Annotated in this window: 52 protein-coding genes (1 of these 52 running past the window's edge); 16 read left to right on the top strand and 36 right to left on the bottom strand. The window is 70.7% G+C overall.

Annotated features, from left to right (window positions below; translation table 11 throughout):
* Positions 1-281, top strand: partial view of a DEAD/DEAH box helicase gene (locus tag IG98_RS0102025; protein WP_030904527.1) — the end only. The gene continues 2,449 nt to the left of window position 1, outside the view; 281 of the gene's 2,730 nt are visible here — the last part of the coding sequence; its start codon lies off the left edge, out of view; it ends in the stop codon at positions 279-281.
* A gap of 55 nt (positions 282-336) precedes the next feature.
* Here the strand turns inward: IG98_RS0102025 and IG98_RS0102020 are convergent, their stop codons facing one another.
* The 3 genes from IG98_RS0102020 to IG98_RS0102010 form a co-directional block, all read right to left on the bottom strand.
* Positions 337-1,764, bottom strand: coding sequence for an RNB domain-containing ribonuclease (locus tag IG98_RS0102020; protein ID WP_030904525.1), 1,428 nt, complete (start codon positions 1,762-1,764; stop codon positions 337-339).
* A gap of 80 nt (positions 1,765-1,844) precedes the next feature.
* A complete protein-coding gene (locus IG98_RS0102015; protein ID WP_030904523.1) occupies positions 1,845-2,738 on the bottom strand; it encodes a 5'-3' exonuclease in 894 nt (297 codons plus the stop codon).
* A gap of 17 nt (positions 2,739-2,755) precedes the next feature.
* Positions 2,756-3,973 carry a PP2C family protein-serine/threonine phosphatase gene (locus IG98_RS0102010; RefSeq protein ID WP_245651372.1) on the bottom strand — a complete coding sequence of 406 codons (1,218 nt, stop codon included), beginning with the start codon at positions 3,971-3,973 and terminating at the stop codon, positions 2,756-2,758.
* 225 nt (positions 3,974-4,198) lie between these two features.
* Between IG98_RS0102010 and IG98_RS0102005 the strand changes: the two genes are divergently transcribed.
* Together IG98_RS0102005 and IG98_RS0102000 are read left to right on the top strand one after the other, a co-directional pair.
* The gene (locus IG98_RS0102005; protein ID WP_051751428.1) at positions 4,199-5,314 is read left to right on the top strand and encodes a M24 family metallopeptidase; all 1,116 of its coding nucleotides are present in this window, start codon (positions 4,199-4,201) and stop codon (positions 5,312-5,314) included.
* Positions 5,315-5,529: 215 nt separating this feature from the next.
* Complete coding sequence (locus IG98_RS0102000) at positions 5,530-6,684, top strand: acyl-CoA dehydrogenase family protein (RefSeq protein ID WP_030904517.1); 1,155 nt, start codon at positions 5,530-5,532, stop codon at positions 6,682-6,684.
* Positions 6,685-6,835: 151 nt separating this feature from the next.
* Here IG98_RS0102000 and IG98_RS0101995 read toward each other — a convergent pair whose 3' ends face one another.
* Positions 6,836-8,242 carry a dihydrolipoyl dehydrogenase family protein gene (locus IG98_RS0101995; RefSeq protein ID WP_245651371.1) on the bottom strand — a complete coding sequence of 469 codons (1,407 nt, stop codon included), beginning with the start codon at positions 8,240-8,242 and terminating at the stop codon, positions 6,836-6,838.
* Between the two features lie 361 nt (positions 8,243-8,603).
* Complete coding sequence (locus IG98_RS0101985) at positions 8,604-9,557, bottom strand: pirin family protein (RefSeq protein WP_030904511.1); 954 nt, start codon at positions 9,555-9,557, stop codon at positions 8,604-8,606.
* A 122-nt stretch (positions 9,558-9,679) separates the two neighbouring features.
* Between IG98_RS0101985 and IG98_RS0101980 the strand changes: the two genes are divergently transcribed.
* Together IG98_RS0101980 and IG98_RS0101975 are read left to right on the top strand one after the other, a co-directional pair.
* Entirely contained in the window at positions 9,680-10,156 is a 477-nt protein-coding gene (locus IG98_RS0101980) for an Lrp/AsnC family transcriptional regulator (protein ID WP_030904509.1), read from the top strand.
* Positions 10,157-10,223: 67 nt separating this feature from the next.
* A complete protein-coding gene (locus IG98_RS0101975) occupies positions 10,224-11,180 on the top strand; it encodes a nucleoside hydrolase (protein ID WP_030904507.1) in 957 nt (318 codons plus the stop codon).
* Positions 11,181-11,294: 114 nt separating this feature from the next.
* Here the strand turns inward: IG98_RS0101975 and IG98_RS0101970 are convergent, their stop codons facing one another.
* Entirely contained in the window at positions 11,295-12,134 is an 840-nt protein-coding gene (locus tag IG98_RS0101970) for a dioxygenase family protein (RefSeq protein ID WP_030904506.1), read from the bottom strand.
* A gap of 450 nt (positions 12,135-12,584) precedes the next feature.
* Here IG98_RS0101970 and IG98_RS0101965 point away from each other — a divergent pair, with 450 nt between their 5' ends.
* A complete protein-coding gene (locus IG98_RS0101965; RefSeq protein ID WP_030904504.1) occupies positions 12,585-12,845 on the top strand; it encodes a hypothetical protein in 261 nt (86 codons plus the stop codon).
* A gap of 164 nt (positions 12,846-13,009) precedes the next feature.
* Here IG98_RS0101965 and IG98_RS0101960 read toward each other — a convergent pair whose 3' ends face one another.
* From IG98_RS0101960 to IG98_RS0101935, 6 genes are read right to left on the bottom strand one after another with little or no spacing between them, the layout of a single operon-like run.
* Entirely contained in the window at positions 13,010-13,981 is a 972-nt protein-coding gene (locus tag IG98_RS0101960; protein ID WP_030904502.1) for an N-acetylglucosamine kinase, read from the bottom strand.
* Positions 13,978-15,237 carry a 6-phospho-beta-glucosidase gene (locus IG98_RS0101955; protein ID WP_030904500.1) on the bottom strand — a complete coding sequence of 420 codons (1,260 nt, stop codon included), beginning with the start codon at positions 15,235-15,237 and terminating at the stop codon, positions 13,978-13,980. Before IG98_RS0101955 ends, IG98_RS0101960 begins: the two co-directional genes overlap by 4 nt.
* Positions 15,234-16,142 carry a carbohydrate ABC transporter permease gene (locus tag IG98_RS0101950; RefSeq protein WP_030904497.1) on the bottom strand — a complete coding sequence of 303 codons (909 nt, stop codon included), beginning with the start codon at positions 16,140-16,142 and terminating at the stop codon, positions 15,234-15,236. Before IG98_RS0101950 ends, IG98_RS0101955 begins: the two co-directional genes overlap by 4 nt.
* Positions 16,139-17,080, bottom strand: coding sequence for a carbohydrate ABC transporter permease (locus IG98_RS0101945; RefSeq protein WP_030904495.1), 942 nt, complete (start codon positions 17,078-17,080; stop codon positions 16,139-16,141). Before IG98_RS0101945 ends, IG98_RS0101950 begins: the two co-directional genes overlap by 4 nt.
* Before the next feature lie 6 nt (positions 17,081-17,086).
* Entirely contained in the window at positions 17,087-18,430 is a 1,344-nt protein-coding gene (locus IG98_RS0101940) for an extracellular solute-binding protein (RefSeq protein WP_030904493.1), read from the bottom strand.
* A 38-nt stretch (positions 18,431-18,468) separates the two neighbouring features.
* Positions 18,469-19,665 carry an ROK family transcriptional regulator gene (locus IG98_RS0101935; protein WP_030904491.1) on the bottom strand — a complete coding sequence of 399 codons (1,197 nt, stop codon included), beginning with the start codon at positions 19,663-19,665 and terminating at the stop codon, positions 18,469-18,471.
* Between the two features lie 408 nt (positions 19,666-20,073).
* Between IG98_RS0101935 and IG98_RS0101930 the strand changes: the two genes are divergently transcribed.
* The 4 genes from IG98_RS0101930 to IG98_RS0101915 all read left to right on the top strand — a co-directional run bounded on the left by IG98_RS0101930 (position 20,074) and on the right by IG98_RS0101915 (position 25,892).
* Complete coding sequence (locus tag IG98_RS0101930) at positions 20,074-22,185, top strand: HelD family protein (protein WP_245651370.1); 2,112 nt, start codon at positions 20,074-20,076, stop codon at positions 22,183-22,185.
* A gap of 581 nt (positions 22,186-22,766) precedes the next feature.
* Positions 22,767-24,434: an apolipoprotein N-acyltransferase gene (gene lnt, locus IG98_RS0101925; protein ID WP_030904487.1), complete on the top strand. Its 1,668-nt coding sequence runs from the start codon at positions 22,767-22,769 to the stop codon at positions 24,432-24,434.
* Complete coding sequence (locus tag IG98_RS0101920; protein ID WP_030904485.1) at positions 24,434-25,186, top strand: polyprenol monophosphomannose synthase; 753 nt, start codon at positions 24,434-24,436, stop codon at positions 25,184-25,186. Before lnt ends, IG98_RS0101920 begins: the two co-directional genes overlap by 1 nt.
* Positions 25,187-25,316: 130 nt before the next feature.
* Entirely contained in the window at positions 25,317-25,892 is a 576-nt protein-coding gene (locus IG98_RS0101915) for an FxsA family protein (protein WP_030904483.1), read from the top strand.
* Here the strand turns inward: IG98_RS0101915 and IG98_RS53060 are convergent.
* Entirely contained in the window at positions 25,879-26,322 is a 444-nt protein-coding gene (locus IG98_RS53060; protein ID WP_030904481.1) for an SRPBCC family protein, read from the bottom strand. The two genes, IG98_RS0101915 and IG98_RS53060, sit on opposite strands and share 14 nt — an antisense overlap.
* 199 nt (positions 26,323-26,521) lie before the next feature.
* Here IG98_RS53060 and IG98_RS0101905 point away from each other — a divergent pair, with 199 nt between their 5' ends.
* Positions 26,522-27,019, top strand: a complete 498-nt coding sequence (locus IG98_RS0101905) for a GNAT family N-acetyltransferase (RefSeq protein WP_030904479.1) — start codon at positions 26,522-26,524, stop codon at positions 27,017-27,019.
* Positions 27,020-27,130: 111 nt separating this feature from the next.
* Here the strand turns inward: IG98_RS0101905 and IG98_RS0101900 are convergent, their stop codons facing one another.
* Together IG98_RS0101900 and IG98_RS0101895 are read right to left on the bottom strand one after the other, a co-directional pair.
* Entirely contained in the window at positions 27,131-27,694 is a 564-nt protein-coding gene (locus tag IG98_RS0101900; protein WP_030904477.1) for a snapalysin family zinc-dependent metalloprotease, read from the bottom strand.
* 64 nt (positions 27,695-27,758) lie between these two features.
* Positions 27,759-28,880 carry a S1 family peptidase gene (locus tag IG98_RS0101895; RefSeq protein ID WP_030904475.1) on the bottom strand — a complete coding sequence of 374 codons (1,122 nt, stop codon included), beginning with the start codon at positions 28,878-28,880 and terminating at the stop codon, positions 27,759-27,761.
* Positions 28,881-29,320: 440 nt separating this feature from the next.
* On the opposite strand from IG98_RS0101895, the gene IG98_RS0101890 reads away from it, so the two are divergent.
* Positions 29,321-30,517: a PP2C family protein-serine/threonine phosphatase gene (locus tag IG98_RS0101890; RefSeq protein ID WP_030904473.1), complete on the top strand. Its 1,197-nt coding sequence runs from the start codon at positions 29,321-29,323 to the stop codon at positions 30,515-30,517.
* 18 nt (positions 30,518-30,535) lie between these two features.
* Here IG98_RS0101890 and IG98_RS0101885 read toward each other — a convergent pair whose 3' ends face one another.
* The 4 genes from IG98_RS0101885 to IG98_RS0101870 form a co-directional block, all read right to left on the bottom strand.
* Positions 30,536-31,354, bottom strand: coding sequence for an isocitrate lyase/PEP mutase family protein (locus IG98_RS0101885; protein WP_037969193.1), 819 nt, complete (start codon positions 31,352-31,354; stop codon positions 30,536-30,538).
* Between the two features lie 158 nt (positions 31,355-31,512).
* Positions 31,513-31,857 (bottom strand): RNA polymerase-binding protein RbpA, encoded by a 345-nt coding sequence (locus IG98_RS0101880; RefSeq protein WP_030904469.1) that lies wholly within the window; start codon positions 31,855-31,857, stop codon positions 31,513-31,515.
* Between the two features lie 148 nt (positions 31,858-32,005).
* Positions 32,006-33,361, bottom strand: a complete 1,356-nt coding sequence (locus IG98_RS0101875) for an MFS transporter (RefSeq protein ID WP_030904467.1) — start codon at positions 33,359-33,361, stop codon at positions 32,006-32,008.
* Positions 33,362-33,562: 201 nt separating this feature from the next.
* Entirely contained in the window at positions 33,563-34,360 is a 798-nt protein-coding gene (locus IG98_RS0101870; protein ID WP_030904465.1) for a glycerophosphodiester phosphodiesterase family protein, read from the bottom strand.
* Between the two features lie 241 nt (positions 34,361-34,601).
* On the opposite strand from IG98_RS0101870, the gene qcrB reads away from it, so the two are divergent.
* Positions 34,602-36,281, top strand: a complete 1,680-nt coding sequence (gene qcrB / locus IG98_RS0101865; RefSeq protein WP_051751381.1) for a cytochrome bc1 complex cytochrome b subunit — start codon at positions 34,602-34,604, stop codon at positions 36,279-36,281.
* A gap of 3 nt (positions 36,282-36,284) precedes the next feature.
* Here qcrB and IG98_RS0101860 read toward each other — a convergent pair whose 3' ends face one another.
* From IG98_RS0101860 to IG98_RS0101840, 5 genes are all read right to left on the bottom strand, one after another.
* Entirely contained in the window at positions 36,285-36,842 is a 558-nt protein-coding gene (locus IG98_RS0101860) for a TrmH family RNA methyltransferase (RefSeq protein WP_030904461.1), read from the bottom strand.
* Between the two features lie 76 nt (positions 36,843-36,918).
* On the bottom strand, positions 36,919-37,533 hold the full coding sequence (locus IG98_RS0101855) for a class I SAM-dependent methyltransferase (RefSeq protein ID WP_030904459.1): 615 nt from the start codon (positions 37,531-37,533) through the stop codon (positions 36,919-36,921).
* A gap of 32 nt (positions 37,534-37,565) precedes the next feature.
* Positions 37,566-38,513 (bottom strand): VWA domain-containing protein, encoded by a 948-nt coding sequence (locus tag IG98_RS0101850; RefSeq protein WP_030904456.1) that lies wholly within the window; start codon positions 38,511-38,513, stop codon positions 37,566-37,568.
* Entirely contained in the window at positions 38,510-39,457 is a 948-nt protein-coding gene (locus IG98_RS0101845) for a DUF58 domain-containing protein (protein WP_037969192.1), read from the bottom strand. Before IG98_RS0101845 ends, IG98_RS0101850 begins: the two co-directional genes overlap by 4 nt.
* A 250-nt stretch (positions 39,458-39,707) precedes the next feature.
* Entirely contained in the window at positions 39,708-40,712 is a 1,005-nt protein-coding gene (locus tag IG98_RS0101840) for an AAA family ATPase (protein ID WP_030904452.1), read from the bottom strand.
* A gap of 230 nt (positions 40,713-40,942) precedes the next feature.
* On the opposite strand from IG98_RS0101840, the gene IG98_RS0101835 reads away from it, so the two are divergent.
* The 3 genes from IG98_RS0101835 to IG98_RS0101825 all read left to right on the top strand — a co-directional run bounded on the left by IG98_RS0101835 (position 40,943) and on the right by IG98_RS0101825 (position 44,319).
* Positions 40,943-41,707: a hypothetical protein gene (locus tag IG98_RS0101835; RefSeq protein ID WP_030904450.1), complete on the top strand. Its 765-nt coding sequence runs from the start codon at positions 40,943-40,945 to the stop codon at positions 41,705-41,707.
* Positions 41,708-42,137: 430 nt separating this feature from the next.
* Positions 42,138-43,796 carry a catalase gene (locus tag IG98_RS0101830; RefSeq protein ID WP_030904448.1) on the top strand — a complete coding sequence of 553 codons (1,659 nt, stop codon included), beginning with the start codon at positions 42,138-42,140 and terminating at the stop codon, positions 43,794-43,796.
* A 250-nt stretch (positions 43,797-44,046) separates the two neighbouring features.
* Positions 44,047-44,319: a WhiB family transcriptional regulator gene (locus IG98_RS0101825; RefSeq protein ID WP_030904446.1), complete on the top strand. Its 273-nt coding sequence runs from the start codon at positions 44,047-44,049 to the stop codon at positions 44,317-44,319.
* On the opposite strand, the gene IG98_RS0101820 is transcribed toward IG98_RS0101825, so the two are convergent.
* From IG98_RS0101820 to IG98_RS0101765, 12 genes are all read right to left on the bottom strand, one after another.
* On the bottom strand, positions 44,312-45,235 hold the full coding sequence (locus IG98_RS0101820; RefSeq protein ID WP_051751379.1) for a DUF72 domain-containing protein: 924 nt from the start codon (positions 45,233-45,235) through the stop codon (positions 44,312-44,314). The two genes, IG98_RS0101825 and IG98_RS0101820, sit on opposite strands and share 8 nt — an antisense overlap.
* 48 nt (positions 45,236-45,283) lie before the next feature.
* On the bottom strand, positions 45,284-46,333 hold the full coding sequence (locus IG98_RS0101815) for an NAD-dependent epimerase/dehydratase family protein (protein WP_030904442.1): 1,050 nt from the start codon (positions 46,331-46,333) through the stop codon (positions 45,284-45,286).
* 96 nt (positions 46,334-46,429) lie between these two features.
* Positions 46,430-47,170, bottom strand: a complete 741-nt coding sequence (locus IG98_RS0101810) for a DUF3152 domain-containing protein (RefSeq protein WP_245651369.1) — start codon at positions 47,168-47,170, stop codon at positions 46,430-46,432.
* Between the two features lie 265 nt (positions 47,171-47,435).
* Positions 47,436-48,380, bottom strand: a complete 945-nt coding sequence (gene bdeA, locus IG98_RS0101805) for a bis(hydroxyethyl) terephthalate hydrolase (protein ID WP_030904438.1) — start codon at positions 48,378-48,380, stop codon at positions 47,436-47,438.
* Between the two features lie 208 nt (positions 48,381-48,588).
* Positions 48,589-51,348 (bottom strand): helix-turn-helix transcriptional regulator, encoded by a 2,760-nt coding sequence (locus IG98_RS0101800; RefSeq protein WP_030904436.1) that lies wholly within the window; start codon positions 51,346-51,348, stop codon positions 48,589-48,591.
* Positions 51,349-51,535: 187 nt separating this feature from the next.
* A complete protein-coding gene (ptsP, locus tag IG98_RS0101795) occupies positions 51,536-53,185 on the bottom strand; it encodes a phosphoenolpyruvate--protein phosphotransferase (RefSeq protein WP_030904433.1) in 1,650 nt (549 codons plus the stop codon).
* Positions 53,178-53,462, bottom strand: coding sequence for an HPr family phosphocarrier protein (locus IG98_RS0101790; RefSeq protein WP_030904431.1), 285 nt, complete (start codon positions 53,460-53,462; stop codon positions 53,178-53,180). The genes ptsP and IG98_RS0101790 overlap by 8 nt, the downstream gene beginning before the upstream one ends.
* 180 nt (positions 53,463-53,642) lie before the next feature.
* A complete protein-coding gene (locus IG98_RS0101785; RefSeq protein ID WP_030904429.1) occupies positions 53,643-54,677 on the bottom strand; it encodes a zinc-dependent dehydrogenase in 1,035 nt (344 codons plus the stop codon).
* Positions 54,674-55,132: a PTS mannitol transporter subunit IIA gene (locus IG98_RS0101780; RefSeq protein WP_030904427.1), complete on the bottom strand. Its 459-nt coding sequence runs from the start codon at positions 55,130-55,132 to the stop codon at positions 54,674-54,676. The genes IG98_RS0101785 and IG98_RS0101780 overlap by 4 nt, the downstream gene beginning before the upstream one ends.
* On the bottom strand, positions 55,125-55,433 hold the full coding sequence (locus IG98_RS0101775; RefSeq protein WP_030904425.1) for a PTS lactose transporter subunit IIB: 309 nt from the start codon (positions 55,431-55,433) through the stop codon (positions 55,125-55,127). Before IG98_RS0101775 ends, IG98_RS0101780 begins: the two co-directional genes overlap by 8 nt.
* 42 nt (positions 55,434-55,475) lie before the next feature.
* Positions 55,476-56,585, bottom strand: coding sequence for a mannitol-specific PTS transporter subunit IIC (gene mtlA, locus IG98_RS0101770; RefSeq protein ID WP_030904423.1), 1,110 nt, complete (start codon positions 56,583-56,585; stop codon positions 55,476-55,478).
* Positions 56,586-56,669: 84 nt separating this feature from the next.
* A partial coding sequence (locus IG98_RS0101765) for a 1-phosphofructokinase family hexose kinase (protein WP_030904421.1) occupies positions 56,670-57,281 on the bottom strand: 612 nt, incomplete at its 5' end.

Below are 57,281 nucleotides of genomic sequence, written 5' to 3'. Positions count from 1 at the left end.
AGAGCGACCACGGCCTGTCGTTCATCAGGGAACCCGACTTCGGCTTCGCCTGGGCGGCCTTTCGCTGGGCCAGGGGCCACACCCTGGACTCCGTGCTCCGAGACGGTGCCGGCGGCGCGGAGCTGGCCGCGGGAGACTTCGTACGCTGGATGAAGCAGCTGCTCGACCTGCTCGGCCAGATCTCCACTGCCGCCCCCGCAGGGAGCAAGGTCAAGCAGAACGCGGGCAAGGCGATGGACGCGCTGCGTCGCGGGGTGGTGGCCTACTCGTCCCTGGCCTGAGCCGGGCCGTGCGGGGGGCGTGCCGGGCACGACCGGTCTCCCGGACGAGGCACGGTCAGGCCAGGCTGAAGCGGACCTCACGGGTGGTCGGGTCGGCGCGCGTCAGCCGCACGCGCACGCTCCTGCCCAGCCCGAGCCCTTCGCCGTCGCAGCGGGCCACCACCGCCGGATCGGTGAGCTGCACCTGGCCCCATGGCCGGTCCTCGGCCACGTCGATCACCACCGCGTCGAACGTCTGGCCCACCCGCTCGCGAAGCACGAAGGCCTCCACCAGATCCACGCACGCCCGCTCGACGCCGTTCACGCGCCGCCCGGTGGCATGCATGATCTCCGGCAGCTCGCCCATGGCCTCCTGGACGTCCTGCGGCACCGGCTCGCCCGCCGCGACGGCCAGGCAGATCTCCGTGGCATAGCGGTCGATGAGTCGGCGCAGCGGCGCGGTCACATGCGCGTACGGCGCGCCCACCGCGGCGTGCTCCGCCTGCGAGGGGGGGTCGCCGTTGAAGGCCACGTAGCCGGCGCCGCGCAGCAGCACCGTCGACTCCTGAAGGAACGCGGCCTGCTCGGGAATCTTCGGGTCGAGGGCGTGCACGACGTCGCCGTACCCCGCCCCCTCCGGCCAGGGCACGCCGAGTGCCGCGGCCACCCTGCGAACCTGGGCGACTCTCTCGGCGGGGGCGGGCGGCAGCACCCGCAGCAGGCCGATCTCGGCGTCCAGCATCATCGAGGCGGCGGCCATGCCCGTCAGCAGCGAGATCTGCGCGTTCCACGCCTCGGCCTCCAGCGGGGCACGCAGCTCCAGCCGGTAGCCGTCCCCGTCCGGAACGACCTCCTGGTCGGGGGTGGGCAGCGTGACGCCGCCTCTGGCCCGCTCCAGTGCGAGCCTGAGCCGGCCGATCTCGGCCAGCAGTCGCAGCGTGCCGTCGGCGGTGCCGGTGTCGATCGCGGCCTGCGCGTAGTCGTAGTCGAGCCGCTCGCGGCTGCGTACCAGCGCCCTGGTCACGTCCGCGCCCACGATCCGGCCCTCCGCGTCGAGGTCGACGCACCACAGCGCGGCGGGCCGGGTCACACCCGGCAGCAGGCTGGCGGCGGCCTCCGACAGCAGCGGCGGGTGCAGCGGCACGCGCCCGTCGGGCATGTAGACCGTCTCGCCCCGGGTGCGGGCCTCGGTGTCGATCGCCCCGCCGGGCCTGACGAACGCCCCGACATCGGCGATGGCATACCAGACGCGGTAGCCGCCGGGCTGCTCCTCCAGGTGCACGGCCTGGTCGAGGTCCATCGCCCCCGGCGGATCGATGGTGATCAGTGGCAGGTCGGTCCGGTCCAGCCGGGGCAGGGTGGGCACCTCGGCGACCCACTCGGCCTCGTCGACCGCCGCCCGGGGGAACCCCTCGGGCAGCTTCATCTCACGGCGGATCCGTTCGAAACCGTCGTCGAGCCGGGGGTGGGACTCTCCGGGGACCCGGATGCTCTTGTGAGGCACAGGGAGCAACCTACCGGCTTACGGCGGCCCCGCCCTACTGAATAGGGCGAAATGGTCAGATCGGACATTCGGTGGATGGGTCAGAGCGTGGAGGTCAGGCGTTCCAGCGGCCCGCCCAGGCCGTAGCACTCGCTCAGCGCCGCCAGGGCGGCCGGGTCGCGGGGCTTGGCCGGGAGCGTGAGATCGGCCTCGGGCAGGGGGGCGTCGCGGGCGACCCGGACCACCTCGGGGGCCACCCGCAGGTAGTCGCGGGCGGCCGACAGCCTGGCACGCTGCCCCGAGGTCAGGTCGCCGTCCCCGTCGACGGCACGTAGCAGTGCCTCCAGGGAGCCGAACCGGGTGATCAGAGCCGCCGCGGTCTTGTCGCCTACCCCCGGCACGCCCGGCAGGCCGTCACTGGGGTCGCCGCGCAGAGTGGCGAAGTCGGCGTAGGAGCGGCCGGGGATGCCGTACTTCTCGGCGACGGCGGCCTCGTCGACCAGCTGGAGGTTCTTGACCCCCCTGGCGGTGTAGAGAACGCGAACCGGCCGGGAGTCGTCGACCAGTTGGAACAGGTCGCGATCACCGGTGACGACGTCGACCTGGCCGCTCGCCCGTGCGGTGAGCGTGCCCATCACGTCGTCGGCCTCGTAGCCGGGCACGCCGATGCGGGTGATGCCCACCGCGTCGAGCACCTGCTCGATCACCGGCACCTGCGGGGCGAGCGTGTCCGGAGTCTCCTCGGCACCGCCCTCGGCGACCCGGTGGGTCTTGTATGTGGGGATGGCCGCCACCCGGAAGGCGGGGCGCCAGTCGGCGTCCATGCAGGCCACGAGCTCGTGGGGAGAGTACCGGCGGACCAGCATGGCGATCATGCCGATGACGCCGCGCACCGCGTTGACGGGCATGCCCCCGGGCGAGGTCATCGACTCGGGAATCCCGTAGAAGGCGCGGTAGTACAGCGACGGGGTGTCAAGAAGCATCAGGCCGGGCATGGCGACCATTTAACCAATCAGCCGAGCACCCCGATGGCCAGAACGCAGGTGTCATCCTCTGGATTGGGGCCGCCGATCACCTCGATGAGCTGATCGAGCCCGTCGTTCGGATCCCCCCTCAGCAGGGCCGCGGCCTCCATGGTCAGCGCCAGGCCCTCGTCGATGTCCCGGGTGCGCCGCTCCACCAGCCCGTCGGTGAAAAGCAGCAGCAGGTCGCCCTCCCGCAACTCGACCCCGGCCAGCTCGTACGGCTCGTCGGGGGTGGCGCCCAGCAGCACTCCGGCGGGCGGGTCGAGCTGGGTGGCGGTCCCCTCGCGGACCAGGATCGGTGCCGGGTGCCCGGCCTGTCCCCAGGTGAACATCCTGGTGGTCGGATCGAGGTGGCCGACGATCGTGGTCGCCGTCGTCTCCGGCATCCGGTGCAGCACGAAGTCGTTGAGCCAGGCCAGCAACCGGTCGGGGGAGTGGCCGGTCATCGCGAGGCCGACCAGGGCGTGCCGCAGCTGGGCCATCTGGGAGATCGCGGGCATCCCGTGCCCGGCCACGTCGCCGATGGCCAGCAGCACCCGGTCGTCGGGCAGGGGAACGGCGTCGTACCAGTCGCCGCCGAGGCTGGGCTTGGCGTCCGCCGCCACATAGCGGACCGCGACACGCGCGTGCGGCAGGTCGATGGTCTCTCCCAGGCCGGGCATTATCGCCTCGCGTAGCGCGAGGCTCATATGGTGTTCCTCCTCGGCCTGTTCGCGAACCCGGAGCAGCTTGCTCCGCGACTCGGACATGATGCGCTCGGCGCGGCGTCGGCAGGTGATGTCCTGGACGACACCGTGCACGGCGGCGTGACCGCCGGTCACGACGGGGTCGAGCACAGCGCGAAGGTGGCGGAGCTCGCCGTGGCGGCGGATGCGGAACTCGACCTCCCCGGGCTCGGCCCGGTGCATGACGGACCACAGGCGCAGGTCGAGGTCGGGGCGATCGGTCGCCTCGACGTGGCCGGTCAGATCGCGCAGGTGAATCGGGCCGTCGCCGGGATCCCGGCCGAATATGGTGTACACCTGATCGGACCAGGTGGACTCTCCGGTCTGAAGATTCCACTCGGTCCAGCCCATATCGCCCAGGCGTTCCGCGTGCGCCAGGCGGGTGTTGAGGAGTTGCCGCTCCACGGCCATGTGCTCGTCCGGTTCGTCTCGCAACCGCTGCGCGATCTCGGCGGTGATCGACGGAGCCGGATCGGTCACCTGGTCGTTTCGTGGGGGGAGGGGGGGCTGGTGGCCGCCCACTACGCCGACCATGTAGCTCGCTCTCGAAATGTATAGCTTTGCGGGCATTTTGCCAACAAAATGTGATCGTACTTCAACGGATTGTAGTGGTGGGGACGTCGTCGTACCTTCCTTTCCCTGAGTTTCGGTCCCGGGGCCGCTCCCGGATGCATCGCCGCTTCGCCCCGGATTAGATTGGTCGGTGTGACGACAGACTCCTCTGATCTCTATCCTGTGACCCGCCTGGAGGCTGCCCGCGAGGCCGCCGCCGCCGCCGGGCTCGACGCGCTACTGCTCACGCCAGGCCCGGACCTGCGTTATGTGACCGGTTATGAGGCGCTGCCGCTGGAGCGGCTCACCTGCCTGGTGCTCCCGGTCGTGGGTGAGGCGTTCCTGATGGTGCCCCGCCTGGAGTTGCCCGCTGCCGAGCACTCTCCGGCGTCCAGACTCGGCGTGGAGTTCGTCCCCTGGGACGAGACCGACGACCCTTACGCGGTCGTCGGCGGGCGTTTGGGCGCGGTTGGAAAGGTGGGCCTCGCCGACCGGATGTGGGCGATGCAGTCGCTGCGCCTGCGCGATGCGGTCCCCGGAGCCGAGCAGGTGCTCGCCGGGACGGTCCTGCGCGGACTACGGATGCGCAAGAGCCCGGCCGAGGTGGCGGCGCTGCGCGAGGCGGGCGCCGCGATCGACGCCGTCCACGCTCAGGTGCCCGGCTTCCTGCGGGCCGGCCGGACCGAGCGGGAGATCGGCAGGGACATCGCCGAGGCGATCATCGCGGCCGGGCACTCCACCGTCGACTTCGTCATCGTCGGTTCCGGTCCCAACGGCGCCAGCCCGCACCACGAGCTGTCGGACCGGATCGTCTCCGAGCGCGAGCCGATCGTGGTCGACATCGGGGGGCAGATGCCCGACGGCTACTGCTCGGACTCCACCCGTGTCTACGCCATCGGCGAGCCTCCGGAGGGCTTCCTGAAGTACTACGAGGTGCTCAGGCACGCCCAGCAGGCGGCCTGCGACGCGGTGCGTCCCGGGGTGCCGTGCGAGGCGATCGACGCCGCCGCGCGAGACGTGATCGCGGCCGAGGGGTACGGCGACTACTTCATTCACCGCACCGGCCACGGCATCGGCCTGGAGACCCACGAGGAGCCCTACATCGTCGCGGGCAACGCCGAGCCGATGGCGCCCGGTTTCGCCTTCTCCGTCGAGCCGGGCATCTACCTGCCCGGGGCACATGGCGCCCGCATCGAGGACATTCTCATCTGCACGGAGGAGGGCGGCGAGCGGGTCAACCACCGCACCCGCGAGCTGGTGGTCGTCTGACGGGTGCTCCGGCAGGCTCCCCGCCGGCCCCGTCCGGCCGCGCCGTGACGATCGCGCCCCGGGGCGCGATCGCGGTCGTCCGGCGGGTGCCAGAATCGGGGTGGCCGGCGACCCCGGCCACCCACCTTCGTCGTTCGCGCCAGGACCTGGAGCACGCGGACGCGATCCCTCCCTCCGAGCCCAGGGGGCGGGGTCTTCACGTTGGAAGGATTCAGATGACCGTTGAGCGCGTTCTGCCGACCGGTGACGCCCACGACCTGCTGGACCTGGTCCGCGACCTGATCGGCAAGGAGGTCGCCCCCCGGGCCGCGGCCGACGAGTCCGCCGAGCGCTTCCCCAGGGAGGTGTTCACCACGCTGGGCCGCGCGGGGCTGCTCGGCCTGCCCTACTCCGAGGAGTACGGCGGGGCGGCACAGCCGTACGAGGTCTACCTGCAGGTGATCGAGGAGCTCGCGGCCGGCTGGCTGGCGGTGGGGCTCGGCCTGTCGGTTCACACCCTCTCGTGTTTCCCGGTGGCCGCCTACGGCACCGCCGAGCAGCGCGCCGATCTGCTTCCCCGGATGCTGGGCGGTGAACGGCTGGGTGCCTACTGCCTGTCGGAGCCGCAGTCGGGGTCCGACGCCGCCGCGCTGGCCACCCGGGCGGTTTCCGGTGAGGACGGTTACACGGTCGACGGGGTCAAGGCCTGGATCACCCACGGCGGCGCCGCCGACTTCTACACGCTGATGGCCCGCACCTCGGCCGACGGCGCGCGCGGCATCTCCTGCTTCCACGTGCCCGCGGAGACGGAGGGGCTGTCGTTCGGCGCGCCCGAGCGGAAGATGGGGATGAGGTCGTCACCGACCGCCCAGGTCCGCTTCGACGGGGTGCGGCTGGGGCCGGAGGCGCTGCTGGGCGCCGAGGGGGAGGGCTTCAGGATCGCCATGGCCGCCCTGGACGGCGGCAGGCTCGGTATCGCCGCCTGCGCCGTCGGCGTGGCGCAGGCCGCCTTCGAGACCGCCACCGCGTACGCCGCCGAGCGCCGCCAGTTCGGCTCGCGGATCGTCGACTTCCAGGGCGTCGGCTTCATGCTCGCCGATATGGCCACCCAGATCGCCGCCGCCCGTGCCCTCTACCTGGACGTCGCCCGGCTGCGCGACGCGGGCCGGCCCTACGGCACGCGGGCGGCGATGGCGAAGCTCTTCGCCACCGACATGTGCATGAAGGTCACCACCGACGCGGTCCAGGTCCTCGGCGGCTACGGCTATGTGGAGGACTTCCCGGTCGAGCGTCACATGCGGGAGGCCAAGGTCCTGCAGATCGTCGAGGGCACCAACCAGGTCCAGCGCCTTGTCATCTCCCGCGCCCTGGCCAGGAGCGACCGGGCATGACCTCCCGGTCGGCCGGGGTGTCAGGCGGTGTCACGGCGCACTCCTCAGTTGTCAGGGATTCCCTGACAACTGGTATGCGCGTTTCACCCTTCTGAGGCGCCTCGCTGCCAACACCCCGACAGCAGGCGATCGTCGTTACCGAGACACGCTCCTAGAGCCCGTATGTCTCCAGCAGCCGCAGCCAGATCTCGCTGACCGTGGGGAAGGACGGCACGGCGTGCCAGAGTCGGTCGAGGGTCACCTCGGCGGTGACGGCGATCGTCGCGGCGTGCAGCAGCTCGCCCACGGCCGGGCCGACGAAGGTCACCCCCAGCAGGACGCGGCGCCGCTCGTCCACCACCGCCTTGGCCATGCCGCGGTAGCCGTCGCCCTGCAGGTAGGCTCCCGACACCCGGCCCAGGTCGTACTCGACCACGCGGACGTCGAACCCGTCGGCGCGGGCCTGGGCCTCGGTCCGGCCGACCGCGCACACCTGCGGGTCGGTGAAGACGACCTGCGGCGCGCCGTACCCGTCCGCCACGTCGCGCAGTCCCGGCAGGTCGTCGGGCTCACCCTTGGCTCGCGCCGCGATGACGTCGCCGCACAGTCGTGCCTGGTACTTGCCCATATGGGTGAGCAGAGCGCGGCCGTTGACGTCGCCCACCGCGTACAGCCAGCCGGCGGGGACGCCGGTCGCGCGCATGCTGTCGTCGACCTGCACCGAGCGCCCGGCCTCCAGGCCGGCAGTCTCCAGGCCCAGGTCGCCGGTCGCGGGACGCCTGCCGGTGGCCACCAGCAGCTCGTCCGCCTCGACGGGCGGGCCCTCGGACAGGTGGAGCGTGACCGGTCCTCCCGGTCTGGGCCGCTCGACCTTCGTCACCTGGACGCCCTCGCGCACCGTGATGCCCGCCTCGGCGAACGAGGCGGCCACCAGTTCCCCGGCGAACGGCTCCATCCTGCCGAGCAGACCGCCGCGCGCCAGCACCGTCGTCTCTCTCGCGCCGAGTCCGTGCATGGCCTGGGCCATCTCGCAGGCCACCACGCCGCCGCCCAGCACGGCCAGCCGCTCGGGGACGCTCCTGGCCGCCGTCACCTCATGGCTGGTCCACGGCCTGGCCTCGGCCAGGCCGTGGATCGGCGGGACGAGCGCGTCGCTGCCGGTGGCCAGCACGACCGCGTGCCTGGCGGTCAGCGTGCGGATCGAGCCGTCCTCCGTGCTCACCGCGATCCGTCCTGGGCCGTCCAGCCGCCCGTGACCGCGTACGAACTCCACGGGCACGCTCCTGATCCACTCGACCTGGCCGCTGTCGTCCAGGTGGGACACCGCCTCGTCGCGCCGGGCGAGCACGGCGGCGGTGTCGATCGGGCCCAGCGTCAGGCCCGGTACCCGGGCGACCTCGGCAGCCAGCTCCACCGGGCGCAGCAGTGCCTTGCTGGGGATGCACGCCCAGTACGAGCACTCGCCACCGGCCAGGCGCCTCTCGACGATCGCGGCGGTCAGCCCTCCCCTGACCGCGCGATCGGCGACGTTCTCGCCCGCGGGGCCCGCGCCCACAACCACCACGTCGAACTCGTCCACCACGAACTACCTCCCAGACCGAGCCGGTCGTCGATTTCGCGTCATCCCCGTGGCGCGGCCGTACCAGCTTCGCATTCCCGGCCTGTGGGAAGCCACGAGGGAGAGCCCGGCGGGTCCCGATCCCCCGCGGCGGGGCTGACGTCGGGCCGGTCGGCCTCGTAGCGGCCCAGCCATCCACCCACGTCGAGCTTCAGGACGGCGTCGCCCGGGTTCAGGCCGGCAAACGGCTCGTCTTCCAGGCCGGTCGGTTCGGTGCCCCGAACAGTTGGCGAGTAAAAGGTGTCGCCCTGCGCGGCATCGAGGAACAGCCGGTCGGGGTCGGTGAGGGACTGCTGAGAGGATGACGACAACTCACCCCAGGTCAGCGCACCCGCCCTCGCGGTTTCAGCGCCACCGACGGCAGGGCGGGAGCGGGCAGCCGGTCACCGTCGTAGCCGTGCACCTCGCCGAAACGGGACCCCTCCGCCCATGCCTGCCGGGCTTCTGCGATCTCCTCATGCGACCGCCCGACGAAGTTCCACCACATGACGATCCGTTCCTCGAACGGCTCACCGCCGATGAGCAGCAGCCGACAGGCCTCCTCGGCGCGCAGCGTCAGCTCCGAGCGCCCGCTGCCCAGGTAGAGCAGCGGCCCGGGGGCCAGGTCGGTCCCGCCGGCCCGTACGGCGCCCGACAGGGCCAGTACGGCGTACTCGAAACCGGGACGGAGCGGAAGCGAGATCACCGCGCCCGCCTCCAGTGCCACCTCGGCCCCGACCAGCGGGGTGTGGGTCGTCGCCGGTGAGGTGAGGCCGTCCAGCTCGCCCATGATGACGGTCACCCTGACGCCCGGCGAGGTCAGCTCGGGCAGTACCGGGTGGTGTTCGAAGGCCGGAGCCGTCTCGCGGGCGGCGGAGGGGAGCGCCACCCACAGCTGGACCCCGTGCAGGGCGGCCTCGGCGGGCGACTCCTCGGAGTGGGAGATGGCATGCCCGGCGGTCATCAGGTTGAGCTGACCGGGCCGGACCAGTTGCTCGCTGCCCACGCTGTCGCGGTGCAGGATCTCGCCCTCCAGCAGCCAGCTGACGGTCTGCAGCCCGGTGTGCGGGTGCGGGGGGACGCTCATCGTCGCCTTCTCCGGGCCGTAGTGGTCGACGAAGCACCAGGCGCCGACCATTCTGATGTTCCGGTTCGGCAGGGTTCTGGTGACCCTCATCGCCCGCGGGCCGCCCAGCACCACGTCCCTGCCGGCCAGAACCTCGGTCACCGGCTCCGCAGCGACGTCCGCGAGGCCACCGCACGCCGACTCCCGCGAATCCGTTTCCAGGTTGCTCATCTCGCGACTTTACGTTCTGATCCGGCCGTCACGGGAACCGGGTTTGAGGTTGCCCGTGGTTGGGACCGTGCCGTGACATCCGGGCGGTGCGTGTGCTCTCCGGTGCCGTTACCGTTTACGGGATGGAGGAGATCGACCGCTGTATCGTCGCGTTGCTGGCCCGAGATGGCCGGATGAGCTTCACCGATCTCGCCAGGGAGACCGGGTTGTCGGTGTCGGCGGTGCACCAGCGGGTGCGCAGGCTGGAGAAGCGCGGGGTGCTGCGGGGTTACGCGGCGCTGGTCGACTACGACGCCATCGGGCTGTCGCTCACCGCGTTCGTGTCCATCAAGCCGATCGATCCGGCCGCCGCCGACGACGCCCCGGAGCGGCTGGCCCACCTGAGCGCCGTCGAGGCGTGCCACAGCGTGGCCGGGGACGAGAGCTACATCCTCAAGGTCCGGGTGGCCTCGCCGATCGCGCTTGAGGAACTGCTGAACCAGATCCGCACCGCCGCCAACGTCTCCACCCGCACCACCGTGGTGCTCAGCACGCCGTACGAGCACCGTCCCCCGGAGCCGGCCGGTACGGAGGCCGGTAAGCCCGACGAGCGCGCCTGAGCCCCGTGGGCGCAGGCTACTAAATACCGATTTGCCGTGTGTGGGGTATTTGATCCAAGCTGAACGGGTGCCTGCTAGGAAGATCATTATTGACTGTGACCCGGGGATCGACGACGCCCTGGCACTCGCCCTCGCTCATGGGAGCCCCGACCTGGAGGTCCTGGGGATCACCACGGTCGGCGGCAACGTCGACCTGTCCAGGACCACGGACAACGCACTGCGGCTCCGCGAGTTCCTGGGGTTCGGCGACGTGCCGGTCACCGCGGGCAGCGCGGGCGCCCTGCTGCGCGCCCGGGTGGACGCGGCCGATGTGCACGGCGGCTCCGGTCTCGGGGACGCGCTGCTGCCTCCGGCGACGCTCCCGCCGGCCGCCGGGCACGCCGTCGACTTCATCATCGAGACGCTCAGGGCCGACCCGGGCGAGGTGACCCTGGTCGCCATCGGCCCGCTGACCAACGTGGCGCTCGCGGTGCTCAGGGAGCCGAGGATCGTTGACTGGGCCCGGGGGCTCACCATCCTCGGCGGGTCGTACACCCGGGGCAACTTCTCCCCGGCGGCCGAGTTCAACATCGCCGCCGACCCGGAGGCCGCCGCGATCGTCTTCGGCGCGGGCTGGACGGTGACCATGATCGGCCTTGACGTGAGCCGTGCCGCCATGGCCACGGAGGCGGTGGCGGCCCGAATGGCGGCCATGGGCAGGCTCGGCGCTGACCTGCTCATCCCGTGCGTGCGGTTCTACGGCATGATCACCGCCGACGGCGGGCCCGCGATCCACGACGCCTGCGCGGTCGCCCACCTGATCGACCCGTCGCTGATCACCCTGGAACCCGCGGTCGTCGACGTCGAGACGGCGGGCCGCTTCACCTCGGGGATGACCGTGACCGACTTCAACCTCCGGGGCCGCGCCCCCAACGCCCTGGTCGGCACCTCGCTCGACGTCGGCCGCTTCTGGGACCTTCTGCTGGCCGTCTACGCGCGGGTCGCGGAGTCGATCGAAGGCGAGGAGAAACGCGTCGGGCTTTGACCGGGAGACCTCCGGCGGGACGCCCGGTCCGGGGAGAGGCCGGACCGGGCGTCCCGGGCTACGGCGACACGGCGTCCACGAGGGGATCGCCGGTCACATCGGCCGGTCGGCGCGTCAGACGCGCTGCCACAGGGCCGGTACGTTCGGCGGCTCCCATCCGGCGTAGGCCGTGTGCCCCTGGAGGCAGCGGTAGGTCACGCCGCCGTAGGTGACCTGGTCGCCGGCCTTGTAGTTCGTTCCGGCCTTCCACGTCCCGCCCGGCGGGGGGCTCGTGGTCGGCGTCGGGCTGGGCGACGGGGTGCCGACGATGTTGAGCACGAAGTCGAACGTCGCCTCCCTGCCGGAGCCGACCGTGCGCACGGTCATGACCAGTGACGGGTCGAAGATCGTGTCGGTGTTGTTGCGCGGTTCGTTCGGGAAGTAGAGCTGGGTGGTGAGCACCGGCCGGTTCGGAGCCTGGACCTTGACGTGGATGTGCCGGGTGCGTCCGGGATACAGGCCCGGAACGATCGTGGTCAGCGTGAACGCGCCCTGGGCGTCGCTGAACTGGTGCCCGCGGAAGCCGAATCCGCTGTTGTCGTAGGCGCCGTTGGTGTCCGCCTGCCAGAAGTCCAGCAGCGCGTTGGCGATCGGCTGGCACGAGCGGCCGAACACGTAGCCGCTGACGGTCAGCGGGACGCCCGGTGTGCCGGGCCCGGCCAGTGAGGTGCGCAGTGGCGAGTTGGGCTTGAAGTAGGGGCCCTCCGTCTGGGCGATCGTCGGGGCGTCGCCGTCGTCGCAGAAGGGAGTGGGGTCGAGCAGCCCGCCCGTCCGCTGCGTGTCGCGGGCCAGCACGGGGGCCTGGCCGACCAGCAGCGGGATCGGGGCGATGAGAGCGGCCTTCAGCAGGGTCTTGCGGCTGATGCCCCCGCTCTCGTTGCCGGTATTCTGGTCGTGGGTGTTCTCGGCGTCCACAATGGCCTCCTTGGCCTCTGGGGGGACGTGCCTGGACGCGACCTGTCGAACGCGTACGGCGCCGGGACGGCCGGTCGAAACCGGCGCCGTACGACACCGCCGCGGGGAACCGGCGGGACCTGGCAGCCTGGACGTGCACAAGGCTGACATTGGACGTGGGGCCGCAATACCCTCCATGTTTCTATAACTTTGCGATATGGCTACCGTGGTGATGACCATGCAGGTGAGGGCCGCCCGAACACGGCTTTAGCCACGTCATATCAAATATTTATGACACGAATAGAATGACATGACCGGAGAAATTCCGGCAGGGTGATTCACCTCGCGGATATCTCCGTTTTACCGCGTGGGGACGGGGCGCCTCCGCGTGAAGCCCGGGTGGCGACGGTTGTCTACAGCGTTCGACGCTGGGCAGGTACTTCCTGTGGACACTGGCGAAAGGAGCCGGCTGTGCCTGACAACGATGTACTGATCATCCGATTCCACCCGGTGGGGGGTGAGGACGTCTCCGTGACGAGCGGGGATTTCGACGGGGAGTCCGCGGCGGTGGAGGCGATCTCCCGTGCTCTGGACGAGCGGCGCAGCCTGGTGCTGACCCAGGTGAGATACGGCTTCGAGACCGAGATGATCGGCATGGTCGTCAACCTGGCCAACGTGGTGTCGGTGCGGGTGTCGAAGACGGACGGAGCCGAAGCCGGCCAGTACCTGTAACGGCTGGTCAGGGGAGAGGCGACCGCGCTGCACGCGGGGACGACGGGCTTCCCGGCCACCTTCTCCCGTGACCGCACCGTTCCCGGCCCTTTCACCGAGCTCCGCACCTGAATGCGACGCCGGGGAAAGGACCGATTCCCGGGGGCGGGTGAACCGGGCGCGTCTCAGGTCAGGGCGTGGAAGTGGGTCCGCAGGCGGGCCTTGGCCTCCTCGGTGGCACCGAGGGCCTCCAGTCCCAGAAGGGCGGCCCCCATGATGGGGGCGACGTCGGCGACGATCGGCTTGGCCTGCGGGGCCCGCTCGGCGAAGCCCCGCTCAAGCAGCTCGCTCATCAGCGGATCGCGGGCAGTGAGCACGCCGCCGCCCAGGACCACCTCCATCGGCACGGCGAGCAGGTCCAGGCGGCGCAGCGCGACCACCGCGAGCACGACGACCTCCTCGGCCATCCGCGCCACCAGCGAGCGGGCCACCCCGTCACCCCGGGCAGCGACGGCCATCAGCACCGGTACCAGCTCGTTCAGCCTGCCGTAGGGCAGCTCGCCGAAGTGGATGGCCAGGGACACCTCCTCGACGGTGCGGGTGCCGAAGTGCGCACGGATCGCGGAGGTCAGCGCGCTGGCGGGACCCCGGCCGTCCTCGGCGCGTACGGCGTGCCAGAGCGCCTCCTCGCCGAGGCCGAGGCCACCGCCCCAGTCGCCGGTGAGCCGCCCCAGGGCCGGGTATCTCGCCACCTGTCCCGAGGGGGAGACCGCCACCGCGTTGATGCCGGCGCCGCACACCACGGCCACGCCCGCGGGGCCCGAGGCCCCGGCGCGCAGCAGCGCGAAGGTGTCGTTGCCGACGGTCGCCTCCGTGCCGTACCCCCGCCGGAGGATCTCCGCGCGGAGCGCGTCCTCCTCCACCGGCAGGTCCGCACCCGCCACGTAGGCGGCCACGTGGTCGGCGTACGGCGTGGTCGCCCCCTCGCCGAGCGCGGAGCGCACGGCGTCGCCGATCACGTCGATCGCGGCCCCCACCCCGGCGGTCTGCGGCTGGAAGGCGCCGCCGCGCCCGGTGGCGATGACCGAGCCGTCCTCGCGGACCAGCGCGACGTCGGTCTTGCTGTTGCCGCCGTCGACGGCCAGGACCGTCCTCACGCGTTCGCCCAGGACAGGTGCCCGCGGTTGGCCTCGATCAGGCGCCGGGCCAGGTCTTTCGAGAGTGCGGCCTGCCCGATCAGCGGGTGGGCCAGCAGCGCGTCGGCGACGCGGTCCTCGCCGCCGTGCAGCGCGGCCGCGAGTGCCAGCGTCTCGTACGCCGTGACGTGGGCGATGAGCCCGGCGAAGAGCGGCTCCACCGGGTCCACCGGCAGCGCGGTCGCGCCCGCCGCGGTGATCGTGGCCGGGACCTCGATGACCGCCTCGTCGGGCAGGAACGGCAGTGTGCCGTCGTTGCGCAGGTTGACCACCTGGGTGTCGCCGCGGTCGCCGACCAGCGAGGCGATCAACGCCACCGCGGCCTCCGAGTAGAAGGCCCCGCCGCGCTTCTCCAGGAGTTCCGGCTTGGTGTCCACGGCCGGATCGGTGTACATCTCCAGCAGCGCCGTCTCCATCGCCGAGACCTCGGCCGCGCGCGACGGCCTGGTCCGCTGCTCGGCCACCACCAGGTCGTGCTCGTAGAAGTAGCGCAGGTAGTAGGAGGGGACCACGCCCAGGCGCCGGATCAGCGCGGCGCTCAGGCCGACGTCCTCGGCGATCTCCTCAGCGTGGCTCTCCAGCAGTCGCGGCAGCACGTCGACTCCGTCCAGGTGAACGGCCCGCTCCCAGGTGAGGTGGTTCAGGCCGACATGGCCGAGGGAGATCCGCTCGGGGGTGACGCCCAGGTTCGCGGCGAAGCGGCGCTGGAAGCCGATGGCCACGTTGCACAGGCCGATGGCCCGGTGCCCGGCCTCCAGCAGCGCCCTGGTGACGATGCCGACCGGGTTGGTGAAGTCGACGATCCAGGCGTCGGGCGCGTGTTCTCTGATCTTCTCTGCGATGTCCAGTACCACCGGCACCGTGCGCAGCGCCTTGGCCAGCCCGCCCGCCCCGGTCGTCTCCTGGCCGACGCAGCCGCACTCCAGCGGCAGCGTCTCGTCCACGTTGCGCGCCGCCTGGCCGCCGACGCGCAGCTGCAGCAGGACCGCGTGCGCCCCGGCGACGCCCTCCTCGACCGAGGTGGTCGCGAGGACCGTGGCCGGGTGCCCGGCCCGCGCCAGCATCCGGCGCGCCATCCCCGCCACCGGCTCCAGCCGGTGGACGTCCGGGTCGACCAGCGCGATCTCGGTCAGTGGAAGCTCGTCGCGTAGCCGCGCGAACCCGTCGATCAGCTCCGGCGTGTACGTCGAGCCGCCCCCGACAACGGCGAGTTTCACCCTTTTACTCCTGTCAGCGTGACGCCCTCGATGAAGACCTTCTGGGCGAAGAAGAACACGATGATCACCGGGGCCATGACGAGCAGGGTCGCCGCCATGGTGAGGTTCCACTGCACGCTGTGCAGTGCCCGGAAGGACGCCAGCCCGAGGGAGAGCGTCCAGTTCGCCTCGTTCGTATGGGCGTAGAGCAGCGGACCGTAGTAATCGTTCCAGCAGTAGAAGAACTGGAACAGACCCACCGCCGCGATCGCCGGACGCGCCATCGGCAGGATCACCCTGACGAGCGTCCGGAAGTCCGAGCAGCCGTCGACCTTGGCGGCCTCGGTGTACTCCCTGGGAATGCTGACCAGGAACTGCCGCAGCAGGAAGATGGAGAAGGCGTCGCCGAACAGCATCGGCAGGATCAGCGGCCACAGCGTGCCGGTGAGGTCCAGGCGCGCCCAGATGAGATAGACGGGCACCGCGACGACCTGCGGCGGCAGCATCATCATCGTGATGACCGCGAGGAAGGCCAGCTTGCGTCCCCGGAAGCGGAAGCGGGCCATCGCGTAGGCCACCGGGATCGACGACAGCAGCATGAAGGCGGTGCCGAGCCCGGCGTACAGGAACGTGTTGCCCAGCCAGGACAGCAGCTGCGACCTGGCGAACACGTCGGCGAAGTTGGACCAGTTCCAGGTGCGGGGCCACAGGTCGCCGGTGAGCGCCTGGTCGTTGCTCATGACGGCCGTCAGCGCCACGAACACCAGCGGGCCGACGAACATCAGCGACAGCGCGACGGCGAGGGCGTGGGTGGCGATCCAGTACAGGATCGCGCGGCCGCGCGGGACGCGCGCGGCGGGGCGCGGCCCGCGGGAGGCGACCCCGGCGGGCTGCGCGGCCGCGGCCGAGGTGGTGAGGGTGGTCACCGGTCCCCTCCTTCGTCGAACGCGCGGAACCTGCGGAGCAGGATGAGGGTGAAGACCGTGGAGAACGCGAACAGCAGCAGGGCCAGCACGCAGGCGTACCCCATGCTGAAGTCGCGGAAGCCCACGTGGAACAGCCACTGGGCCAGCGTCAGCGTCGACAGCTCGGGGTAGCCGGGCACGAAGCTGCTGCCGGGGGAGTCGGTGACCCCGGCCGCGACCCGGGAGGCGATCATCGCCTGGGTGAAGTACTGCAGGGCGTAGATGACGCCGGTGACCGTCGAGAACATCAGCACCGGCGAGATCGTCGGCAGCGTGATGCTCCTGAACTGCCGCCACGCGCCCGCCCCGTCGATGGCCGCGGCCTCGTACAGGTGCTTGGGCACGTCCAGCAGAGCCGCGAGGAAGATCATCATGGTGTTGCCGATGCCCCACATGGCCAGCATCGTCAGGCTGGGCTTGGACCAGTCCTTGTCGCCGAACCAGTCGGGCGCGGCGATCCCGAAGAGCTCGATGAACTGGTTGAGCGGCCCCGAGGGGTTCAGCAGGAACACGAAGGAGACCGTGCCGGCCACCACCGGGATCAGCGATGGCAGGTAGAACACCGTGCGGAAGAAGCCGACGCCCGACTTGAGCCGGGTGAGCAGCCACGCCACGCCCAGCCCGAAGAGCACCTGCGCGGGGACCATGAGGACCACCAGCCACAGCGTGTTCTTGATGGAGGCCCAGGCCCGGTCGTCCACCAGGAAGTAGCGGTAGTTGTCCAGGCCGATGAACTCCAGCGTGAACAGGTCGTAACGGTAGAAGGAGAAGTAGACCGTCGCCGCGAGGGGGTAGGCGAAGAACACCGCGAACCCCACCAGCCAGGGCGACATCCAAAGGAGGGCCTTGAGGCCCTCGCCGCGCCGCCACCTGGGCGGCGCGGCGTGGACGGTGCTCATCGAGGATCAGCCCCCGGACAGCTTCATCTTGTCGTCGAGGCGCTTGTCGACCTTGGCCAGTTCGGCGTCGAGGTCGCCGACCGCCCCCTTCTCCCACCGGCCGAGGAACTCCTGCACCGCGTCCTGGTTGAAGGTGCTGTTGACGTTCGCCGGGACCGTGCTCGTCTTCGGATGGGCGAAGATGTCGAGGAAGGTCTGGAAGTTCGGGTCCTTGTCCAGGTCGGGCGACTCCAGTGAGGCCTTGGTGGTCGGCACGTTGCGCAACGCGTTGGAGAGCGTGACCAGCGCCGAGGTGTCGGTGGTCAGATACTTGACCAGTTCCCAGGCCGCCTGCGGGTTCTTGGCCCCCTTGGGCACACCGATCACGGTGCCCGCGGTGAAGCCGCTGCCGTACAGGTCGGGCTTGGTGTCGGAGACCGGGAGCGGTGCGGTGCCGTAGTCGAGGTTCTTGGCCTCACCGGCGATCATGGCGTTACGCCACTCGCCGTCCAGGACCATGGCGACCTTGCCCTTGTAGAACGGGTGGTCGGCCGACCACTCCTGGCCCAGGCTCTTGCGGAACTTCTCCAGCTTGTCGTAGCCGTACCAGTCGACAAGGTCCTTCTGCCAGCGCAGCAGTTCCCGCCACGCCGGATCGGAGCCGATCGCCGAGGTGCCGTCCGGCTTGTACCAGGTGGCGCCGACCATCGGGGCGAGGTGCGAGGCGGAGTTCTCGTAGTACTGGAAACTCGGGATGAACCCGGCGACCTCGATGTTGCCCTCCGCGTCCCGGACCGTGAGTTTCTTGGTCAGCTCGGTCAGCTCCGAGAGCGTCTTGGGCGGCTCGGAGCCCTTCATCAGCGCTCTGTTGTAGTAGAGCCCGTACGCGTCGGCGAGCAGGGGCATCACGCACCGCCTGCCCTCGTACTCGGTGTAGGAACGCGAGACCTCGGGCAGCACGGACAGGTCGATGCCGTCCTGCTTGATCACCGGGGTGAGATCCTGGAACGTTCCGCTGCGGCACCACTGGGCCACGTTGTCCGTGGTGAAGGAGGAGGCGATGTCAGGGGCCTTCCCGCCGCGCACCGCCTGGGTGATCTGCGCGTCCTGGACACCCTTGACCAGTTTGACGGTTATTTGGGGAAATTTCGTACGAAATCCGGCTATGGCATCTTCGAACGCCTTGACCTCGCCGGGCGCGGAGAATCCGTGCCACAGCTCGATGGCCGAGGCCGGCAGGGCGGCGGAGGCCGAGCCTGAGGGGTTGGGGCGCGAGCCGAGCGCGGGTGCGCCCTCCGTGCCCGCGGTGCAGGCGGTCAGCGCGGCGGCCGTCAGGGTGGCCAGGGTGAGGGTGAGAAAGCGTCGGTGCACGACGGCTGCCTCCTGGGGGTGGGGGGTACACGGGCGGGTCAAGAGGGGACTGTGGAGCCGAAGACCTGGTCGCGTGCGGTCGTGAGCGCCAGATCCAGCGCGCCGGCGAGGACGGGATTGCCCTCGACGGTTGACAGCAGCAGCGGTGGCCGGGGAATGGTCAGCGCGTGGAGTTCGTGCTCGACGAGCTCGCGCAGGGTGTCACCGCCCGCGAGCAGGGTCCCGCCGGTCAGCACGATGATCTCGGGGTCGATGACCGAGGTGATCGAGGCCAGCCCGACCGCCAGCCGGGAGGCGATGTCGCGCAGCCCGGCACGGGCGTCGTCGGCGCGCCTGCCGGTGGACGCGGCGGCACGCACCGCGTTCAGCACCGCCTGTGCGGGGGCGCCGCCGCGCACGCCGTACGACCGGAGGATCTTGAGCACCGCGGGGCCGCCGGTCAGTGCCTGGTAGCCGTGGTTGGCGTAGCGGCCGGTCTCCCTGGCGGTCGGCGCGCCGGGGGTGGGCATGTAGCCGATCTCGCCGGCGCCGCCGGTGGCGCCCCGGTGCAGCCGGCCACCGAGGACCAGCGCCGCGCCCAGGCCCTCGTCGGCCCAGAGCAGCACGAAGTCCCGGTGGCCCCGGCCCACGCCGTGCGCCTGCTCGGCCTGGGCGACGAGGTTGACGTTGTTCTCTATCGCGACCGGTATGCCCAGGCCGTCGCCGAGGGTGCGGACCAGGTCGGGGATGTGCCAGCCGGGCATGTCCCTGCTGGTGGCGTAGGCCAGCCTGCCGGTGCCCGGGTCGATCGTGCCCTGCACGCCGATGACCAGGCACCGCGGCGTCCCCGGGGCATCCGCGCCCTCCAGTGCGGCGGCGACCCGCTCCACCGCGTCGCCGCCGGAGCGGCCGGGAGTGGGCAGGTGGTGCTCGCCGACCACGGCGCCGGTGATGTCGGCGACCCTGACGTCGATGCCCGCGCGCGTGACGTCCATCGCGGCGGCGTACGCGGCGGCCGGGTTGAGCCGGTAGACCTCGGCGGTGCGACCGGGCAGTCCCTCGCGGATGCCGTTGAGCACGACCAGGCCCGCCTCCTGCAGGCGGATGAGCAACTGCGAGGCGGTGGGCTTGGACAGGCCGGTGAGGGCGCCGATCTCCGGGCGGGTCAGCGGGCCGCGCTCCAGCAGTGCCTGCAGGGCGGCGCGGTCGTTGATCGCGCGCAGCAGGCTCGGGGTGCCCGGCGTCGGCTGCTTCACTGGCCCTCCGCGTGCGTCCTCGCATTCACGATGAAGCGAAGTTAGGAAACTTTCCTAACTCCGAGTGAATGTAAGGAACCCGGCAGATCCTCGTCAAGCGGGCAGGAGGCGTCGCAATGAAGCTGTGATGGCTCAGGGGCGGGTAAACTTCTCAACGGACCTGCTAGGGTGATGGTTTGTCATAACAACTAGCGCAATGGTCCGGAGTATCCCATTACTAGCAACGATAATGGAGCGACGGCAACCCGTCAAATCGAGCTGACCAAGGAGCAGGAGTACGTCTCCGCTCTCTACGCGAGGCTCGATCTGCTGCGCGAGCGCACCCAGCGGCAGCTGGACGGCGTCCTCGCGCAGGGAGGGAGCGGGGGCACGCACCAGAACCGCTCTGAGCGCGACAGCTTCGCCGGGATGTACGCCGAGCGTCTGGGCCGTCTGTGGGCGGTCGAGAACGGCCTGTGCTTCGGCCGGCTCGACAACGCCGACGATACCTCCCTCTACATCGGCCGCATCGGCATGGCCGACGACGACCAGCGCCGACTGCTGATCGACTGGCGCGCCCCGGTCGCCCAGCCCTTCTACGGCGCCACCCCCGCGGCCTCGATGGGTGTCACCCGCCGCCGCCACCTGCAGACCAAGGGCCGCCGGGTGATCGGGATCGACGATGATCTCCTGGATCTCGACAGCCTCACGGACGAGGACGTGGCCACCCTCAACGGGGAGGCCGCTCTGCTCGCCTCCCTGGCCGCCCGGCGCACCGGGCGGATGCGCGACATCGTGGCCACCATCCAGTCGGAGCAGGACCGCATCATCCGCTCGGACCTGGGCGGGGTGCTGGTCGTGCAGGGCGGCCCCGGGACCGGCAAGACCGTGGTCGCGCTGCACCGCGCGGCCTACCTGCTCTACACCCACAGGGAGAAGCTGGCCCGCAGGGGGGTGCTCATCCTCGGGCCGAACCTGACATTCCTGCGCTACATCGAGCAGGTACTGCCCTCCCTGGGGGAGACCGACGTGCTGCTGTCGACGGTCTCCGAGCTGTACCCGGGGGTCGTTCCCGGGCGCAAGGAACCTGCGGAGGTGGCCGGGCTCAAGGGCGACTCCCGGATGGCCCAGGTCATCGCGCGGGCCGTGCGCGAGCGGCAGCGGGTGCCGCGCAAGCCGATCGAGATCCGCCTCGACCGCTACACCCTGCGGCTGGAGGGCAACGTCCTGGAGGCGGCACGCAACAGGGCGGCCCGCTCCAAGCGGGCACACAACGAGGCCCGCTCGATCTTCGTTCGCCACCTGCTCAACGCGCTCGCCCGTCAGGCGGCCAGGCAGCTGGGCAAGGGGATGATCGACGACGACGAGCTGGCCGACATCCGCGAGGATCTCCGTACCGAGCGGCCCGTCAAGGCGGCCCTGAACCGGCTGTGGCCCTACGTCACGCCACAGCAGCTCCTGATCGGGTTGTTCACCTCCCGAGAGCGCCTCGACCACGCCGCCGCCGAGTTCGGCGAGGCCGAGCGGGAGCTGATGCTGCGCGAGCCGCCCCGCAAGGGGGAGAACTGGTGGGCCGAGTCCGACGTGCCGCTCCTGGACGAGGCCGCCGAACTGCTCGGCGACATCGACCCCGCGGTGCTGCGGGCCGGGGCCTGGATGGCCGAGGAGGAGCAGGCGGCGCAGCGCGCCGCCGCGCTCGACGAGCGGCAGCACCAGCTCGAATACGCCAAGGAGGTCCTGGAGCTGACCGGGCTCTCCGACATCATGGACGCCGAGAAGTTCGCCGCCCGCCATCTCGGCGACGACGTCTTCCTGACCACCGCCGAGCGCGCCGCGGCCGACCGCGGCTGGGCCTTCGGCCACGTCATCGTGGACGAGGCGCAGGAGCTGTCGCCGATGGACTGGCGGATGCTGATGCGACGCTGCCCGACGCGGTCGATGACGATCGTCGGTGACCTGGCCCAGACCGGATCCTCGGCCGGGGCGCGCTCCTGGGGCCGGGTCCTCGACCCCTACGTGGCCGGGCGCTGGCGAGAGGAGACCCTCAGCGTCAACTACCGCACCCCGGCGGAGCTGATGGCGGTGGCCGCCGACGTGCTCACCCTGGTCGATCCGGCGCTGAAGGCCCCGGCCTCGGTCAGGGACACCGGGGCGCGCCCGTGGGCGGCCTCGCCGACGGCCTCACTCGGCGACGTCGTCAAGGCCGAGATCGTGGAGGGTGGGCGACTTGTCGTGATCGTTCCCGAGTCACGCGCACGGGAACTCGGAGAGGTGGTGGTCCGCTCCGTCGACGGCGCGGTCGCCGGCCCGGGGGCCGCCGCCCTGGACGCCCAGGTGGCGGTGCTGACCGTCGCCGAGGCCAAGGGGCTGGAGTTCGACGCGGTCATCGTGGTCGAACCGGAGTCGATCCTGGGCGAGTCCCCGCGCGGGGCCAGCGACCTTTACGTGGCGTTGACCCGCGCGACCCAGCGGCTTGGCGTCGTGCATGATGGTCCGCTTCCCGATGCCCTCGCTCGACTTGAGAGACATCGGATCACATGAGACCATTGACGGCTCTCGTCGATCATGTCCCAGCTGCGAAAACTTGATGTTTCCGCTGTTAGTGACACGGTTGACATCTGCGCTGGGCTCGGTAGTTTGCTGCCCAGTCCAGCACGGGACTGGCCGGTCGGCCGCCTTTCGACATCGCCGTTTCCTGCGCCCGTGACGGGGGTGACCCCGTCCGTTCAGCCAGACGCAGGGCCGGCAGTCCGTCGAGGCGGGGCACTCCTTCCGGGCGGGGGGTTGGACCCAGGAGGGGTCCGGGCACCCAGTAGACAACGGCAATCCGCGCTCGCCGCCGACGGGACGGAACCGGTCCGAAGGGTTGCCCGGGCTCTCTTCCCGCTCCCGTGCGAGCGCCGCAAGCGTCGGGGCGGTCCGGGGGTGTCGTTCGACACCCCCGGACCGCCCCGTTGCCGGTTGCGGAGCCCATCTGGGGGGTTTGCTGGCTTCAGAGGGCTCCGGTGGGCTTACCGCGAATATGTCGTGGAACTTTTTGGGGGCATGCCCGCTGGGCGGTAGCGTTCGGGCAGAAGGACCGGGCGTCACCGGCCCGTACGACATCGCAAGGAGCCCCGCCCGTGGTGCAGGAGAAGACGGCCGCCCCGGTGCCGGAGGCGTCCGAGACGGACGACCCGTCAGGTGAGGCGACCTCGCCGCTCCCTTCCCGTCTGGAACTGCCCGCCCGCGTCGTGGGTGCGGTGACCGGTGGCCTGCTGATCTTCCTCGCCTTCCCGCCGTTCGGGCTCTGGTTCCTCGCGCCGCTCGGCATGGCCTCGGCGGTGCTGGCGGTGCGCGGCACCCGCCCGCGCCGTGGCGCCTGGCTGGGCCTGCTGGCCGGGCTCGCCCTGTTGCTGCCCGGCCTGCACTGGGTGAGCCCGATCGGCATCGATGCCTGGCTGGGGCTGGTCGCCATGGAGAGCGCCTTCTACGCCGCCTGGGGTGCGGGTGCCGCCCTGGTGGCCAGATTGCGCCTGTGGCCGCTGTGGAGCGCCGCGCTCTGGGTGGCGGCCGAGTGGGCCAGGGGCGAGTTCCCCTTCGGTGGATTCCCCTGGGCGCGGGTGGCCTTCAGCCAGGGTGAGTCGATCTTCACTCCGTACGCGGCACTCGGCGGGGCGCCGCTGGTGAGCTTCGTGGTGGCCCTGTGTGGTGGCCTGCTCGCACTGGCGGTGTCGAGGTCGTTCCCGGCTTCGCCCGCGTCCTCGGCCCCGGAAGGCTCCCGAGGCCCGCGCTGGGGGCGGGCCGTCGCGTGGCCGCTCGCCGGGGCGCTGGCCGTGCCGGCCGGGGCGCTGGCCGTCCCCCGGTACGGCGACGAGGGCGGAAACGTGACCGTCGGCGTCATCCAGGGCAACGTCCCCGGCCGGGGCATGCACCCGCTGGGCGACGAGCCGGCCGTGGTCCTCGGCAACCACACCCGGATGCTCCACCAGATGGCGCGGGACGTCAGGGAGGGCAGGACTCCCCGCCCCGACCTGGTCGTGCTGCCGGAGAACTCCACGGACATCGACCCGCTGCGCAGCGAGTTCGCCAGGAGCGAGATCGACGCGGCGGTCAAGGACATCGGGGTTCCCGTCCTGGTCGGCGCGGTGGTCGGGATCGGGAAGAACAGCCGGGCGACCCGCAGCCTGGTCTGGGACCCGGTCACCGGACCCGGCGCCCACTACGACAAACAGCAACTGGTCCCCTTCGGGGAGTACACCCCGCTCAAGGACCTCGTGCTGGCCCTGTTCGAACGCGCGTCCCTGGTCGGCAAGCAGTCGGTGCCGGGCACTCGCGACGGCGACCTCAGACTGGGGCCGGTGACCATCGGCGCGATCAACTGCTACGAGGTGGCCTTCGACGGCATCGTGGGTGACACCGCCAGGACGGGGGCCTCACCGCTGGTGGTGCAGACCAACAACGCCACCTACGCGCTGACCAACCTGCCGCCGCAGCAACTCGCCATGTCCCAGTTGCGGGCCGTGGAGCACAATCGGGCGGTGATCACTTCCGCAATTACGGGTATATCGGCATACGTGACTCCAAGCGGTTCGATCGCCTGGCGCACCGGGGAACTGGTGCCCGCCATGAACGTCCTGACGGTCCCGGTCAGGACCGCGCAAACCATCGCCACACGCGTGGGCGCGCTGCCCGAATGGGCCTTGATACTTGTGGGGGCGGGCGCGGTGGCCGTCGCCTGGCGGCGCCGGACGCGCAGCGTGGGGCACCCCGTGATCCGAAAAGACGATCAGCAGGTGGGAGACGCGTGATGGAGCGGATGCTTGGTCGGGTGCTCGTCATCGTCCCGACGTACAACGAGCGGGAGAACCTGCCGGTGATCACCCGGCGGCTGCGCGAGGCCGTGCCCGAGGCGCACCTCCTGGTCGTCGACGACGACAGCCCCGACGGCACGGGAGCGGTCGCCGACAAGCTGGCGGCCGACGACGACCACGTCCACGTGCTGCACCGGCCGGGAGGCAAGCAGGGCCTGGGGGCGGCCTATATCGCGGGCTTCCGCTGGGGCCTGGGGGAGGGCTTCGGTGTCCTCGTGGAAATGGACGCCGACGGCTCCCACCGGCCGGAGGAACTGCCCAAGCTGCTGGACACGCTGGTCGACGGGGCAGATCTGGCGATCGGCTCCCGGTGGGTGCCCGGCGGCAAGGTCGTCAACTGGCCGGCCTCGCGGGAGTTCCTGTCGCGCGGCGCCAACGTCTACACCCGGTTCATGCTCGGCCTTCCGGTCCGCGACGCCACCGCGGGGTTTCGGGCCTACCGTGCCGCCACCCTGGAGAAGATCGGCCTGGACGACGTCGAGTCGCAGGGCTACTGCTTCCAGGTGGATCTGACCCTGCGCACGGTCCGCAACGGGCTGCGCGTCACCGAGGTGCCGATCACCTTCGTGGATCGCACCATCGGGACCAGCAAGATGGGCCGCGGAGTGGTGGTCGAAGCCTTCTGGCGGGTCGCCGCCTGGGGTGTCACGGGCCTGCCCGCGCGTCTGCGCCGCCGCCGTGGTCGCTGACCTCCGGGGTATGGCGAGAGCGTGGTCCCAAGGCTTCGCCGAAGACGCGTCCACGCTGAGCGAACGCGGAACGCACGGCCGCTCCGCGGCGTTGTCATGTCATACGGCTGTCGCATGAGTTGAGGCAAAGATGCGCTTTCTGCTGGTCCTGACCTTCCTTGTAGTGCCGGTCCTTGAGGTGTTGGTGCTCATCCAGGTCGGTCAGGTCATCGGTGGCTGGACGACGCTGGCCCTCCTGCTCGTCGGCGGCCTGCTCGGTTCCTGGATCGTGCGCCGCGAGGGCCGCCGGGCCTGGCGTAACCTGCAGAGCGCGCTGCAGAGCGGGCGGATGCCGGACCGCGAGCTCGCCGGCGGTGGCCTGACCCTCGTAGGCGGCACGTTGCTGCTCATCCCCGGATTCCTCTCCGACGTGCTGGGCATCCTGTGCCTGCTGCCCTTCACCCGGCCGATGGTCCGCAGACTCGGAGCCTGGTTCTTCGCCCGCCGGGTCCGCACCATCATGGCCAGGAACGCGGCGGGCGCCGGGCTCGGTTCGCCGTTCGGCGACGGCTCGCCCTTCGATGTGCTGCGTGACGCCGGGAGGTCGCCCGGCTCGGGTCCGGTCCTGCACGGGGAGGTCATCCGCGACGAGCCTGCCGCCCCCGGCGGTGCCTCCGAAGGGGCCTCGGAAAGGGCGGCCGGCCCCCGGAGCCTCACCGATCGCTGAGCGCGGCCAGGCGGCGTAGTGAGAGCCGGAACAGTGCGGCGTTCAGCGGCCTGACCGCCAGCCAGCCGAACCGTCCGGCCGCGCCGAACGGCAGGTCGAGATCCTCTTCCCAGATGATCGTGCTGCCGCCGCCCTCGCGGGGCAGCACGCGGAAGACCCCGGTGCCGCGCACCGGCCGTCCCGTGTGCCGGACCCTCACGCTCCTGGGCGGGTCCCACTCGGTGATCTCCATGGTGTCGAGGAACCCGAGAGACCCCACACCGGTGAAGGCCGCCAGCCGGCTCCCGGTGCTACGGCCGTTCCCGGCGGTGACCCGTGCCCGGGTCAGGACCATCCACTCGTCGTGCCGCGCCCAGTCGGTCAGCACGGAGAAGACCTGCTCGGGCCGGGCGTGTGCGTCCACCGAGACGCTGATATGGGAACGGGTCACCTTTGGTTCCTTCCCATTGTCCGGCGGTCGATCCTCCGGGGCGCGCCGCGAACGTTGACAGGAAAATCCTATTTTCCTACCTTTTAAATGGATATTTAGTCGAGTTGTGGCCGTGAGAATGTGGTGGCCTGACGGGCGACGCCGGTCCGGGCCGGTGACATGCGGGTCTGTGACCGTGGGAACAGAGAGAGGGGCTGTTATGACCGCGTTCGCGGAGGGAACCGGCCTGGTCACGGTCAGGTCCGTGCCCTGGGACGACGGCGCGGCTGTGGCACTGCGCCGGGCCATGACCGAGGAGATGGGCGCCCGCTACGCCGACCTGCTCGCCGCCACCCCCGACCTGCTGCCACGGGGCATGGACGTCGAGCCCGAGACCGTCGCCTACAGCGGGGTCGCGTACTCGGCGGAGGGGCTTCCCGTCGGGCACGTGGCGCTGCGCAGGCTCGGCGGGGAACTGGAGCTCAAGCGGATGTTCGTGATCCCCTCGCACCGGGGCACCCGCGTGGCACGAGCCCTGCTGGCCGCGGCGGAGGACGCGGCTCGCGCGCTGGGCGCGCCCCGGGTCATCCTGCAGACCGGCGACCGTCAGCCGGACGCGGTGAGGCTGTACCGGAGGGAGGGGTACACCCCCGTCCCGATCTTCCCTCCGTACGAGCGGCTCGCGGATTCCCACTGCTTCGAGAAACTCCTGTCATGACCCATGGGCAAAGCCGGGGCTCCCGGCGAACGCAGGCCGACACGCCTTCGCCGGCCCGGCCGATGGGTTCGGCCGGACCGGCGAGGTGCCCGCGGGTACCTGGATGATCAGCTAGGACGTCACGCGCTCCGGGCTGTCGACGTAGATCTCACCGAAGTCGATCGCCGGGGCGAACCCGGCGAAGTTCTGCTGGACTTCGGCCTTCTCCGCCGTGTTCGGGTAGGGGTTGGTGCAATTCGTGCCCGCGCTCGCGCCGGACATCAGGTCCGTGCACCGGCCGGTGCGCCGGTCGGGCAGGCCCAGGATGTGGCCGATCTCGTGGGTGGCGATACGCAGCGGGTTGTGGCCCTCGGCGGTCGCCTGCCGTCCCATCCACACGGTTCCGCGGCCCAGGCTGGTGGGCTGCGCGCGAGGCCAGCCGTTGTCGGCGAGCACCACGAAGTCCGCGGGGCTGCCGGCCACCAGTCGCACGTTCGAGACGCTGGAGTTCCAAATCTGTGCCGCCTGATCCACGGCGGACCGGAACTCCGCGGCTCTGCTCGCGTCGTACCTGAGCACGCGTACGGCCGCCGTACGGGCGTCCGCCGCGTGGACGAGCGTGGCCTGGACGGGGATGGCCACCAGGAAGGCCAGTCCCAGGATGAGCGCGACACCGAAACGAGTGATTCTGGACATTTCTAGCGGGCCTCCTCGGCCATCGGGGGGTTGCTCACGGGGAGCAGCTGGTGAGGAGGTGGGATCAGCCGGTGACGAGCGTCAGCCCGTACGCCGAGAGGATCTCGTTGACCGGCTGGTGGTAGGTGGTGCCGCCGACGGTGCAGTTGCCGGAGCCGCCGGAGGTGACGCCCTGGGCCTGGCTGCCGGAGATGTAGGAGCCGCCGGAGTCGCCCGGCTCGGCGCACACGGTGGTGCGGGTCAGGCCGCTCACCGTGCCCTGCGAGTAGGTCACGCTGGCGTTGTGCTGCCGGATGACGCCGCAGCGCCAGCCGGTGGTCGAGCCGGAGCGGCAGATCGAGGCGCCGACCGAGGCCTGGGTGGAGCCGCGGACGATCACGTTCGCGCCGCCGGAACCGCGCACCCACGGCTGCACGGTGTGGCCGGGAGTGGCGACCCAGGCGTAGTCGTTGCCGGGGAACGACGAGCCCTGGAAGGTGCCGGACGGGTTGCTGGTGGTGTTGCCGGCCCGGCCGCAGTGTCCCGCGGTCACGAAGCCGGGGGTGGTTCCCTTACGGACGGAGAAGCCGATGCTGCACCGGCTGGAGCCGATGTAATAGGCGAGGCCGCCGATGATGTTGGCGAGGGCCTGGGGCTTCTCGGCGGAGAGTGTCACTCGTACGGCGTTCTTGTCGACCCCCGCGGCGGCGACGAGGGCCTCGCCCGCGGCCTGGTCGCCGGTGAGGACGACGACGCTGTTGGTGGCGACGTCGACGTACCAGAGGGACGCGCCGGCCCTGGCCTCCGCGGAGGCCTGGTCGAGACCGTCCTTGACGGCGTTGAGTTCGGCCAGGGTCCGGCCGACGATCACGGGTTGTGCGCCCTTGGCCCTGATGGCGGCGGCGTCGGCGGCGTCGGTGGTGGCCACGGAGAGCTGGGAGGCGTCGCCGTTGAGCCAGGCGCCGGCGTAGTCGGCGCCGAGCTCACCGCTCAGAGCGGACTCCGAGGCGGCCGCACGCTGCTCGTTGGCCAGCCGCTGCACGGCCTGCTCGGCGGTGAGGCCGAGGTCGCGCTGGAGGGCCTCGAGCATCGCTGCCGGAGGCTGAGGAGCGAGGGGGGCGGGTGCTGCGGAGGCGGGTGCCACGGTGGCGGCCAGGTACAGGGCCACGGTGGTGGCTCCGGCCAGGAGGGTACCTCGACGTAACATGAACACTCCTTGTGAGGGGTGCTGTCAAGGTATTTGCGGGGCGCATGTTAAGGGATCTCCCAAAAAATCCCTATCGCGATGTTATGGAGTCCTGATCACCGATGGGGGGGAGTGATCGACAATGACGCGTCTCGCTGCCCGCACGCCGAGCGCCGCTGCGTCCTGCCTCCGGACACGATCAGAGGCACGTCTACCCGCACCAGCAGGTCGGCTCTGTTCGGGGGTGACTGACAGGCCGCCCACGGATCCAGATCCCGCGGAAAGAACCGGGTCGATCCCCTTCGCGGGGGTAGAGGTTCTTTTGAAGACGCCGGATGGGCCGTTCGTGTTCGGCGTCCGGCGCGGACCGGGGGTCTCGAGGAGTTGCCGTGGACGGATCTACGCCATCCACGCCGCAGGTGGGCGGGAACGACGTGGGGCCTTACCAGGGACGGGCGAGAATGCTCGCGGGACTTGTCGAGGCCAGCCATCTGAGCACGATGGAGCGGCTGCCGTCCCTCGTCGAGGAGCACGCAGCCCATGTCGGTCTGTACGACGTGCTGATCTATCTGGCCGACCTGCAGCAGGAGGTGCTGCGCCCGCTGGCCGGCCGGGGTGAGGGCGCCGAGCGGGAGCCAGCCGAGCTGCGGATCGACGGAACGCTGGCGGGGCGTGCCTTCCAGGAGGTGCGCGTGCTGCCCAGCGTCGGTGTCGCGGGCGAGGTGGGACGATGGTGGGTGCCGGTGCTGGACGGCACGGAACGCCTCGGGGTGCTGCGCGTCGACGCCCGGCCGGACGTCGACGGCGACCGGTCGCAGGAGGACATGCGGTACCTGGCGTCCGTGGTCGCGCTGATTCTGGTGAGCAAGCGTTCGCAGAGCGACTCCTATGCCCGGCTGGTGCGGACCCGGCCGATGAACGTCGCCGCCGAGATGCAGTGGAACCTGTTGCCGCCGCTCACCTTCGCCAGCGAGAAGGTGGTGATCGGCGCCGCCCTCGAACCGGCGTACGAGCTCGGTGGCGATGCCTTCGACTACGGGCTGGACGGCGAATCTCTGCACCTGGCGGTCTTCGACGCGATGGGCCACGACGCGTCGGCCGGGCTGACCGCCAACCTCGCGGTGGCCGCCTGCCGCAACCAGCGCCGCCGGGGTATCGGCCTCGTCCAGGTCAGCGAGGGGATCGAGGAGGTGCTGATCGGGGAGTTCGGCCAGGGCAACCGTTTCGCCACGGCCGTTCTGGCCGACCTGAACATGCGCACCGGAGTGTTCACCTGGGTCAACCGGGGCCACCACCCACCGGTGGTGATCAGGGGGGGACGATGGGTCACCGTCCTGAGATGCCCGCCCGCCCACCCGCTGGGCCTCGGTCTCGGACTGCCGGTGATCCCGTGCAGGGAGCAGTTGGAGCCGGGTGACCGCGTGCTCCTCTACACCGACGGCATGATCGAGGCCCGTGACCGCGAGGGCGGGGAGTTCGGCCTGGAGCGCTTCGTCGACTTCATCGTCCGGCACAACGCCGACGACCTGCCCGTGCCGGAGACCCTGCGCCGCCTGGTCCGCAGCGTGCTGAAACACCACGACGGCAGGCTCCAGGACGATGCCACGGTCCTGCTGGTGGAGTGGTGTGGCGGAGCCGAGGGCAAGCTCAGCCTCTGACCTCGGCGGGACGCCGCGTCAGAGCGCGGCGGAGTAGGGGCTCTCACCCTCCCGGATCGCGGTGAGCATCCGGGCCGTGTACGCCTGTACGGCCTTGTGCAGGCCGTGGCCGAAGCTCACCCGGGCCACCCCGAGAGAGGCCAGCTCGCCGAGCGACGGCGTACCCGGACGGAACAGGATGTTGATCGGCCCCTCGATCCGCTCGGCCAGTGCGCGGACGGCCTCGGCCTCGGCCGCGAAGATCGGGTAGACGCAGTCGGCGCCCGCCTCCAGGTAGCGGCGGCCCCGCCGCACCGATTCGGCCAGTCGCTCCCCGGCGTCTCCCGTGCCGTTCATGTAGGTGTCGATCCGGGCGTTGATCACCAGGTCCACGCCGGCGTCGACCGCGGCGGACCGGACGGCGCCCAGGAAGGCCGCCTGCTCGTCGGCGTCGACCATGGCACCGGTGCGCGGATCGGAATCCTCCAGGTTGCAGCCGGAGGCTCCGGCGGCGGCGAGCCGCTCGACCAGTTCGGCGGGCTCCAGCCCGTAGCCGCGCTCCATGTCCGCGGTGACGGGCAGGCCGACCGAGCGGCTGATCCTGGCGATCGCGGCCAGCATCTCCTCGACGGGGGTCTCCTCACCGTCGTCGTAGCCGAGCACCGGGGCGACGGCGGCGCTGCCGGTGGCGATCACCGGGAACCCCTCGGCCTCGACGGCACGTGCCGACGCGGCGTCCCAGACGTTGGGCACCACCAGCGGGCGGCCCGGTACGTGCAGCGCCCGGAGCGCCGCGGCTTTCTCGCCGGCCGTCGTCGAGGTGGTGCCGGTGGTCTCTCTGCTGGTCTGAGTGGTCATGGAAATGACCTTAGGGAGAAAGCGGACCGATCCCAAGGACCAATTCCGTATTAATCGGCTGAGCCACTTCGTGTCCCGGTTGTCACCGAGGCAGCGGAGAAGACGGAGACCTTCGGCCCCTGGTCAGGGGGCCGAAGGTCTCCGTCTCTTGGAATCGGTCAGGCGCTCTTGCGGCGCTGGGCGCGTAGAATCGCCAGGCGCTCGTTGAGCACCTCCTCCAGGTCCTCGATCGTGCGGCGCTCCAGCAGCATGTCCCAGTGCGTGCGTGGGGGCTTGGCCTTCTTGGCCTCCGGCACCTCGCCGTCTACCCGGAGGGCGGTCGCACCGCACATGCGGCACTCCCAGGTCGCCGGGATCTCGGCTTCAGCGGCAAGCGGAACGTCGAATCGATGGCCCTTCGGGCAGGTGTAGGACACCTCCTGGCGCGGGGCCAGATCGGTGTTGCGGTCGTTCTCGTAGCTGGTCGCCCCGAGCCGGGTACCGCGTAGCGCACGCTCGCCCATGTCTGAATGCCTCCTGAGGGCCCCGTCGTGAGGGGTTCGTCTCCCACGGCGTACAACGCTTGATACCGTGTGTGGATTCCCACAGACAGGGTGATCCAATCGCACGTTCTTGACCCGGTCTGTGAAGGAACCCTTTTCCGGGGCGTTCTCAGATGCGTTCCGGCACCTGGTTTCCGGCCGCTCTGATGGCCTTGGGCAGGTCGATGAGGGCGAGCAGCACGAAACCGAGCACGAAGAAGATCACCAAAGAGATGATGCCCAGGCGGTAGCTGTCGGTCAGCTGGAGCGCCAGGCCAAGGGTGAACGACCCCAGGAAGGTCGAGCCCTTGTCGCTGATCTCGTACAGGCTGTAGTACTCCGCCTCCTTGCCCCGCGGGATCACGTGTGAGAACAGCGACCGCGACAGTGCCTGCGTCCCGCCCATTACGATCGCGATGGCGAATCCCAGCGCGAAGAACGGCCCCGCCGAGCCCTTGGGCAGGAAGTAGGCCACGGCCACCACGGCGACCCAGGCGACCAGCGCGACCATCACGACCCGCTTGGCCCCGTACGAGGCGGCGAGCCGGCCGAGCAGCAGGGCGCCGAAGAAGGCCACGAACTGCACCATCAGGATCGCCGCGATCCGTACGGTCTGGTCAAGACCGAGTTCCTTGTCGGCGTAGGTGGCCGAGAAGGAGATGACGGTCTGCACGCCGTCGTTGTAGATGAGGTAGGCGACCAGGAAGCCCAGGGTCAGCGGGTAGCGCCGTAGCTCCCTGATGGTGCGGCCCAGCTGGCGGAAGCTGCCCGTCACGGCCTGGGCGGCCGTCTCCGTGCCGGGGGCGAGGGCCCGCCGGTTGCGCAGCCGCAGCAGCGGGATGACGGTGAACCCGCCCCACCACAGGCCCGCCGAGGCCAGGGCGATGCGCACGGCCTCGCCCTCGGTGACGCCGAAGGAGTCGTGCTTGAGGAAGAGCGCCAGGTGGAAGGCGAGCAGCAGGCCGCCGCCGAGGTAGCCGAAACCCCATCCCTGGGCGGAGACCCGGTCGCGCTCGTCCGCCGTGGCGATCTCCGGCAGGAACGAGTTGTAGATCACGAACGCGGCGGCGAAGGCGACGTTGGCCACCAGGAACAGCGCGCCGCCCAGCAGGTAGCGTCCGTCGGCGACGAACCAGAAACAGAGGGTGGCGCCGGCGCCGAGGTAGGCGAACAGCCCCATGAGCTCCTTCTTGCGGCCGGTGTGGTCGGCCAGGGCGCCCGCCACGGGCATCAGGATGATCTGCAGGATGGCCGCGGTGCCCACCACGAAGGAGTAGTAGGCGCTGGGCCGCACGTCGAATCCGAGCACGTCCACGTAGGGGCGGCCCTGGGCGGCGGTCTTCGCGATCGTCGTCAGGTAGGGGCCGAGGAAGACCGTCAGGACGGTGGTGGGGAAGGCGGAGTTCGCCCAGTCGTAGAAGTACCAGCCGCGCTGTTCGCGGCGGCGGGCCTGGGGGGTTTCCTCGACGACCTGTTCGGAGGTCATGGGGGTCCTCGGTTCGCTGGGGGGCGGGGGGTAGGGGTGCTCGCGCCGTCGTGCGCTCAGGTCGCCACGAGCGGGCACACGCGTGGTGGTCGGGGCGTGCCTGTTCCGGCGGTCACGTGCCCGCGCCACTCGCTCCACCCGCGCGGCTCGTGCGACCCGCGTGGCTCGTGCGACCCGCGCGGTTCGGGCGGTTCGGGCGGTTCATGCGGCGAGACGGCCGGGGTGCCACTGGCCGCGGGCCTCCAGCACGTCGCGCAGCCCGGAGATGTTGTCGGTCATCAGGCCGTCCACGCCCGCGTCGAGCAGGCGTTCCATCGCCCCGGTGTTGTTGACGGTCCACACGTGGACCTGCATGCCGAGCGCGTGCGCGGTGCGGACCAGGGCGGGCGTGGTGATCCGCAGGCCGCGGAAGCCCACCGGCACCTGCGCGCACGGCACCCCGGCGCGGGCCAGGCGAGCGAGCAGCCGGCCGTATCCGGAGGTGGTGGCGGCGGCGCGCAGGGCCGCCACGCCGCGTGGTCCGAGCGAGGAGCACACCTCGCGACCGATCGCGGCGCGGGCACGGGCGAGTCGCTCCTCGGAGAAGGAGGTGAGGCAGATCCGGTTGTGGGAGGCGGTCCGCCTGACCGTCTCGGCGAGCGGCGCGATGGCCGCCGTCTCCTTGACGTCGATGTTGAAGCGCGCCTCCGGCCACGAGCCCAGCAGGTCCTCCATCAGCGGGATCTCGTCCACGCCGCCGATCCGTGCCTCGCGCACCAGCCGGTACGGCAGCGCGGCGATCCGTCCCCGGCGGTCGGTCACCCGGTCCAGCGTGTGGTCGTGGAAGGCCAGGAGCACCCCGTCGGAGGTGGCGTGCGCGTCGGTCTCCAGGTAGGTGTAGCCGAGCTCGACGGCCCGCTCGAAGGCGGCGAAGGTGTTCTCCCTGCCCTCGGCCGCCCCGCCCCGGTGGGCGAAGGCGAGTGGGGCGGGATGGTCGAGGAAGGGGTAACGACGCTGCACGTGCAGGAGTATGCCCCCTGTGAGCAGGGCTCGTCATCGCGGGCAGATGAACATTTGGGTCACAAGACCCCGGAACCGAGCGGATCGGCGAGTCTTTGCCTCGGCTTGTTCACCGGCTTGTTCATCGCCATGGATGATGAAAAATACCTGGTCATCCACGGCAGACCTCGCCGTTTCAGCTGGTTCTCGGTTCACGGGAGCACGACGTCGAGACCGAGGTCCACGAGAACGGAGGCCGCGCATGAGCACCGGGAGCATTCCGAAGCCCGTGGCGGGCGTCAGCGGTTTCGTCGACGATCGCCTCGGCGCCGCCCCCTTCCTCAAGCGCAACCTGCGGAAGATCTTCCCCGACCACTGGACGTTCCTGCTCGGTGAGATCCCGCTCTACTCGTTCATCGTCCTGCTGCTGACCGGCGTGTTCCTGACGTTCTTCTTCAGGCCCACCATGGGCGAGGTCGTCTACGACGGCTCCTACGCTCCGCTCAGGGGTCTCCTGATGTCCGAGGCGTACGCCTCGACGTTGCACATCAGCTTCGACGTGCGCGGCGGCCTGCTGATGCGGCAGATGCACCACTGGGCCGCCCTGCTGTTCGTCGCCGGGATGATGGCGCACATGCTCCGGATCTTCTTCATGGGCGCCTACCGCAAGCCCCGGGAGCTGAACTGGGTGATCGGCGTGCTGCTGCTGACGCTGGCCCTGGCCGAGGGGCTGACCGGCTACTCCCTGGCCGACGACCTGCTCTCCGGTGTCGGCCTGCGGATCACCGCGGGCACGATGATCTCGTTTCCGGTGATCGGCACCTGGCTCACCTTCTTCCTCTTCGGCGGCCAGTATCCCGGCGAGGACGTCATCTCGCGGTTCTACTCGATACACATCCTGCTCCTGCCGGGCGTCCTGCTGGCGCTGATCACCGCCCACCTGATGCTCACCTGGGTGCTGAAGCACACGCAGATGCCGGGCAAGGGCCGCACCAACGACAACGTGGTGGGCGGGCCCTTCTACCCGTCCTTCGTCGCCAAGTCCGGCGCCTTTTTCATGTTCACCTTCGGCGTCATCGCGCTGCTGGGCACCTTCGCCCAGATCAACCCGATCTGGCTGTACGGTCCCTACACCCCGGCCAACATCTCGGCGGGCTCGCAGCCCGACTTCTATCTGGCGTTCCTGGACGGCGCGCTCCGCCTGATGCCCTCCTGGGAGATCAATTTCCTGGGCTTCACGCTGCCGCTGAGCGTGCTGATCCCGGCGCTGGTGCCGATGGGCGTCATCATGACGGGCCTGGCGCTGTATCCGTTCATCGAGTCGTGGGTCACCGGAGACCACCGCGAGCACCACGTCGTGGACCGTCCCCGCAACAACCCGCACCGCACCTCGATCGGCATGGCCGCGATCACGTTCTACGGAATCCTGTGGCTGATAGCCTCGAACGACGAGATCGCCGCGTTCTTCCACCTTTCGCTGAACATGCTGACCTACACCGGCCGCGTCATGATCTTCCTGGGGCCGGCCCTGGTCTACTACATCACCTACCGGATCTGCCTGGGCCTGCAGCGTCGCGACGCCGCGCAGATCGGCCACGGTGTGGAGACCGGCGTGATCAAGCGTCGGCCGCTGGGTGACTACATCGAGGTGCACGTCCCGCCCAACGAGGGCATCGAGGCTCTCATCCGGGGCAAGAGGCCGGTCCCGACCATCTCCGCGGCCGTCGAGGACGAGGAGGGGATCCCCGCGACCAGGAGACACCGCCGGCTCGCCAGGCTTCGCGCCAGGATGAGCAGGATCTACGGGGGCGAGAAGGTCCCGCTCGACGGTGCCCGGGGGCCCGACGGGCAGAGGCGTGACGGGCAGAGGGCCGAAGGGCGCGCGGCCATCGGGTCGGGCACCGGCTCGAACACGGATGAGAGCGGGCGCCCGTCCCGGTGACGGTCAGTCCTCCGGCAGCGCCTTGCCCGACCACTCCTGGCGGCGGGCCTCCGCCACCGCGATCGCCGCCGCGACCGAGACGTTGAACGAGCCGACCCGGCCCACCTGCGGGATGTAGCAGACGCCGTCGACGGCCTCCAGCAGCGCGGGGGAGCATCCGTGGTCCTCGCTGCCCACCACCAGGCACACGTCGCCGCCCAGCTTGGCCTTGGACAGGGGCACCGCGTCGCCGGTCAACTCCACCGCGACCACGGTGAACCCGTCGTCCCTGGCCGCCCGTACGGCCTCCAGGACGGGCACCGGCTCCTCCCAGGCCACCAGGCGGTCGGTGCCCAGTGCGGTCTTCTGCGCCTTGGGGTTGGTCGGCGGGGTGGCGTTGCCCGCCAGCCAGATTCGCTCCACCCCGAAGGCGGCGGCCGTGCGGAAGATGGAACCGACGTTGAACGGGCCGGTCACCGACTCCAGGATCAGGGCGAGCCGCCCCTCGGTGTTTCGACGCCAGGTGCGGTTGAGGCGCTTGACATCGGTCGGGCGCAGCTGCCTGCGCGGGTTCGCCGTCATCGGTCGTTCACCGTTCCTCGTCGCTCTTCGTTTGTCTCGCGGGCGGCTCGTGTCCCGCCCGCCGGGATGACCATGCTCACCGCGCCGGATCCACCTGCGACCCGGCCTCCACCCGGAGGATCCGGTACGCCGAGCGGGAGGTCACCCGTTCGGTGGGCCAGCCTCGCTCGTTCAGCCAGCGCTGCAGGGAGTCCGAACCCAGGTGCTTCTGGACCACCAGGTGGGCGACGCCGTCGGGCGTGAGGCGTGACAGCCAGCGGGTCAGCATCTCGTGCATCGCGGTCTTGCCGATGCGGATCGCCGGATTGGACCAGATGGCGGAGAACCGCACCTGGGGCGGAACCTCGTCGACATGCATCGCCCTCACGTTGCCGAGGGAGGCGGTCCTGGCGTTCCTGGCGCACAGCTCCACGGACCTGCGGTTGACGTCCACCGCCCAGACCGTCGCCTCGGGGGCGCGCGAGGCCATCGTCAGCGCGATCGGCCCGTAGCCGCAGCCCAGGTCGAGCAGGTCGCCGCCGGACGGCGGAGGAGGCACGCTCTCCAGCAGGATCCGGGTGCCCATATCGACGCGCTCGGCGGAGAAGACCCCGCTGTCGGTCTCCAGCTTCAGATGAAGGTCGGGGAGCACGAGCGTGACCGAGCCGGGACGGCCGGCGGTCTCGGGACGCTCCTCGAAGTAATGTGCCACGTCGTAGAACGTTACCAATGGCCGGGACCGGCTCAGGGCAGCCGCGACCCCAGCAGCAGGGCCACCCCGGCGGTCACCAGCCCGGTCAGGATCGCCGCCACCACGAACCACTGGGTGATCTCCTGGTTGATCGTCCGGTAGCCCAGCGAGGTGCCGATCTGCTCGTACACCTCCCGCAGCTGGCTGCCGGACTCCGCCTCGTAGGCCCGGCCGCCCGTGCCGTCCGACAGGGTCTGCAGGGTGGTCTTGTTCACCGGCACGTTCACGTCGCGCCCGTCGATCGAGACGGTGCCCTCCTGGGTGCCGTAGGCGATCGTGGAAACCGGTACACGCGAGCTCATCGCCGACTCGATCGCCTCCGCCACCGAGCGGCCAGAGGTGTTGTCGCCGTCGGACAGCAGTACGATCGCCGCCGGCGGGGGGTCGGTCACCGCCTGCTGGTCGAAGGAGCGCAACGAATCCAGGGAGCTGAACACCGCCTCGCCGATCGCGGTGCCCGCACGGGTGCTCAGGTTGCCGAGGGAGGTGCTCACCGCCTGGTGGTCGGTGGTGGGGGAGACCACGACGGAGGCGGAGCGGGCAAAGGCGACCAGTCCGACGTTGAAGCGTTCCGGCAGGTCCGCGACGAACTTCTGGGCCGCCTCCTTGGCCGCGGCGATCCGGTTCGGCTGGACGTCGTCGGCCTCCATCGACAGCGAGACGTCCAGTGCGATGATGATCGTCGCGCGGTCGCGGGGGATCCGCACCGAATCGGCGGGACGGGCCGCGCCCACGATCAGCAGGCCCATCATGACGAAGAACAGCAGGGGGGCGACGTGCCGCCGCCAGCCGGGCTGAGAGGGGGTCACCAGCGTCAGCAGCGGCAGGTTGGTGAAGCGCAGCGCGTAGCGGCGCCGGGCGAACTGGGCGGCCACGTAGCCCGCCACGAGCAGCGCCAGCGCGGCGAACAGCCACAGCCAGGCCGGAGAGAGGAAAGTCACCGTGTCGCTCCCGACCTCGGGTGCCTATGGGTCAGGTACGCCATGCGCCGCTGCCGCAGTACGAACTGGGCGATGTCGAAGACCCAGTCGCGGTCGGTGCGCAGCACCAGGTGGGCCACCCCGCAGCGGCGCAACGCCGTCTGGGTGGCCGCCCGCTGCGCGGCGGCGGCCTCCGCGTACGCCAGGCGGATCTTGGGCGTGAGCTGGATCTGGCGGCTTCGCCCCGACTCCGGGTCGATCAGGTTGACCAGTCCGACCGCCGGCAGCTCCAGCTCGCGGGGGTCGATCACCTCGACGGCCATCACCTGGTGGTGAGCGGCCAGTCTGCGGATCGGCCGCTCCCAAGGCAGTTCCAGGGTGGGATCGAGAGTGGGATCGGGGTCGAGGAAGTCGGAGACGATCACTCGCAGGCCACGCCGTCGCCGTGCCGAGGCCATCACCTCGATCGCCTCGGCCAGGTCGGGGGCGTCGGTGACGGCACGACCTCTGGGAGCCTCCATCAGCGAGTGCAGCAGGCCGTACAGCGCCGGGCGGCCACTCCTGGCGGGCATTCGGTGGACGTACTCGTCGTGCAGGACGTAGGTGCCGAAACGGTTTCCGATCCGGCCCGCCAGGAAACCGATCGCCCCGATGGCGGCCACGACCAGGTCCCGCTTCTCCATGTCGGCGGTGCCGAAGTCCATGCTGGGCGACAGGTCGGCCAGTGCCCAGGTCTCCAGTTCCCGGTCGGCGACCAGGTCGCGCACGTGCGGGACCGTCGTGCGGGCGGTCACCGCCCAGTCCATCCGCCGGATGTCGTCCTCGCCGGGCACGTAGACCCGGCTGTCGCCGAACTCGCTTCCAGGACCGGGAAGGAGTCCCTGGTACGCGCCCTGCAGCAACCCGTCCAGGCGCCGTACGATGGTGAGCTCCAGTCGCCGCAGCGCCTGCTCGGCAGTACTCAATGCGACGCTGCGCGTCGCGGTTCGGTCTGTGCCCGATGCGACGCTGCGCGTCGCGGTTCGGCCGCTGGGATCCGGCTCCTTCCCTGCTATCGGCGACGCTGCGCGTCGCGGTTCGGCCGCTGGGATCCGGCTCCTTCCCTCGTCGTTCATCCGCTTCGCTCCTTCACTCCTCAGTCCAGTCCCCGGCGCGGCCTCACGGAAGTCCCTCAGTCCGGGCATGGGAACGTCCCCACGCCGCTTTCTGAGGTGGTCACCGGGGGCCCTGGTTCCAGACGACGAGGGGGGGCGGAACGGCGGCGAGGATCTGGCGGATCACATCCTCGGGGTCGATCCCGTCGGCCAGGGCGTCGAAGGTGAGCATCAGCCGGTGGGACATCACGTCCACCGCCACGTCGCGGATGTCGTCGGGGAGCAGGTAGTCGCGGCCCCGCAGCAGCGCCAGGCCACGTCCCGCGGCGACCAGACCGAGGGTGGCCCGGGGACTGACACCGATCTCGATGTTCTCCTCCAGCCCGGCCAGGCCGTAGTCGGCGGGGGAGCGGGTGGCCATCACGAGCCTGACCACGTAGTCGGCGACGAGCTGGTGGACCGAGACCTGATCGGCCATCGACTGCAGCGCGGCCAGCCGCGCGGGGTCGAGCACCGCCCTGGGAGTCGGCGGTGTGACGCTCATCCGGTGCAGGATCTCCAGCTCCTCGTGGGCGCTGGGATGGGCGACGCGGACCTTGAACAGGAACCGGTCGCGCTGGACCTCGGGGAGGGGGTAGACGCCCTCGGACTCGATCGGGTTCTGGGTGGCCAGCACGATGAACGGCCTGGGCAGCGGGTGGGTCTCCCCGGCCAGGGTCACCTGCCGCTCGGCCATGACCTCCAGCAGCGCCGACTGCACCTTGGCCGGGGCCCGGTTGATCTCGTCGGCGAGCAGGAAGTTGACGAACACCGGGCCGAGTTCGACGTCGAAGACCTCGCGGGAGGGGTGGTACACCCGGGTGCCCACGATGTCACTGGGGACCAGGTCGGGGGTGAACTGGATACGGGCGAAGGCGCCGCCGACCACGGTGGCCAGCGTCGAGGCGGCCAGGGTCTTGGCCACGCCCGGCACGCCCTCCAGCAGGCAGTGGCCACGGGCGAGGAGCGCCACGAGCAACCGCTCCACCATGTGCTCCTGCCCGACGATGACCCGCCGGACCTCGGTCAGGGCGTCGCGCAGCAGTCCGGTGTCGATCTCGCTCGGCAGTTCTTCTGCGACGGTCATGTCGATATTCCATCACGTCCGGCAAGGGAAGCGCCGGGTCGACCCGGCGGTGAATCGCCTCCTCCGTCATGCTTCCCGTGTTCGAGACGGCCGGTGCCCGTCTCGGCCGAGTGAGGCGGGCAGCCCGACTCCTCGGGTGGGGGGAAGGCACCCGAGCCCGGTGGTGGCCCGCACGGTGTGCCCGATCTCGTCACCCGCGCGGCACGGGGTGCTCGGCCGGGTGTGCTTTCATGTCAGACGTGGCCACTCCGCTCCAGTATGGTGACCCGCCCCAGTTGGGACCCTTCGTCGTGCAGGCACGTCTGCGGGTGGGACCCGCCGGGCTGGTCTATCTTGGGCTCGCGCCCGACGGCAGGGCCGTCTCGGTCGCGGTGCTGACCAGGGGAGCCGCTCTCGACCCGGCGGCCCGCGACCGCTTCGTCACCGGTGTCCGTGACGCGGCGGCCAGCCGTTCCGGCGTCCGGGGCTGGATGGCCAGGGCGACCCGAGGGCGCACCGCGGTGGCCGATACGGTTCCGCAGGTGCTGGCCATGGACGGCGGGAGCGCCCCGTGGGTGGCCACGCCGTACGAGCCCGACAGGGCGGGAGCGGAGCGGTTCCTCGAACCGGTGCTGGTCAGCGGAACGCTGATCGGCGAGCAGCACGGCCCCGACTTCGCGCCGTACTGGGTGGGCGACCGCTCGCCCGCGCTGCCTGCGCCGCCCAAGGACGCGCCGCCGCCGACCGAGACCCGCCGGGCCGTGATCATCGCGGGGGTCGTGCTGACCCTGCTGCTCGTGTTACTGGCCGTGACGGTCTGGCTCCTGCTGCGCAAGGAAGACGATTTCAAGCCGCAGCCGAGGCCGCTGCCGCCCACGGTGTTCGTGCCGACCCCGCCTCCGGTCCCGGCGACGCCGGATCCCGGCCGGCCCACCCCCGCGCCGTCGCCGAGCCGGAGCGGGACCGGTACCCCCGGCCCTGAGCAGGGCGACGAGAACGAGGGCGAGCCGATCTAGGAGGGCGCCCGTGAGGCCGCGCCGGGGACTGGACCGAGGAGAGCGGGCCCGTGAGGCCGCGCCGGGGACTGGACTGAGGAGAGCGGGGTCGTGAGGAACGAGCGGCCCCGGTCGACGAGGGAAGGAGCCGGGTAAGAGCGGTCTCACCGCGACGCGTCAGCGTCGCCGGCAGCTCGTGAGGAACGAGCGGCCCCGGTCGACGAGGGAAGGAGCCGGGTAAGAGCGGTCTCACCGCGGCGCGTCAGCGTCGCCGGCAGCTCGTGAGGCCGCGCCGGCGACTGGACTGACGTCCGGCTGTTTAAAATGCCATCCCCTTTGTGAAGATTCTTCTCTTTGTCGCTATAAAACGCCCTCTGTCGGATAAGGGGGACCGTGTACCGATATGGAGTGGTACGCCGAACGTGATCGCGGCAGGGAAGGAATCGTCATCATGACGGATGTGTCGAGCGTGGGCCCCCAGCCGGGCGATGACCGCCCGATCCTGACCAATCGGCAGGGGCACCAGGTCTACGACAACCAGAACCAGCGCACGGTCGGCGCGAGGGGTCCGGCCACGCTGGAGAACTACCAGTTCCTGGAGAAGATCAGCCACTTCGACCGCGAGCGCATCCCCGAGCGGGTGGTCCACGCCAGAGGGGTGACCTCCTACGGTTACTTCGAGGCCTACGGCACGTTCGGTGACGAGCCGATCAGCCGCTACACCCGGGCGAAACTCTTCCAGGAGCCCGGAAAACGGACCGACGTGGCCGTCCGGTTCTCCACGGTGATCGGTGGCAGGGACTCCTCGGAGGCCGCCCGCGACCCGCGCGGGTTCGCGGTGAAGTTCTACACCGAGGACGGCAACTGGGACCTGGTCGGCAACAACCTGGCGGTCTTCTTCATCAGGGACGCCCTCAAGTTCCCCGATGTGATCCACGCTCTCAAGCCGGACCCGGTGACGTTCAGGCAGGAACCCGGCCGGATCTTCGACTTCATGTCGCAGACGCCGGAGAGCATGCACATGCTCGTCAACCTGTTCAGCCCGCGCGGCATCCCGGCCGACTACCGGCACATGCAGGGATTCGGGGTCAACACCTACAAGTGGGAGAACCAGGAGGGCGACAGCCGTCTGGTGAAGTACCACTGGATCCCCAAGCAGGGCGTGCGCAGCATGACCGCCGAGGACGCCGCGACCGTACAGGCACTGGAACTCGGACACGCCACCAAGGACCTGCACGAGGCGATCGACCGGGGCGACTTCCCCGAGTGGGAGCTGCGGGTGCAGATGATGAGCGACGACGACCACCCCGAGCTGGACTTCGACCCGCTGGACGACACCAAGGTATGGCCGGAGAACGAGTTCCCGCCCATGCCGGTCGGCAGGATGGTGCTGAACCGCAACGTGGCCAACAACTTCGCCGAGAACGAGCAGATCTCCTTCGGGACCGGCGTCCTGGTCGACGGCCTCGACTTCTCCGACGACAAGATGCTGGTGGGCCGTACGTTCTCCTACAGCGACACCCAGCGCCACCGGGTGGGGCCCAACTACCTGCAGCTCCCGGTCAACCAGGCCAAGCACGCCGAGGTGCGTACCAACCAGCGCGACGGGCAGATGGCCTACTACGTCGACGGTCAGGGCGAGAGCCCGCACGTCAACTACGAGCCGTCCATCACCGGGGGGCTCAGGGAGGGGCAGTACCCCACCTACGACGAGCAGGGGCCGGTCATCTCCGGGAGGCTGACCCGCAAGCGCATTCCGCGCACCAACGACTACACCCAGGCAGGTCAGCGCTACATGCTCATGGAGCAGTGGGAGCGCGACGATCTCGTACGGAACTTCGTCGACCTGCTCTCCCAGGCCTCGCGCCCCGTCCAGGAGCGGATGGTCTGGCACTTCCTGATGGTCGAGGACGACCTCGGGCTCAGGGTGGGAGAGGGCCTGGGCATCAGCCCCGGGGACGTCTCCGACCTGAAGCCGTTGATCGGCCAGGACCTGACGGACGAGGACCGCGAGCGGCTGTCCAAGCTGGGAGAGAACGGGCCGCGCGACGTGACCGGCCTGAAGATGACGCACTGCGTACCCGACGAGCGGGCACGGGTGGAGCGGTAGGAACCGGTCGCCGGGCCGGGGGACGCGCCCCGGCCCGGTGGGAGCGGTGGTCGCCGGGCCCCGGAGCGCGCGGAACGGTCAGACCGCCGGGGGCTGCTCCGCTGATCGGGGCCTTCTTCAACAGAAGAGGCCATAGGTCAAAATCACCCGATTTTTCCGCTTAAAAGGTATGAGTACCACTACAGCGGGCACGCGATCCTCAACCTGAGCTGCCAGTATCTGAGCCGTTCTCACTCCCAATTGGATCGCCATGCCTGTTAAGAGCAACGTTATTCCGATCATTAACTGGTCCCGCCGCTCCTCCTGCCTCAGTGAGGATCCCGAACTCTTCTTTCCGGTGTCCTACGAGGGGCCGGGTCGTGAACAGTACGAGCGCGCCAGAGCCGTGTGCCGCCGCTGCCCGGTGCGCGGGCGCTGCCTGGAGTACGCGTTGAACACCCAGCAGATGGACGGTGTGTGGGGAGGCACCACCCCCGACGAGCGCAGGGCCACCATGACCAGGGCGAGGCGCCAGGTCAGGTAGCGGTGCCCCGGAGTCGGTCGGCCGTCCGGACCTCGTCCTTCTCTTCGATGAGCGCGTGGAACCTGGCGGCGTTGCGCTGGGCGTTGTCCCGGCAGCAGTTGTTGAAGAGCACGTGGGTGACCTCGGCCTGCGCGGCGAGTTCTCTGATCCTGACCGCCCAGTGCTCGAGTTCCGCCTCCGAGTACAGGTAGGCGAAGCGCTCGTCGATGCTCTTGCTGGTCCACCTGTCGGAGTGCCCGTGCAGCCGCACCACGGCGAGATCGGAGGTCGCGGCCAGGACCGGCGGGATCGACGAAGGGTACCCCTGGGGCATGTCGACCCCCACGTAGGTGAGATCGTGTTCGGCGAGGAAGGCCAGGGTGTCCTCGCGGTTCTCCTCGTCCATCCAGGTGTGGTTGCGGAACTCGACGCTGATCCGCATCGGCGCGCAGCGCCGGGCGCACTCCAGGATGTGGCGCCTGTTGTTCTCCCCGACCGGGAACCACGGCGGGAACTGGAAGAGCACCGCTCCCAGCCTGCCCGCCTCGTGCAGCGGTTCCAGCGCGCTGAGGAATCGCAGCCAGACCTCGTCGAGGATCTCCGTCGGCACGTCCTTGAGGTAGAGGTTGCGCTCCGGCGGTGCGCCGAGTCTCTCCCGCAGGTCCCAGTAGAGGGCGGCGGGCCGGGTGGGGTGCCCGGTCAGCAGGGAGAACGCCTTGACGTCGAAGGTGAACCCCGGGCAGGTGCGGTCCCGCCAGGCCTCCACGGTGCTCTGCGACGGCGGATGGTAGTAGGTGGCGTCCACCTCGGCGATCGGAAACCTCGACGCGTAGTAGGCCAGTCGTTTCGCCGGGGTGGAGGCGTCGCCGGGATACCAGCCCGACTCCAGCAGTGACCGGTGCGTCCACGAGGCGGTGCCCACGAGGATCCTGCCCATGCCCGCGTCCCTCCTGGTGATTCCGACAGTCCCGTTGCCGCGTGGTCTCTACGGCCTCGCGCCGACGCCTCCGGCCAACTCGCCCAGGCGGCCGGGCCCTCCGGTGCGCGGTGAGAGTGGCGGGGTGTCCATGCCTTCGGCGTCGCGCAGTCCCGAGAACAGCTCGCTCATCGCCTCCAGCGCCGTATGTCGCGGCTGCCAGCCCAACTCGGCACGGGCACGGCCGGTATCCATGATCGGCATTCTGAGCACCAGGTCGACCAGGCCCGGCGAGGCGGGCACCAGCCTCAGGTGCCAGGCCGCGGCGACCGCGCTCCTGAGCGTCCAGCCGGAGACGGGGACCAGCCGGGCGCCGAGCAACTCGGCCAGCACCGAGGGCTCGATCACCGGGCCGGCCGCGATGTTGAAGGCACCCGACACCGGACGGGTGACCGCCAGCCGGTAGGCCTCGCCGACATCGGCGCTGTGCACCACCTGGAAGCGGAGCCCGGGGGTGTCGGGCACGAGAGGGATCAGGCTCGGCCGCAGCAGCCGCCGCGGTACGAACGGGCCGGCGAACAGCCGCCGCTGTTCGACCGCCGCCTCCCGCTTGAAGGTGAACCCCGGCCGCAGCCGCACGACCCTGATCTGTGGATGGTCGCGCTCGAACATGTCGAGTACCCGTTCCAGGTAGGCCTTCTCCCGGCCGTAGGCGGCGCCGGGCCAGCCGTGGGTGGGCCAGTCCTCGGTGACCGCCCGGTCCTTGCGCGCGGAGGAGTAGGCGCCGACCGAGGAGGCGTGTACGAGCGTGGAGACGCCCGAGCGCGCGGCGGTCTCAAAGACCCTGATGCCGCCGAGGACGTTGTTCCGCCAGGTGGTCAGCGGGTCACGGGTGGGCTGGAACAGCCACGCCAGGTGGATGACCGCGTCGGCCCCCTCCAGGTGCGGTGCCAGGTCGTCGGTGGTGATGTCCGCGGCCCGCCAGGTGGTCTTGGGCGGCCGCCAGTCCGGAGGCCTGCGGGCCAGGCCCACGATGGATGTGATGTCAGGATCGGCCGCGAGGGCGGACATCACGCTGGTGCCCACGTTTCCGGTCGCGCCGACTACGGCTACTCGCATGTCTACCGGGTGCCCGGGGAGAGGCCGGTGAACCTTCCGCCGCCACGGTTTTGCCGTACGCGGTGGTTCACCGGCCGCACCTGACCGCCGTGCCGGTCAGCGGCGGGGTGACGGCCAGGGGTTGGGGCGGCAGCCGTACAGGGACTTGGTCTGCTGGAGCATCACCGGGGCCCGCCGGCCGGGGCCGGGGCAGGACACGTGGCCGTGGCCGAGGCCGTGCCCGACCTCGTGGCTGATGACGTACTCGCGGTAGGAGGCCACGTCACGGCCGTAGCCTCGCGCCCCGGTGTTCCAGCGGACCGCGTTGATGATCGCGCGCTCGCCGTTCCAGCAGGACAGCGTGCCGTTGGTCCGCATCGGCAGGCAACGCCGGTCGGCCGTCTCCGGGCTGCTCAGCGAGACCCTGAGCTCCACCGGGCCGCGCGCCACCCGTTTGAACCGGTACCCCCAGCCGCGCGGGTCGTTGAGGATCCGGTGCACCTCGGAGGCGAACTCCTCCGTCTCGAACGGCAGGCCGCGCTCGACCTCCACCGCGTACCGGACGATCCTGCCCTTGCCCCTGGGAGGTCTGGCCTCGCCGGGGGCGACGGCATAGCGGCCCTTGGCCGCCCGGGGCACCTTCATCCTCAGCGGTTGCTGCCGGCCGTTGGCCAGCAGGAGCGGCTCCTTGACCGGGCCGGAGGGGTCGGCCGTCCCCAGAGGCTGCGGTGGCGGAGTCGGTGTCACGGGCGTCACGGGTATCTGGGGCAGGGCGGCGTCCGGGGGTGGGGGAATGTCGGGAACAGGTTCGAGGTGACCGCTCAGCAGGGTGACCGCTCCGGCCGTGAAGGTGGCCATGACGCTGAACGCCAGAAGCCACATAACGGTCTTGGAGTCACGTCGACTTTCGTTCCTGGACATAGTCCGTAAACCCTATTGCCCTCCGGCGCTAACTGATCAAACCGGGGGAAAATCCATCAGATGGTGGCATCTCAGGGAGCCTTGCGGTGGGTACGCCGACGGCGGCCGCGTGCGGCGGCCGCCGTCGGGTCAGGGGGTTCGCGGTCGTGGGCCGCCACCGGTGCCGTGCTTCGACGGTGGCCCGGTGGGGGCCGGATGTGTCCTAGGAGTGCGGGCAGGTGTCCTGGTACTCGGAGATGTTCCGGTTACCCTGGGGCGCGGGGCACAGGAACTGCTCGTAGCGGGTGTCGTTGTCGACGAACCGCTTCAGCCACGAGATGCTGTACTTGGCGATCGTCGTGTTGGAGCTGTTGGGCGCGAAGTGGCTGGCGCCGGCGAGCTCCAGGTAGGCCTTCTCCGAGGAGGCCGGGATGCTGTTGTAGAACGGCTTGGAATGCGAGCCCACCGGGGCGATGGTGTCCAACTGCGCGCCGACGACCAGCGTCGGGACCCGGATGCCCGACCAGTTCTTGGTCAGGTTCCACCCGGTCAGCGGGATGGCCGCCTGCAACTGCGGCCGGCTGTTGGCGGCCTCCAGGGTGCCGCCGCCGCCCATCGAGTGCCCCATCACGCCGAGCCTGCCGGCGTCGACCCGGCTGGCCGCCGAGCTGCTCTGCACCAGGTAGTCGAGCGCGGCCAGCAGTTGCCTGCCGCGGCTGGCGGGCTGGTCGGAGGTGGTGATGGTGTCGATGTTGAAGACCACGAAACCGTGGGAGGCCAGCCGCGAGGCGAGCCAGGCCATGCTGGACTTGCTCGCGGTGTAGCCGGGGGCGATGGCTATTCCGCCGAAGGTCCCCTCGCTGGTGGACGTCGGGTAGTAGATCGTCCCGCCGCCGAAGCCGGTCACCCGGAGCGAGGAGACGTTGGTCTCCGCGATCGCGAACGGCCCTCTGACCGCCTCGATGCTGGCGTTGGTCGGGTCGGGGCCGCGGTCGTACGGGCCCGCGGCGGCGGCCTGCGCGGCGGGGGCCGCGACGGCCTGCGCGGCGGGGGCGAGGCCCCCGCCGGTGCCGAGCAGAGCGAGTGCGAGGGTCAGCGTGGCGACAGTCGTCGCCCGGCGGGACCGCCTGGGCGCGCGGGCCTGGGGGGTGGTGCGGTACGGCTGCACGTTGCTGTACTCCGTTCCTGTGGGGGGAACCAGGGCGATACGGTGGTCGGCCGACAACCGTTCGTCGCGCGCCGGTCCGCCGCCGGAGGTGGCGACGGCACGGTCAGCGCCACCGGGTGGCCCCTCGGGATTCTGACAGTCGCCACTTTCTCGTTGTCAGGCCCGGAGTGCATCGGTGAAATCACCCGTACTGCACCGCATCCGTGAATCAGGACATCAGTCGCACCAGCTCCACCCGCGAGCGGATGTCAAGCTTGGTGAAGATGTTCCTGAGGTGGTGCTCGACCGTCCTCGGACTCAGGAAGAGCCGGGCCGCCACCTCCCGGTTGGTGGCGCCGTCCGCGACGATCCGCGCGATCTGGTACTGCTGTGCCGTGAGCTTCTCGGTGGTCTTGGGGCGGGATGACCTGACGGCATCCCCGGCCCCGCGCAGCTCGATGCGGGCCTGCTCGGCCCAGAGGCGCGCGCCGAACCGTTCGAAGGTCTCCAGGGCGTTGTGCAGATGCTCCCTGGCCGCGCCGGGTCGCCGGTTCCTGCGCAGGGCACTGCCGAAGAGCAACTGGGTGCGGGCCGTCTCGAACTCGGAGAAACCCTGGTGGTGCAGGTCGAGCGCTGCTCTGAAGTACTCCTCGGCGTCCCCGGGGGCGGCCAGGAGCGCGTGACAGCGCGTGGCGAGCGCGCGCCGGTCGGGACTGCGGGTGCTGCCCACCCAGCCGTCCAGCACCCGCAGGGCCCTCTCGGCCGCCTGCCGGTCGCCGGTGCGTACGGCGGCCTCGACGAAGTGGGGCGTCGATATGACCCGCACCACGAGGTGGCCGCCTGTACCGCCCGACCCGGACGTGGCCCGCAGCCGCTTGGCCGCGTCGGCGTGGCGTCCCGCCGCGAGGTCGAGGTGGGCCAGCGCCCAGTTGCCGAGTGCCCCCGCCACGCCCAGGCCGTGGGCGCCCGCCAGTTCGATGGCGCTAGCCGCCCTGATCGCGCACGTCTCCTCGTCGCCCTCGACGGCCGCGGTGAGCGCGAGCCATCCCAGGTGCTGGCCCGCGCTGTTGGGTCTGCCGCGCTCCTGGGCGATCCGGAGTCCCTCGACGGCGCTGGCGGCGATGGAGGCGTAGCGGCCCATCCAGAGCTCGGCCTGGATCATGAACTCCAGTACCTGGGGCACCGTGGAGACCGCCCCGAGCGCGCGCGCCGTCTCCACCGCCCGGCCGAACAGCCGCTGCGCCTGCGCGTCGTCACCCAGCAGCAGACCGGCCACGCCCGCCCACACCAGCACCGACGGGGTGCGCACCGAGGGCGCGAGCTCCAGCACCCGGCGGAGCGGATCGGCCGCCTCCCGGTGACGGCCGCCGAAGGTCGCCGCCGTACCGGCCAGATACTCGAACATCAGCTGGGTGGCCGCCGGGTCGTCCGGGCGGCGCAGCGTGGCGGCCCGCCGGGCTATGTCCAGGTAGCGGACGTTGTCACCGGCCAGATAACTCGCCTCGCCCGCGCGGATGAACACCCGGACGGCCTGCCCCCGGTCCCTGTCCAGCAGCGACTCGGCCGCCGACATCAGGTCGTCCCCGGCGCTGCCGGCCTTCCCGCTGCGCAGCTCCAGGCTGCCGCGGATCAGCTCGGCCTGGCTCCGTACCTCCTCGGAGATGGTGAGTGAGTGCAGGCGGGCCAGCAGTGACCGGGCGCGCCTGGGCAGCCCGGCACGCCACGCGCGGTTGGCGGCGGCGGCCAGGCGCGCGGCCTTGGCGTCGCCGTGCGCGGTCAGTTCGGCCGCCCGCTCGAAGGCGAGGAAGGAGGCCGGATGGCCCCCCTGGAAGCCCACCGCCGCGGCGGCCGCGGCCAGTTCGTCGGCCAGCGCCTCGTCGGGGCCGTCCATCGCGGCGGCCCGATGCCAGGCGCGCCGCAGCCGCTGGTGGTCGTGGCGCAGCGCGCCGGCGAGCAGGCGGTGTGCCGTGCGGCGCCGGGCAAGCGAGGAGCCGGCGTAGACCACGGCACGCATCGCGGGCTCACGGAAGTCGTAGCGGTCACCGGCGACGTCGGTGACGCGGACGATCACACCCGCCCTCTCCGCCGGTTCGAGCACGGTCAGCGCGCACCGCGGCTCCGCGGCCTCGAGCAGGGTGACCGTCTCCAGGTCGGGGTCGGCCGCGAGCAGCAGGAGCAGGTCCGCGGTGTCGCCGGGCAGCCGCGCCAACCGGTCGGCGTACGCGCGCCAGAGCCGCCCGCCCCTCGGCAGGGTCTCGGGCGGCGCGGTGGCACCGGAGAGCTGCTCGGGACTGAGTGACCGGACGAGCTCTCCGAGCGCGAGCGGGTTGCCGCAGGCGATCTCCAGCAGCGACGCCCGCACGTCGTCGGTCAGTCCCGGCACCAGGTCGTCCGCCAGTCGCCCGGCCGCCTCCTTGTCCAGGGCGTCCAGCTCGAAGGCCGGTACGTCGTCGGGGACCGCGGTGCCGTCGTCGGCACCGAACAGCAGTACCACCGCCTCCCCCGTCAACCGCCTGGCCGCGAAGAAGAGCGCCTCACGGCTGGGGGCGTCGAGATGGTGAACGTCGTCGACGCAGGCCAGCACCGGGCCGTCGAGGGCCGCCAGGAGGTTGAGCACCGCGGCGGGAAGCGCCAGCCCGCCGTCCACCACGCCCAGCTCCAGTGCTCGCGCCAGCGCCGCGGCCTGTGCCGGGGGCAACGCGGACAGCCGGTCGGCGACCGGCCGGAGCAGGCCGTGCAGCCCGGCGCAGGGCAGGTGCGACTCCGCCTCGGTGCCGCGCACCCTGAGCACGACGAAGTCGCCTGATTCGCCCGCGCGCTCAGCAGCGACATCGAGCATCGCGGTCCTGCCCGTTCCCCGCGCCCCTCGCAGGATCAGCGCGCCCCCCGATCCGTCGCGCGCGGCGTTGAGAAGTCGCAGCAGTGCGTCCTGCTCCGCGTCACGGCCATGCAGTGCCGGTGACCGGATGACGGGGGAGGGGGAGGGCATGTCCCAGTGTTACGCGCGTATGTCGCGCCTGGAAAGGGCCGGTGCGGGGGCCTCCGCCGGCTCGCGCCGGCGCCTCGGCACCTTCCTGGGGAAAGACCGGTGATTTCACCGATGCGCGCCGGGGAAACGGGCCGGAGGTGGCAACCGGGCCGGAGGGAGGGGGTCTCCGGCCCGGTTCAGGGGGTGCTCACCAGCCCGGGACGATCATCTTCCTGGCCTGCCCGGGGTCGTCCGCGCCCAGGGCGAGCCGGGCGTTGTCACGGCACTGCGCCAGGGAGTGCGCGGCGAGGCTCTCCCGCACCGCGGGAACGCTGGGCGCCGACATCGACAGACTGGTGACGCCCAGCCCGACCAGGACCGTCGCCAGGAGCGGGTCCGCCGCCGCCTCGCCGCACACGCCGACGGGCTTGCCCACCGCCTGCCCGGCCGTGGCACAGTCGGCGATCAGCTGGAGCAGCGCCGCCTGCCAGGGGTCGAGCAGGTCGGCGAGATCTCCGTGCTGCCGGTCGGAGGCGAAGGTGTACTGGCTCAGGTCGTTGGTGCCGATGCTCAGGAAGTCGAGCTCCCTCAGCAGGCGTTCGGCGCGCAACGCGGCGGCGGGGACCTCCACCATCGCCCCGACGCGGTCGATTCCCCGGGCGCGGGCCCGCCCGGCGAAGTCGGCCGCCTCGCCCACCGTCGTCACCATGGGCGCCATCACCCACGGCTCGGCCCCGCTCTGGCGCGCGGCCTCGGCGATGGCGTCGAGCTGGGTGTCGAGCACCTCGGGCCTGACCCGGGACACCCGCAGCCCCCGCACGCCCAGCGCCGGGTTGGTCTCTTCGGCCAGCCCGAGGAACGGCAGCGGCTTGTCGGTGCCCGCGTCGAGGGTGCGGACCACGACATGCCCGCCGGGCGCGGCGCGGAAGACCGCGGCGTAGGCGGCCACCTGCTCCTCGTAGCCCGGCTCCTCACGCCGGTCCAGGAAGAGGAATTCCGTACGGAACAGTCCCACTCCCTCGGCGTCCACCTCCCGCGGTGCGAGGTCGGCCGCGGAGCCGATGTTGAGCAACAGCTTGACCGGGTGGTCGTCGGAGGTCCGGCCGGGGCCCCGGCTCGTGCTCGTCCGGCGGCGTTCGGCCTCCGCCAGGCGCTGGATCTCGGCGGCGGCCTCCTCGCCGATGCCGGCCTCCACCTCGCCCCGCAGGCCGTCGACGGACACCCAGGTCCCCTCGCCGACCTCGCTCACCTCCCGGCAGGCGACCACGGCGGGCAGGCCGCGGGCGCGGGCCAGGATGGCGGTGTGGCTGGTCGGGCCGCCCCTTGAGGTGACGAGGGCGAGAACGGTGTCGGGGTCCAGGTTCACCGTGTCGGCGGGGGAGAGGTCCTCGGCGACCAGGACGAAGGGGTGACCGGGGGTGGGCACCCCGGGGACGGGGAGGCCGAGCACCGCCGCGACGGCCCGGTTACGGACGTCGTCGAGGTCGGCGGCTCGCTCGGCGATGTAACCGCCCGCCGCCAGCAGTGCGCGCCGGTGGTGGGCGCATGCCTCGTCGATGGCGTGCGCGGCGTCCTTGCCCGACCTGACACCGGCCTCCACGGACTCGTGCAGACCGGGGTCGTCGGCGATGAAGGACTGCGCCTCCAGGATCGCCCGCGCGTCGGCGTCGGGCGCCTTCTCCGCCCGCTCCGCAAGTTCGGCGGCGGTGGCCCGCAGTGCGTCCAGCGCCCGGCCGAGTTCGGCGTCGGCGTCGGCGACCGGCGCGGGGGCAGGCAGCTCAGGCGGGGCCGCCATCCGGCAGACCCGCCCAGCGGCCCGCCCCGGGCTCACGCCCAGGCCCTTGAGCGTCTCAGCCATGCGGTGTCTCTTCGGCGTCGAGGTCGCGGGCGAGCAGGTCGGCGAGGGAGTCGAGTGCCTCGTCGGCTCCCGGTCCCTCCGCGTCCAGGGTGACCTCCGTGCCGTGCGTCGCGCCCAGCGCCAGCACGGCGAGCATGCTGTTGGCGGGTACGGGTTTGCCTTCCCCGACACGGATGCGGACGGGCATCCCCTGCTTGGCCGCGGCCTGCACGAAGATCTTCGCGGGCCGGGCGTGCAGGCCCGTGCTTGAGGCGATGACCACTGTCCTCTCCGGCATCTCCGGTTCTCCTTCTGCGTGTTCTGCGAGTGGTGTGAGGTTGCGCCGGCCCTCCCGCCGGATCCGGCGGGAGGTGGGCGGGGCACCCCGATGTGGATCGGCGTGCCCTCCGGCGGCTCCCCGGTATGGCCTTTCGCTCCTGCCCGGCCCGAAGGCCCGAAGCTCCGGGGGCCGGGGCGGTCAGGGTTCGATGGTGACCTTGATGGCCTCGCCCCTGCCGACGATGTCGATCCCCTCCAGCACCTCCGCGAGCGGCAACCGGTGTGTGATCAGATCGGAGACCGGCACCGAACCGTCGGCGATCAACCGCAGCGCCTGCGCGTTGTGCGCGGGACTGGACCCGTTCGCGCCCACGATGGTCAACTCCCGGTAGTGCACCAGGTTGGAGTCGCACCCGATGATCGGATTGTCCTTGGGCAGACCGCCGAAGAAACTGATCCGCCCCTGGCGGGCCGCCATCCGCAGCGCCTGCTCCTGGGCCGCCCCCGAGGCCGCGGCGGTGATCACGACGTCGGCGCCCCTGTCCTCGGTCAGCTTGAGCACCTGCTCGACCACGTCCTGGCCGTGCACCACCGCGTCCGGGCGGACCAGCCCGGCGGCCATCTCCAGCCGCTCGGCGTTGATGTCGACCAGGAAGACCCGGCCCGCGCCGCGCGAGCGGGCCAGCCGCACGTGCAGGCAGCCGATCGGGCCCGACCCCATGATCACCACGTCGTCGCCCTCGCCGACCCGGGCCAGTTCCTGGCCGTTGAGCACACAGGCCAGCGGCTCGGCCACCGAGGCCTCGGCGAAACCGACCCCCTCGGGAATGCGGTTGACGCCGCCGACCGCCAGGACCTTGGCCGGGATGATCATGTACTCGGCGAAGCCGCCGTCGTAGTGGTAGCCCATCGACTCCTGGTCCGGGCACACCGTCATCCGGCCCCGCCGGCACTCCTGGCACCTCCCGCACGGGATCGCGGCGATCACCTGCACCCGGTCGCCCGTGGCCCATCCGCTCACCCCCTGGCCGACCTCGGCGATCTCGCCGGCGATCTCGTGGCCCATGACCCTGGGCGGCCTGATGTGGTGGTGACCGTGCCGGGAGATCTTCACATCCGTGCCGCAGGTCGAGCAGTTGCGCACACCGATCTTGATCTCGCCTGGTCCGGCGACGGGCTCCGGCGCCTCCTCGACGCGGATGTCGCCGGGAGCGTAGAAACGGGCGACCTTCACTGTGCTTCGTCCTCTTCGTTGGGTTGCAGCAACCGGACCACCTCGGCGACCTCGGTCGCCTCGCGAAGGGCACGGGCCTGCTCGGGATCCATCAGGATCTGGGCGAGTTCGGCGAGCAGCCGCACATGGCCATCGCCCTTGGCGGCGATACCGATGCACACCGTGACCCGCTCGCCGTCCCAGTCGACACCGTCGGGAAAACGCAGCACACAGATCGCGTCATGATGAACGGCGTCCTTGGCGGCCAGGGTGCCGTGCGGGATGGCCACCCCCTCCCCGACATAGGTGGAGATCGAACGCTCCCGCTCCAGCATCGCGCCGATGTAGGAGCTTTCCACCGCGCCCACATCGAGCAGGGTCTGCCCGCACTGGCCGATCGCGTCGTCTCGGCCGGTGGCTGAGGCCGCCAGCAGGATGGCGCGTGGGTCCAGTGGCAGTGGCGCGGTCTCAGGCATCGACGGTGCCGCCGTTCTTGATCGTGTTGATCAGTCTGGTCACCGCGGGGTCTCCGATGAAGACCTGAAAGGAGATCAGTACCTTGTCCGGGGCGCCGGCCCTGGCCCGGGCGGCCAGACCGGCGTGACAGAGGACCACGTCGGCATCGGCCGGGATCGAGTTGACCGGGGTGTGCTCGACCTGGACGTGGTGGCTCTTGAGCTGCTTGCGCAGCTGGGTGGCCAGCATCACGCTGCTGCCCATCCCCGCGTCACACGCCACGATGATCTTGTGGATGTCCTTGCTGTCGATACTGGGCATCGCTCAGGCCTCCTTGACCACAGGTGCGCTCTCGGACATCGCTCAGGCCTCCTTGACCACGGGCGCGCTCTCGGACTCCACGACGCTCTCCTGCTCGCCCTCCTCGCCGCCCCGGCCGAAACCGAGCAGTACCGAGGCCACCGCGAAGGACACCGCGGTCGCGGCGAAGATCCCGGCCAGCACCCCGAACCAGCCACCCTTGGGCGTCACCGCCAGATACGCGAAGATACTGCCCGGCGAGGCCGCCGACACCAGCCCCGCACCGGTCATGATGAACACCAGAATCCCGGTCGCGCCACCGGCGATGACCGCCAGGATCAACCGAGGCTTCATCAGCACATACGGGAAGTAGATCTCGTGGATCCCGCCCAGGAAGTGAATGATGATCGCCGCCGGGGCACTGGGACGCAGCAGACGCGGCCCGAAGAACAGGTAGGCCAGCAACAGGCCCAGACCCGGGCCGGGGTTGGACTCCAGCATGAACAGGATCGATTTGCCGAACTGGGTCACCTCGTTGGCGCCCAGCGGGGTCAACACCCCGTGATTGATGGCGTTGTTGAGGAACAACACCTTGGCCGGCTCGATCAGGATCGAGGCCAGCGGCAGCAGGTTGGACTCCACCAGCCAGCCCACCGCGTTCCCGGCCGCGGTGGTGACCGCCGAGACCACCGGGCCGACACCCCACACCCCCACCAGGGCCATCGCACCACCGACGATCCCGGCGGTGAAGTTGTCGACCAGCATCTCAAAGCCGGCCTTGGTGCGCTCGGAGGTGAAACCGTCGACGAGCTTGAGCAGGAACGCCGCCAACGGCCCCATGATCATCGCGCCGAGGAACATCGGGTTCTCCGCGCCCACCACGACGCCCATGGTCGCCACCGCGCCGACCACCGCGCCGCGCTGACCGTGCACCATCCGCCCGCCGGTATAACCGATCAGGACGGGCAGCAACGTGGTGATCATCGGCCCGACCAAAGCCGCGAGACTCTCGTTGGGCACCCAGCCGGTCGGGATGAACAGCGCGGTGATCAGACCCCAGGCGATGAACGCCCCGATGTTCGGCATGATCATCCCGGCCAGATACCCGCCGAAACGCTGGATCTTCGCTTTTACCCCGGTCCCGGTGACGGTCGGGGTGTAATCGGTGCTCACGTGGTATTGCTCCTTCCGGGGCGGCCGGCCAAACAAAACAAGGGGGGGACCGGCCAAAAAAAGGGGGGTGGAACCGCGCCGCCGTCAGCCCCCGGACCGCAGCGGCAAGGTCGGATCGGCGGCGATGACACGCACGTCATCACGCCGAATGTCATCAGGGCAGGGCATCCGGCTTCCCGGCAGCCCGACCGCGGCCGTCGCCCAGGCCAGCGCCTCGACCAACGCGCCCGGCCCGCGCGCCCCGCCGGCCAGGAACCCGGCCAGCATCGCGTCACCGGCGCCGACGGAACTACGCGGCTCGGCCAGCTCACCCCGGCCGAACCACACCTGATCGTCTTGCAACAAGATCGCGCCATCGGCGCCCAGACTGGCCAAGACCGTGCCCGCCCCCCGGGCCCGCAGACTCTCCGCCGCCTTGATCGCATCCCCCAGGCAGCAGATGACCACGCCGGTGGCCTCCCCCAACTCCTCCCGGTTGGGCTTGACCAAAGCAGGCCTTTGAGCCAGCGCCTCGACCAACGCCGGACCACTGGTATCGATCGCGACGTTGATCCCCGCCCCGCGAAACCGCTCACACAAACGGGCGTAGACATCGACCGGCACCCGCGGCGGCAGACTCCCCGAGGCCACCACCCAGTCCGCCGAGCCGGCCGCCCCCAGCACCGCGGTGGCCAACGCCTCCAACTCCGCCGCCGA

It is taken from the genome of Streptosporangium amethystogenes (genome assembly GCF_000721075.1).
GTDB classification, from domain to species: domain Bacteria; phylum Actinomycetota; class Actinomycetes; order Streptosporangiales; family Streptosporangiaceae; genus Streptosporangium; species Streptosporangium amethystogenes.
Note: the sequence above shows the minus strand (reverse complement) of the source record. Positions and strands in the feature narration are given on the sequence as shown.

Excerpts from the sequence above, each read along its gene's own strand:
- IG98_RS0102015 (WP_030904523.1), bottom strand. The coding sequence starts at position 2,738 with ATGCCCGGCCTGATGCTTCTTGACACCCCGTCGCTGTACTACCGCGCC.
- IG98_RS0102000 (WP_030904517.1), top strand. The coding sequence starts at position 5,530 with ATGACCGTTGAGCGCGTTCTGCCGACCGGTGACGCCCACGACCTGCTG.
- IG98_RS0101985 (WP_030904511.1), bottom strand. The coding sequence starts at position 9,557 with ATGAGCAACCTGGAAACGGATTCGCGGGAGTCGGCGTGCGGTGGCCTC.
- IG98_RS0101980 (WP_030904509.1), top strand. The coding sequence starts at position 9,680 with ATGGAGGAGATCGACCGCTGTATCGTCGCGTTGCTGGCCCGAGATGGC.
- IG98_RS0101945 (WP_030904495.1), bottom strand. The coding sequence starts at position 17,080 with ATGAGCACCGTCCACGCCGCGCCGCCCAGGTGGCGGCGCGGCGAGGGC.
- IG98_RS0101930 (WP_245651370.1), top strand. The coding sequence starts at position 20,074 with ATGTACGCCGAGCGTCTGGGCCGTCTGTGGGCGGTCGAGAACGGCCTG.
- IG98_RS0101920 (WP_030904485.1), top strand. The coding sequence starts at position 24,434 with ATGGAGCGGATGCTTGGTCGGGTGCTCGTCATCGTCCCGACGTACAAC.
- IG98_RS0101915 (WP_030904483.1), top strand. The coding sequence starts at position 25,317 with ATGCGCTTTCTGCTGGTCCTGACCTTCCTTGTAGTGCCGGTCCTTGAG.
- IG98_RS0101905 (WP_030904479.1), top strand. The coding sequence starts at position 26,522 with ATGACCGCGTTCGCGGAGGGAACCGGCCTGGTCACGGTCAGGTCCGTG.
- IG98_RS0101900 (WP_030904477.1), bottom strand. The coding sequence starts at position 27,694 with ATGTCCAGAATCACTCGTTTCGGTGTCGCGCTCATCCTGGGACTGGCC.
- IG98_RS0101895 (WP_030904475.1), bottom strand. The coding sequence starts at position 28,880 with ATGTTACGTCGAGGTACCCTCCTGGCCGGAGCCACCACCGTGGCCCTG.
- IG98_RS0101890 (WP_030904473.1), top strand. The coding sequence starts at position 29,321 with ATGCTCGCGGGACTTGTCGAGGCCAGCCATCTGAGCACGATGGAGCGG.
- IG98_RS0101885 (WP_037969193.1), bottom strand. The coding sequence starts at position 31,354 with ATGACCACTCAGACCAGCAGAGAGACCACCGGCACCACCTCGACGACG.
- IG98_RS0101880 (WP_030904469.1), bottom strand. The coding sequence starts at position 31,857 with ATGGGCGAGCGTGCGCTACGCGGTACCCGGCTCGGGGCGACCAGCTAC.
- IG98_RS0101875 (WP_030904467.1), bottom strand. The coding sequence starts at position 33,361 with ATGACCTCCGAACAGGTCGTCGAGGAAACCCCCCAGGCCCGCCGCCGC.
- qcrB (WP_051751381.1), top strand. The coding sequence starts at position 34,602 with ATGAGCACCGGGAGCATTCCGAAGCCCGTGGCGGGCGTCAGCGGTTTC.
- IG98_RS0101860 (WP_030904461.1), bottom strand. The coding sequence starts at position 36,842 with ATGACGGCGAACCCGCGCAGGCAGCTGCGCCCGACCGATGTCAAGCGC.
- IG98_RS0101840 (WP_030904452.1), bottom strand. The coding sequence starts at position 40,712 with ATGACCGTCGCAGAAGAACTGCCGAGCGAGATCGACACCGGACTGCTG.
- IG98_RS0101835 (WP_030904450.1), top strand. The coding sequence starts at position 40,943 with ATGTCAGACGTGGCCACTCCGCTCCAGTATGGTGACCCGCCCCAGTTG.
- IG98_RS0101830 (WP_030904448.1), top strand. The coding sequence starts at position 42,138 with ATGACGGATGTGTCGAGCGTGGGCCCCCAGCCGGGCGATGACCGCCCG.
- IG98_RS0101825 (WP_030904446.1), top strand. The coding sequence starts at position 44,047 with ATGCCTGTTAAGAGCAACGTTATTCCGATCATTAACTGGTCCCGCCGC.
- IG98_RS0101820 (WP_051751379.1), bottom strand. The coding sequence starts at position 45,235 with ATGGGCAGGATCCTCGTGGGCACCGCCTCGTGGACGCACCGGTCACTG.
- IG98_RS0101815 (WP_030904442.1), bottom strand. The coding sequence starts at position 46,333 with ATGCGAGTAGCCGTAGTCGGCGCGACCGGAAACGTGGGCACCAGCGTG.
- IG98_RS0101810 (WP_245651369.1), bottom strand. The coding sequence starts at position 47,170 with ATGGCCACCTTCACGGCCGGAGCGGTCACCCTGCTGAGCGGTCACCTC.
- IG98_RS0101800 (WP_030904436.1), bottom strand. The coding sequence starts at position 51,348 with ATGCCCTCCCCCTCCCCCGTCATCCGGTCACCGGCACTGCATGGCCGT.
- ptsP (WP_030904433.1), bottom strand. The coding sequence starts at position 53,185 with ATGGCTGAGACGCTCAAGGGCCTGGGCGTGAGCCCGGGGCGGGCCGCT.
- IG98_RS0101790 (WP_030904431.1), bottom strand. The coding sequence starts at position 53,462 with ATGCCGGAGAGGACAGTGGTCATCGCCTCAAGCACGGGCCTGCACGCC.
- IG98_RS0101780 (WP_030904427.1), bottom strand. The coding sequence starts at position 55,132 with ATGCCTGAGACCGCGCCACTGCCACTGGACCCACGCGCCATCCTGCTG.
- IG98_RS0101775 (WP_030904425.1), bottom strand. The coding sequence starts at position 55,433 with ATGCCCAGTATCGACAGCAAGGACATCCACAAGATCATCGTGGCGTGT.